Annotated in this window: 54 protein-coding genes (2 of these 54 only partly in view); 27 read left to right on the top strand and 27 right to left on the bottom strand. The window is 54.8% G+C overall.

Annotation, left to right across the window (positions count from 1 at the left end; translation table 11 throughout):
* Nucleotides 1-772, top strand: partial view of a tRNA (uridine(54)-C5)-methyltransferase TrmA gene (gene trmA, locus ACN1CO_RS22160; RefSeq protein ID WP_008926930.1) — the 3' portion only. The gene continues 332 nt to the left of window position 1, outside the view; only the last 772 of its 1,104 coding nucleotides appear in the window; its start codon lies off the left edge, out of view; it ends in the stop codon at nt 770-772.
* A gap of 52 nt (nt 773-824) precedes the next feature.
* On the opposite strand, the gene ACN1CO_RS22155 is transcribed toward trmA, so the two are convergent.
* Nucleotides 825-1,178, bottom strand: a complete 354-nt coding sequence (locus tag ACN1CO_RS22155; RefSeq protein ID WP_003851197.1) for a YijD family membrane protein — start codon at nt 1,176-1,178, stop codon at nt 825-827.
* 14 nt (nt 1,179-1,192) lie between these two features.
* Nucleotides 1,193-1,840: an HTH-type transcriptional repressor FabR gene (gene fabR, locus ACN1CO_RS22150; protein WP_090967167.1), complete on the bottom strand. Its 648-nt coding sequence runs from the start codon at nt 1,838-1,840 to the stop codon at nt 1,193-1,195.
* Nucleotides 1,841-2,032: 192 nt separating this feature from the next.
* Between fabR and sthA the strand changes: the two genes are divergently transcribed.
* Nucleotides 2,033-3,433, top strand: a complete 1,401-nt coding sequence (sthA, locus tag ACN1CO_RS22145; protein WP_136197291.1) for a Si-specific NAD(P)(+) transhydrogenase — start codon at nt 2,033-2,035, stop codon at nt 3,431-3,433.
* Here sthA and oxyR read toward each other — a convergent pair.
* Nucleotides 3,416-4,333 carry a DNA-binding transcriptional regulator OxyR gene (gene oxyR / locus ACN1CO_RS22140; RefSeq protein WP_419140697.1) on the bottom strand — a complete coding sequence of 306 codons (918 nt, stop codon included), beginning with the start codon at nt 4,331-4,333 and terminating at the stop codon, nt 3,416-3,418. The two genes, sthA and oxyR, sit on opposite strands and share 18 nt — an antisense overlap.
* 124 nt (nt 4,334-4,457) lie before the next feature.
* Between oxyR and ACN1CO_RS22135 the strand changes: the two genes are divergently transcribed.
* On the top strand, nt 4,458-5,192 hold the full coding sequence (locus ACN1CO_RS22135) for a glutathione peroxidase (protein WP_419140696.1): 735 nt from the start codon (nt 4,458-4,460) through the stop codon (nt 5,190-5,192).
* Nucleotides 5,193-5,312: 120 nt separating this feature from the next.
* Here the strand turns inward: ACN1CO_RS22135 and argH are convergent, their stop codons facing one another.
* From argH to argC, 4 genes are all read right to left on the bottom strand, one after another.
* Nucleotides 5,313-6,686: an argininosuccinate lyase gene (argH, locus tag ACN1CO_RS22130; RefSeq protein ID WP_419140695.1), complete on the bottom strand. Its 1,374-nt coding sequence runs from the start codon at nt 6,684-6,686 to the stop codon at nt 5,313-5,315.
* A 90-nt stretch (nt 6,687-6,776) separates the two neighbouring features.
* Entirely contained in the window at nt 6,777-7,994 is a 1,218-nt protein-coding gene (locus ACN1CO_RS22125) for an argininosuccinate synthase (RefSeq protein WP_419140694.1), read from the bottom strand.
* 24 nt (nt 7,995-8,018) lie between these two features.
* Entirely contained in the window at nt 8,019-8,795 is a 777-nt protein-coding gene (argB, locus tag ACN1CO_RS22120) for an acetylglutamate kinase (RefSeq protein ID WP_098052047.1), read from the bottom strand.
* A 14-nt stretch (nt 8,796-8,809) separates the two neighbouring features.
* Nucleotides 8,810-9,814 (bottom strand): N-acetyl-gamma-glutamyl-phosphate reductase, encoded by a 1,005-nt coding sequence (gene argC / locus ACN1CO_RS22115; RefSeq protein WP_419140693.1) that lies wholly within the window; start codon nt 9,812-9,814, stop codon nt 8,810-8,812.
* Nucleotides 9,815-9,981: 167 nt separating this feature from the next.
* Between argC and argE the strand changes: the two genes are divergently transcribed.
* Entirely contained in the window at nt 9,982-11,130 is a 1,149-nt protein-coding gene (gene argE / locus ACN1CO_RS22110; protein ID WP_419140692.1) for an acetylornithine deacetylase, read from the top strand.
* 353 nt (nt 11,131-11,483) lie between these two features.
* Nucleotides 11,484-14,135 carry a phosphoenolpyruvate carboxylase gene (ppc, locus tag ACN1CO_RS22105; protein WP_419140691.1) on the top strand — a complete coding sequence of 884 codons (2,652 nt, stop codon included), beginning with the start codon at nt 11,484-11,486 and terminating at the stop codon, nt 14,133-14,135.
* Between the two features lie 95 nt (nt 14,136-14,230).
* On the opposite strand, the gene metF is transcribed toward ppc, so the two are convergent.
* The 3 genes from metF to metB all read right to left on the bottom strand — a co-directional run bounded on the left by metF (nt 14,231) and on the right by metB (nt 18,932).
* Entirely contained in the window at nt 14,231-15,130 is a 900-nt protein-coding gene (gene metF, locus ACN1CO_RS22100; RefSeq protein WP_419140690.1) for a methylenetetrahydrofolate reductase, read from the bottom strand.
* 203 nt (nt 15,131-15,333) lie between these two features.
* The gene (locus ACN1CO_RS22095; RefSeq protein ID WP_419140689.1) at nt 15,334-17,769 is read right to left on the bottom strand and encodes a bifunctional aspartate kinase/homoserine dehydrogenase II; all 2,436 of its coding nucleotides are present in this window, start codon (nt 17,767-17,769) and stop codon (nt 15,334-15,336) included.
* Between the two features lie 2 nt (nt 17,770-17,771).
* Nucleotides 17,772-18,932 (bottom strand): cystathionine gamma-synthase, encoded by a 1,161-nt coding sequence (gene metB, locus ACN1CO_RS22090; RefSeq protein WP_419140688.1) that lies wholly within the window; start codon nt 18,930-18,932, stop codon nt 17,772-17,774.
* A gap of 273 nt (nt 18,933-19,205) precedes the next feature.
* Between metB and metJ the strand changes: the two genes are divergently transcribed.
* From metJ to ACN1CO_RS22075, 3 genes are all read left to right on the top strand, one after another.
* Nucleotides 19,206-19,523, top strand: a complete 318-nt coding sequence (metJ, locus tag ACN1CO_RS22085) for a met regulon transcriptional regulator MetJ (protein ID WP_009088019.1) — start codon at nt 19,206-19,208, stop codon at nt 19,521-19,523.
* A gap of 289 nt (nt 19,524-19,812) precedes the next feature.
* Nucleotides 19,813-21,528 (top strand): ShlB/FhaC/HecB family hemolysin secretion/activation protein, encoded by a 1,716-nt coding sequence (locus ACN1CO_RS22080; RefSeq protein ID WP_419140687.1) that lies wholly within the window; start codon nt 19,813-19,815, stop codon nt 21,526-21,528.
* A 74-nt stretch (nt 21,529-21,602) separates the two neighbouring features.
* Nucleotides 21,603-23,207: a filamentous hemagglutinin N-terminal domain-containing protein gene (locus ACN1CO_RS22075; RefSeq protein ID WP_419140686.1), complete on the top strand. Its 1,605-nt coding sequence runs from the start codon at nt 21,603-21,605 to the stop codon at nt 23,205-23,207.
* A gap of 74 nt (nt 23,208-23,281) precedes the next feature.
* Here the strand turns inward: ACN1CO_RS22075 and rpmE are convergent, their stop codons facing one another.
* Nucleotides 23,282-23,497 carry a 50S ribosomal protein L31 gene (gene rpmE / locus ACN1CO_RS22070; RefSeq protein ID WP_003851227.1) on the bottom strand — a complete coding sequence of 72 codons (216 nt, stop codon included), beginning with the start codon at nt 23,495-23,497 and terminating at the stop codon, nt 23,282-23,284.
* Between the two features lie 225 nt (nt 23,498-23,722).
* Here rpmE and priA point away from each other — a divergent pair, with 225 nt between their 5' ends.
* The 6 genes from priA (at nt 23,723) to rraA (ending at nt 30,891) form a co-directional block, all read left to right on the top strand.
* Nucleotides 23,723-25,918, top strand: a complete 2,196-nt coding sequence (gene priA / locus ACN1CO_RS22065; protein ID WP_419140685.1) for a primosomal protein N' — start codon at nt 23,723-23,725, stop codon at nt 25,916-25,918.
* A gap of 164 nt (nt 25,919-26,082) precedes the next feature.
* Nucleotides 26,083-27,120 carry a DNA-binding transcriptional regulator CytR gene (gene cytR, locus ACN1CO_RS22060; protein WP_419140684.1) on the top strand — a complete coding sequence of 346 codons (1,038 nt, stop codon included), beginning with the start codon at nt 26,083-26,085 and terminating at the stop codon, nt 27,118-27,120.
* Nucleotides 27,121-27,272: 152 nt separating this feature from the next.
* The gene (gene ftsN / locus ACN1CO_RS22055) at nt 27,273-28,280 is read left to right on the top strand and encodes a cell division protein FtsN (RefSeq protein ID WP_419140683.1); all 1,008 of its coding nucleotides are present in this window, start codon (nt 27,273-27,275) and stop codon (nt 28,278-28,280) included.
* Between the two features lie 88 nt (nt 28,281-28,368).
* Nucleotides 28,369-28,899, top strand: coding sequence for an ATP-dependent protease subunit HslV (hslV, locus tag ACN1CO_RS22050; protein ID WP_003851234.1), 531 nt, complete (start codon nt 28,369-28,371; stop codon nt 28,897-28,899).
* A 10-nt stretch (nt 28,900-28,909) separates the two neighbouring features.
* The gene (gene hslU / locus ACN1CO_RS22045; RefSeq protein ID WP_031591847.1) at nt 28,910-30,247 is read left to right on the top strand and encodes an HslU--HslV peptidase ATPase subunit; all 1,338 of its coding nucleotides are present in this window, start codon (nt 28,910-28,912) and stop codon (nt 30,245-30,247) included.
* Between the two features lie 158 nt (nt 30,248-30,405).
* On the top strand, nt 30,406-30,891 hold the full coding sequence (gene rraA, locus ACN1CO_RS22040) for a ribonuclease E activity regulator RraA (protein WP_009088032.1): 486 nt from the start codon (nt 30,406-30,408) through the stop codon (nt 30,889-30,891).
* A gap of 53 nt (nt 30,892-30,944) precedes the next feature.
* On the opposite strand, the gene zapB is transcribed toward rraA, so the two are convergent.
* A complete protein-coding gene (gene zapB, locus ACN1CO_RS22035) occupies nt 30,945-31,184 on the bottom strand; it encodes a cell division protein ZapB (protein WP_003851242.1) in 240 nt (79 codons plus the stop codon).
* A 405-nt stretch (nt 31,185-31,589) separates the two neighbouring features.
* On the opposite strand from zapB, the gene ACN1CO_RS22030 reads away from it, so the two are divergent.
* The 3 genes from ACN1CO_RS22030 (at nt 31,590) to glpX (ending at nt 35,090) form a co-directional block, all read left to right on the top strand.
* Entirely contained in the window at nt 31,590-32,441 is an 852-nt protein-coding gene (locus tag ACN1CO_RS22030; protein ID WP_419140682.1) for an MIP/aquaporin family protein, read from the top strand.
* Nucleotides 32,442-32,471: 30 nt separating this feature from the next.
* Nucleotides 32,472-33,983, top strand: a complete 1,512-nt coding sequence (gene glpK, locus ACN1CO_RS22025) for a glycerol kinase GlpK (RefSeq protein WP_090967187.1) — start codon at nt 32,472-32,474, stop codon at nt 33,981-33,983.
* Nucleotides 33,984-34,079: 96 nt separating this feature from the next.
* Nucleotides 34,080-35,090: a class II fructose-bisphosphatase gene (gene glpX, locus ACN1CO_RS22020; protein WP_419140681.1), complete on the top strand. Its 1,011-nt coding sequence runs from the start codon at nt 34,080-34,082 to the stop codon at nt 35,088-35,090.
* On the opposite strand, the gene emrD is transcribed toward glpX, so the two are convergent.
* Complete coding sequence (gene emrD / locus ACN1CO_RS22015) at nt 35,080-36,273, bottom strand: multidrug efflux MFS transporter EmrD (RefSeq protein WP_419140680.1); 1,194 nt, start codon at nt 36,271-36,273, stop codon at nt 35,080-35,082. The genes glpX and emrD overlap by 11 nt on opposite strands.
* A 273-nt stretch (nt 36,274-36,546) precedes the next feature.
* Here emrD and fpr point away from each other — a divergent pair, with 273 nt between their 5' ends.
* Entirely contained in the window at nt 36,547-37,293 is a 747-nt protein-coding gene (fpr, locus tag ACN1CO_RS22010) for a ferredoxin--NADP(+) reductase (protein ID WP_419140679.1), read from the top strand.
* Here fpr and ACN1CO_RS22005 read toward each other — a convergent pair.
* On the bottom strand, nt 37,284-37,718 hold the full coding sequence (locus tag ACN1CO_RS22005; protein ID WP_419140678.1) for a DUF805 domain-containing protein: 435 nt from the start codon (nt 37,716-37,718) through the stop codon (nt 37,284-37,286). The two genes, fpr and ACN1CO_RS22005, sit on opposite strands and share 10 nt — an antisense overlap.
* Before the next feature lie 98 nt (nt 37,719-37,816).
* On the opposite strand from ACN1CO_RS22005, the gene ACN1CO_RS22000 reads away from it, so the two are divergent.
* Both ACN1CO_RS22000 and tpiA read left to right on the top strand, forming a co-directional pair.
* Nucleotides 37,817-38,407, top strand: a complete 591-nt coding sequence (locus ACN1CO_RS22000; RefSeq protein WP_419140677.1) for a DUF1454 family protein — start codon at nt 37,817-37,819, stop codon at nt 38,405-38,407.
* A gap of 120 nt (nt 38,408-38,527) precedes the next feature.
* A complete protein-coding gene (gene tpiA / locus ACN1CO_RS21995) occupies nt 38,528-39,295 on the top strand; it encodes a triose-phosphate isomerase (RefSeq protein WP_010258199.1) in 768 nt (255 codons plus the stop codon).
* Between the two features lie 28 nt (nt 39,296-39,323).
* On the opposite strand, the gene ACN1CO_RS21990 is transcribed toward tpiA, so the two are convergent.
* From ACN1CO_RS21990 to cpxP, 6 genes are all read right to left on the bottom strand, one after another.
* Complete coding sequence (locus ACN1CO_RS21990; protein WP_419140676.1) at nt 39,324-40,097, bottom strand: CDP-diacylglycerol diphosphatase; 774 nt, start codon at nt 40,095-40,097, stop codon at nt 39,324-39,326.
* A gap of 162 nt (nt 40,098-40,259) precedes the next feature.
* Complete coding sequence (locus ACN1CO_RS21985) at nt 40,260-41,249, bottom strand: sulfate ABC transporter substrate-binding protein (RefSeq protein WP_419140675.1); 990 nt, start codon at nt 41,247-41,249, stop codon at nt 40,260-40,262.
* A gap of 142 nt (nt 41,250-41,391) precedes the next feature.
* The gene (gene pfkA, locus ACN1CO_RS21980) at nt 41,392-42,354 is read right to left on the bottom strand and encodes a 6-phosphofructokinase (RefSeq protein ID WP_003851263.1); all 963 of its coding nucleotides are present in this window, start codon (nt 42,352-42,354) and stop codon (nt 41,392-41,394) included.
* A 207-nt stretch (nt 42,355-42,561) separates the two neighbouring features.
* On the bottom strand, nt 42,562-43,464 hold the full coding sequence (fieF, locus tag ACN1CO_RS21975; RefSeq protein WP_419140674.1) for a CDF family cation-efflux transporter FieF: 903 nt from the start codon (nt 43,462-43,464) through the stop codon (nt 42,562-42,564).
* A gap of 236 nt (nt 43,465-43,700) precedes the next feature.
* The gene (locus tag ACN1CO_RS21970) at nt 43,701-43,856 is read right to left on the bottom strand and encodes a general stress protein (protein ID WP_003851267.1); all 156 of its coding nucleotides are present in this window, start codon (nt 43,854-43,856) and stop codon (nt 43,701-43,703) included.
* Nucleotides 43,857-44,311: 455 nt separating this feature from the next.
* Nucleotides 44,312-44,821 (bottom strand): cell-envelope stress modulator CpxP, encoded by a 510-nt coding sequence (cpxP, locus tag ACN1CO_RS21965; protein ID WP_419140673.1) that lies wholly within the window; start codon nt 44,819-44,821, stop codon nt 44,312-44,314.
* A 148-nt stretch (nt 44,822-44,969) separates the two neighbouring features.
* Here cpxP and cpxR point away from each other — a divergent pair, with 148 nt between their 5' ends.
* The 3 genes from cpxR to trmL are packed head-to-tail and all read left to right on the top strand — an operon-like array spanning nt 44,970 to nt 47,553.
* On the top strand, nt 44,970-45,668 hold the full coding sequence (gene cpxR, locus ACN1CO_RS21960; protein ID WP_419140672.1) for an envelope stress response regulator transcription factor CpxR: 699 nt from the start codon (nt 44,970-44,972) through the stop codon (nt 45,666-45,668).
* Entirely contained in the window at nt 45,665-47,044 is a 1,380-nt protein-coding gene (cpxA, locus tag ACN1CO_RS21955) for an envelope stress sensor histidine kinase CpxA (RefSeq protein WP_003851276.1), read from the top strand. Before cpxR ends, cpxA begins: the two co-directional genes overlap by 4 nt.
* Before the next feature lie 35 nt (nt 47,045-47,079).
* Entirely contained in the window at nt 47,080-47,553 is a 474-nt protein-coding gene (gene trmL, locus ACN1CO_RS21950) for a tRNA (uridine(34)/cytosine(34)/5-carboxymethylaminomethyluridine(34)-2'-O)-methyltransferase TrmL (RefSeq protein WP_003851277.1), read from the top strand.
* Here the strand turns inward: trmL and cysE are convergent.
* From cysE to ACN1CO_RS21925, 5 genes are all read right to left on the bottom strand, one after another.
* Nucleotides 47,550-48,371, bottom strand: a complete 822-nt coding sequence (gene cysE, locus ACN1CO_RS21945) for a serine O-acetyltransferase (RefSeq protein ID WP_090967199.1) — start codon at nt 48,369-48,371, stop codon at nt 47,550-47,552. The genes trmL and cysE overlap by 4 nt on opposite strands.
* A 68-nt stretch (nt 48,372-48,439) precedes the next feature.
* A complete protein-coding gene (gene gpsA, locus ACN1CO_RS21940; RefSeq protein ID WP_419140671.1) occupies nt 48,440-49,456 on the bottom strand; it encodes an NAD(P)H-dependent glycerol-3-phosphate dehydrogenase in 1,017 nt (338 codons plus the stop codon).
* Nucleotides 49,456-49,926 carry a protein-export chaperone SecB gene (secB, locus tag ACN1CO_RS21935; protein ID WP_010258229.1) on the bottom strand — a complete coding sequence of 157 codons (471 nt, stop codon included), beginning with the start codon at nt 49,924-49,926 and terminating at the stop codon, nt 49,456-49,458. Before secB ends, gpsA begins: the two co-directional genes overlap by 1 nt.
* A 38-nt stretch (nt 49,927-49,964) precedes the next feature.
* The gene (gene grxC, locus ACN1CO_RS21930; RefSeq protein WP_419140670.1) at nt 49,965-50,219 is read right to left on the bottom strand and encodes a glutaredoxin 3; all 255 of its coding nucleotides are present in this window, start codon (nt 50,217-50,219) and stop codon (nt 49,965-49,967) included.
* A 19-nt stretch (nt 50,220-50,238) separates the two neighbouring features.
* Nucleotides 50,239-50,670: a rhodanese-like domain-containing protein gene (locus tag ACN1CO_RS21925; protein ID WP_003851285.1), complete on the bottom strand. Its 432-nt coding sequence runs from the start codon at nt 50,668-50,670 to the stop codon at nt 50,239-50,241.
* 252 nt (nt 50,671-50,922) lie between these two features.
* On the opposite strand from ACN1CO_RS21925, the gene envC reads away from it, so the two are divergent.
* The 4 genes from envC to ACN1CO_RS21905 all read left to right on the top strand — a co-directional run bounded on the left by envC (nt 50,923) and on the right by ACN1CO_RS21905 (nt 55,368).
* Entirely contained in the window at nt 50,923-52,224 is a 1,302-nt protein-coding gene (gene envC, locus ACN1CO_RS21920; RefSeq protein WP_419140669.1) for a murein hydrolase activator EnvC, read from the top strand.
* Nucleotides 52,225-52,227: 3 nt separating this feature from the next.
* On the top strand, nt 52,228-53,130 hold the full coding sequence (locus ACN1CO_RS21915) for a divergent polysaccharide deacetylase family protein (RefSeq protein WP_419140668.1): 903 nt from the start codon (nt 52,228-52,230) through the stop codon (nt 53,128-53,130).
* A 104-nt stretch (nt 53,131-53,234) separates the two neighbouring features.
* On the top strand, nt 53,235-54,464 hold the full coding sequence (locus tag ACN1CO_RS21910; protein WP_419140667.1) for a glycosyltransferase: 1,230 nt from the start codon (nt 53,235-53,237) through the stop codon (nt 54,462-54,464).
* Entirely contained in the window at nt 54,457-55,368 is a 912-nt protein-coding gene (locus tag ACN1CO_RS21905; protein ID WP_419140666.1) for a hypothetical protein, read from the top strand. Before ACN1CO_RS21910 ends, ACN1CO_RS21905 begins: the two co-directional genes overlap by 8 nt.
* Before the next feature lie 28 nt (nt 55,369-55,396).
* Here ACN1CO_RS21905 and tdh read toward each other — a convergent pair whose 3' ends face one another.
* On the bottom strand, nt 55,397-56,425 hold the full coding sequence (gene tdh / locus ACN1CO_RS21900) for an L-threonine 3-dehydrogenase (RefSeq protein WP_419140665.1): 1,029 nt from the start codon (nt 56,423-56,425) through the stop codon (nt 55,397-55,399).
* 10 nt (nt 56,426-56,435) lie between these two features.
* Nucleotides 56,436-57,169: the 3' portion of a glycine C-acetyltransferase gene (locus ACN1CO_RS21895; RefSeq protein WP_419140701.1), read on the bottom strand. The gene runs 463 nt beyond the window's last position; the window shows 734 of its 1,197 coding nt (coding positions 464-1,197); its start codon lies off the right edge, out of view — the gene reads right to left on this strand; its stop codon occupies nt 56,436-56,438.

The raw sequence follows: 57,169 nt of genomic DNA, 5'->3' as shown, positions 1-57,169 counted from the left end.
GTCGACCATGAGCAATCAGATTGTGATTTCACTGCTCTATCACCGCAAGCTGGACGATGAGTGGCAGCAGGCAGCCGCCGCGCTGCGTGACCAGCTGCGCGCGGAAGGGCTGGATGTGCAGCTGATTGGCCGCGCGACTAAGACTAAAATCTGTCTGGATCGCGACTATGTTGATGAGTGTCTGCCGGTGGCGGGTCGTGAGATTATCTATCGTCAGGTCGAAAATAGTTTTACACAGCCTAATGCGGCGATGAATATTCAGATGCTGGAGTGGGCGCTGGATGTGACGCAGGATTCACAGGGCGATCTACTGGAACTCTACTGCGGTAACGGCAACTTCTCGCTGGCGCTGGCGCGTAATTTCCGCCGCGTTCTGGCGACAGAAATCGCCAAGCCCTCTGTTGCGTCGGCGCAGTACAACATTGCCGTGAATCAGATTGATAACGTGCAGATCATTCGCATGGCGGCGGAAGAGTTTACTCAGGCGATGAATGGCGTGCGCAGCTTCAATCGTCTGGAAGGGATTGACCTGACCAGCTACGAATGCGAGACGATTTTTGTCGATCCGCCGCGCAGCGGACTGGATGAAGAGACGGTGAAAATGGTGCAGGCGTACCCGCGCATCCTTTACATCTCCTGCAACCCGCAGACCCTGAGCGACAATCTGCAGACGCTGTCAGAAACGCATGACGTGACGCGGCTGGCGCTGTTTGATCAGTTCCCCTACACCCACCATATGGAATGCGGCGTCCTGCTGACGCGTAAAGCGTAAACAAAAACGGGAACCCTGAGGTTCCCGTTTTCATTTATTCCTGATGATATTCCTACTGATTACGCTTGCGCTTAAACCGTGTCGCAATCCAGAACACCAGCGCCACCATCAGAACGGTAGGAACGAAGTTGGAGCCAATGTCCGGGTATTCTGCCCGCACCAGCGCGCTATAAACCAGAATCCCCAGCAGGAAAAACGCCGCCGCGAGTCCTGGCATGCCGTCCGGCATATTGGTGTTGAGATAACGCTGATGCAGACACCAGGCCGCCAGACCCAGTGCAATCAGCGGAAAAATCGAAAAGGGAACAAAGGCGCTGAACAGCACAGAAAACGAGCCGTTAATCGCTAAGCCGGTAATAAAAGCCAGTGCCAGAGTGCTTTTATCGCGGGTACCTGGGTGGGTCATGGACTGATCCTTACTCATTGCTCTTCGGTTTTTTCCAGGGTGACCGCCAGTCGTTCCTGCTCACGGCGGTACCAGTAATAAGCGCCTTTGGCGATCATACGCAGCTGTAACACCAGCCGATCCTCAAGCTTACGTCGCTGCTCAGCATCAACATCCAGCGCTTCTGCTCCGGCGCTAAAGACAATGGTCACCATCGCTTCGGCCTGCGCTTCGGTAAAACTGCGCGGCATGCGATTTTCGACCTCAAGATAATCAGCCAGTTCAGCGATAAAGTGCTGAATTTCACGCGCCACGGCCGCACGGAAAGCAGCAGATGTGCCGGAACGTTCACGCAGTAACAGGCGGAAAGCGTTGGGGTTATTGCCGATGAACTCCATAAAGGTCGACACCGACGTCTTAATGATGCTGCCACCTTTGGCGATACGCTGGCGCGCCTGGCGCATCAGCTGTCGCAGCATCAGCCCGCTTTCATCCACCATCGTCAGGCCAAGCTCATCAACATCCTTAAAATGCCGATAAAAGGAGGTGGGTGCGATGCCTGCTTCACGGGCCACTTCCCGCAAACTCAGACTGGCAAAACTGCGCTCGGCGCTGAGCTGACTGAAAGCTGCTTCAATCAGCGTACGACGTGTACGTTCTTTTTGTTGCGCTCTGACGCCCATTCTCTCTGCCTTTAGCGGTGTTGAGCGGGCACTATAACAAAATTTTCAGCGTACAGATTGGCAATCTTTGTCACCGCCTGTGAACCTCACTCTTTGTCAAAATGTGATGAAAATCGCTGATAGAATTCAGAAGTGCGCGACGAGATGTTAGAATCTCGTTGTAAAAATGTATAAATAATAGGACGTATCGGTATGCAAAAGTCTTACGATTACGATGCCATTGTGATTGGCTCAGGGCCCGGCGGTGAAGGGGCGGCGATGGGGCTGGTAAAACAGGGAGCGCGCATCGCCGTGATCGAACGCTACCACAACATCGGCGGCGGTTGTACGCACTGGGGCACCATCCCTTCTAAAGCCCTTCGCCATGCCGTCAGTCGCATTATTGAATTCAACCAGAACCCACTCTACAGCGATCATACCCGACTGCTTCGCTCCTCTTTCGCCGATATTCTCAATCACACGGAAAGCGTGATCAGCCAGCAGACAGCCATGCGCCAGGGCTTCTACGAGCGTAATCGCTGTGAACTTTATCAGGGTGATGCGCATTTCGTTGATGCCAACACCGTGGAGATTGAGCAACCCGATGGCACGCGTGAGACGCTGACGGCCGGAAAGTTTGTTATCGCCTGTGGTTCACGGCCTTACCATCCTGACGATGTCGACTTTACCCATCCGCGCGTTTATGACTCCGACTCTATCCTCAACCTGCACCACGAACCGGGCCACGTCATTATTTATGGCGCTGGCGTGATTGGCTGTGAATATGCGTCGATCTTCCGCGGTCTGAACGTCAAGGTTGACCTGATTAACACCCGCGATCGCCTGCTGGCGTTCCTGGATCAGGAGATGTCGGACTCTCTCTCTTACCACTTCTGGAACAGCGGCGTGGTGATTCGTCATAACGAAGAGTTTGAGAAGATCGAAGGCGTGGAAGATGGCGTCATCATGCATCTGAAGTCGGGTAAGAAAGTGAAAGCGGACTGCCTGCTTTACGCCAACGGCCGTACCGGCAACACCGATTCGCTGTCGCTGGAAAATGTTGGTCTGGAAGCGGATGGTCGTGGCCTGCTGAAAGTGAACAGCATGTATCAGACGGCTCAGCCGCACATCTATGCTGTCGGCGACGTGATCGGTTATCCGAGCCTGGCCTCAGCCGCCTACGATCAGGGCCGTATTGCTGCGCAGGCGATTATCAAAGGGGAAGCCACAGCGCACCTGATTGAAGATATCCCAACCGGTATCTACACCATTCCGGAAATCAGCTCCGTAGGTAAAACCGAGCAGCAGCTAACGGCCATGAAGGTGCCTTACGAAGTGGGCCGCGCGCAGTTCAAGCATCTGGCGCGAGCGCAGATCGTGGGGATGAACGTCGGCAGCCTGAAGATACTGTTCCATCGTGAAACCAAAGAGATCCTGGGGATCCACTGCTTTGGTGAGCGTGCCGCCGAGATCATCCACATCGGTCAGGCGATCATGGAGCAAAAAAATGGTGGCAACACGATTGAGTACTTCGTGAATACCACCTTTAACTATCCGACCATGGCAGAAGCCTATCGCGTTGCGGCGTTAAATGGCTTAAACCGCCTGTTTTAACGCAGCGTCGAAATAATGCTGCATGTGGGTTTTAATCGCCTCTGCCAGCTGTTCATAACGGCTGCGCAGAGGTGAACCTGGACGATAGACCAGCGCAATCGTGCGCTGTGGCACCGGTTTGTAGCAGGTGAGATAGCAGACACCATCGCGAATCCGCTCTGGTGGAACTGCCAGCGCCGGTAACAGCGTAATGCCGCTGCCTGCCGCCACCATATTGCGCAGCGTCTCAAGACTGGTCGCGCGGAAATGGGTATCTTCATCGGCGCCCGCCTCAAAGCAGAACCCCATCGCCTGATCACGCAGACAGTGCCCATCTTCCAGCATCAGCAATTTCTCGCCGGCCAGATCGGACATTGGCACTCGGTCGCGATCGCACCAGGGATGATCGGCATAGACTGCCAGCTTCATCGGCTCATCAAACAGCGGCACTTCGATAAAGGCCTGGCTCTCTTTGACCAGCGCAACAATCGCACAGTCGAGCTTACCGCTGTCGAGTTGCGCGAGCAGCTGCTGCGTCTGCGCTTCGTGCAGATACATCTCCAGTTTCGGGAATGTCTGGTGCAGCGTCGGGATAATCTGTGGCAATAAGTAAGGCGCGGTGGTCGGGATGAGGCCGATGTGCAGCGGACCTGACATCGCTTCCCCTTGCTGACTGGCCATCTCCTTCAGCACTTTCACTTCACGCAGTACCGTTCGCGCCTGATCCACCAGCAGCAAACCTGCCTGCGTGAACAGCACTTTACGGCTGGTGCGCTCCAGCAGCATCACACCCAGCTCATCTTCCAGCTTACGGATCTGCCCGCTTAACGTCGGCTGACTGACATGGCACGCATCCGCCGCACGTCGGAAATGACGGTGTTCAGCAAGCGAAACCAGATATTCAAGATCACGAATATTCATTATTACCCTCCAAACCACGATAGCCCGTGGCGATAGATAGAATAGCAATGAACGATTGGCCCTATCAAGGGTGGTTGGGAATAATGCGCCCATCAAAAGGAACGTGGTATGTCAGGAGAAAAAAATGTTTGCAAGTCAGGAAGGTAAAGCTATTCCGTCAGTGATTTTTCACACGCGTCAGGGCGATCGCTGGGTCGATGTGACCACTGAAGCGCTGTTTAAAGACAAAACGGTCATCGTTTTTTCACTGCCAGGTGCCTTTACACCCACCTGCTCCTCCAGCCATCTGCCACGTTACAATGAATTAGCAGGTCTGTTTGCTCAGCAGGGTGTGGACAGTATTCTTTGCGTCTCGGTAAATGACACTTTTGTGATGAACGCATGGAAAGCAGAACAGCGCGCCGACAACATTACCTTTATCCCTGATGGCAACGGCGAGTTTACCCGTGGCATGGAGATGCTGGTTGAGAAAGCCGATCTTGGCTTTGGCCCACGCTCATGGCGCTACTCGATGCTGGTACGCAACGGCGTGGTCGAGAAAATGTTTGTAGAACCGAACAAGCCAGGCGACCCGTTTGAGGTTTCCGATGCCGACACCATGCTGCGCTATCTGGCGCCAGAGTGTAAAGCCCAGGAATCGGTTTCCATTTTTACTAAGCCAGGCTGCAGCTTCTGCACTCAGGCAAAACAGATGCTGATGGATCATGGCATCCAGTATGAAGAGATTGTGCTGGGACAGGATGCGACAACCGTGAGTCTGCGCGCCGTCTCAGGTCGGGCGACGGTACCGCAAATCTTCATGGGCGGTCGTCACATTGGCGGTAGTGAGGATCTGCAACAATACTTGCTGTCAGCCTAAAAGAGTCTGAGCGTCGGCCGGGAGAGCAGGCGCTTTGATGATGTGCCTATAAAAAAAGTAGTAATTCTGAAGCTAGAGGTTGGCGGGCATTTAATGTGCCCGCTTTTTTTTACCTGCTGATTACGCCAGACGCTGCTTAGCGTCACCGATAGCACGCGCAACCTGCTGTGGCGAAACACCGCCCTGCGCATTGCGCTTATCCAGACAGGATTGCAGCGCCAGAATCGGATAGACATCCTCACCAATCACCGCACTGAACTGCTGCAGCTGCGCCAGCGACAGCGCTTCCAGCGCCACGCCCTGCCCGATGGCGGCAACCACGACTTCACCGACGATATGGTGTGCTTCACGGAACGGCACGCCTTTGGCGACCAGATAGTCGGCCAGCTCGGTGGAGTTTGCGTAGCCCTGTTCAGCCGCTTCCTGACAACGCGGACGTTTAACCTGCAGACCATCCAGTACCAGCACGGACATATGCAGACAGTCAAGCCAGGTGTCGAGTGCGTCGAACAGCCCCTCTTTGTCTTCCTGCATATCTTTGTTGTACGCCAGTGGCAGACCTTTCAGCGTCATCATCATGCCGGTCAATGCGCCCTGCACCCGACCACACTTGCCGCGAATCAGCTCCAGTGCATCCGGGTTTTTCTTCTGCGGCATCAGCGATGAGCCGGAGGTCACTTTATCTGACAGCTCGATAAAGCCTGCCTCGCCGGTGTTGAAGAAGATCATATCTTCGGCAAAGCGCGACAGATGCACCATGCCGATAGCCGCGTCAGAAAGCAGCTCCAGCACGTGATCGCGGTCTGAGACGGTATCCAGACTGTTGCGCGTGGCGGAAGCAAAGCCCAGCCAGCCTGCCAGCTGCTGACGATCGATCTCGTAGGCAGTACCGGCCAGTGCGCCACAGCCTAGCGGGCTGACATCAAGCCGCTTCAGGGTATCCTGCAGACGGCTCTCATCACGCGCCAGCATTTCAACGTAGGCCAGACACCAGTGCGCAAACGTCACCGGCTGCGCACGCTGCAGGTGGGTGTAGCCTGGCATCACGGCATCCTGATTGGCTTCAGCAGTCACCACCAGCGCCTGCTGCAGATCACGTGTGGCACCCAGCAGCGCTTCAATCTGCAGCTTGCACCATAATTTCAGATCGGTCGCGACCTGATCGTTACGGCTCCGACCGGTGTGCAGCTTTTTACCCAGCGAACCGACTTTATCGATCAGCTTGCCTTCAACCCAGCTGTGGATATCTTCAGCGTCGCTCTGCAGGATCTGCTCAGGATTCTCACGTACTTCATCCAGTAACGTATTCAGGGCTACTTCCAGTTGCTGCTGCTCATCCTGAGTCAGGACATTGACCGTCACCAGCGCTTTGGACCAGGCAACAGAGCCAATGATGTCCTGTTCTGCCAGGCGGTAATCGAAGCGCAGCGAGTCATTGAACTGTTTAAAACGCTGATCCGCTGCCTGAGTAAACCGTCCACCCCAAAGTGCCATGTGAAAACTCCTCTGAATCGTTAAACAAGAGGCGGCATAAATGCCGCCCCTGAATGAAAACTGTGAGGCGAGGCGCACCCCGCCTGAAAATTACTTTTTCTGCTCGTTCAGGGCGCGGATACGCGAAGAGAGCGAGAACAGACGGATAAAGCCGCCCGCGTGACGGTGATCGTAGACTTCATCTTCACCGAAGGTGGCGAACTCTTCCGAGTAGAGGCTGTTCGCGGAACGCTTCTGGGTGGCAGTCGCGTGGCCTTTATAGAGCTGCAGCACCACTTCACCGTTAACCTCTTCCGCCAGTGATTCGGCAGCAGCCTGAATCGACTTACGCAGCGGGGCGAACCAGCGACCGTCATACACCACATAAGACATCTCGTGACCCAGTTGCTCACGCCATTTGAAGCTATCGCGATCCAGCACCAGCTGCTCAACCGCACGCAGCGCATTCACCATGATGGTACCGCCAGGGGTTTCGTAGCAGCCGCGGGATTTAATGCCCACCAGACGGTTTTCAACGATATCGATACGGCCGACGCCATGTTTTGCGCCCAGCACGTTCAGTTTTTCCAGGCACTGGAACGGACTCAGTTTTTCGCCGTTAACTGCCACAACCCGACCTTTCTCTACGGTCACGGTCACTTCTTCAGGCTGGTCAGGCGCTTCCAGCGGATCGACAGTCCAGACCCAGCAATCTTTGTTCGGTGCATTGGCCGGGCTTTCCAGCACGCCGCCTTCGGTGGAGATGTGCCAGGCGTTTTCATCGCGGCTGTAGATTTTTTCCAGCGACGCGGTGGTCGGAATGTTGCGCTCTTTCAGGTAGTCCAGCAGCGCTTCACGTGAACGCAGGTTCCATTCACGCCACGGTGCCACGACTTTCAGCTGAGGTGCCAGCGCGGTGTAGGTGGTTTCGAAACGCACCTGGTCATTCCCTTTACCGGTTGCACCATGACATAGCGCATCCGCGCCCACTTTCAGCGCCAGCTCAACCTGCGCTTTAGCGATGATAGGACGCGCCATAGACGTGCCCAGCAGATAGGTGCCTTCATACAGAGCACCGGTCTGCAGCACCGGATAAACGTAGTCGCTGATGAACTCTTCACGCAGGTCAACCACGTGACATTCAGATGCGCCAGACTGCAGAGCTTTCTTCTCTACACCTTCCAGATCGCCGCGCTCCTGACCGATGTCCGCTACGAAAGCGACCACTTCACAGCCGCCGTAGTTCTCTTTCAGCCATGGAATGATGGCCGAAGTATCAAGACCACCGGAGTAAGCCAGAACGATTTTTTTGATGTTTTGCGTTTGCATTTCGTAATCCTTGAATCAGAGTCGTTAAGCGAGAATCCGGGTGCCAATCGACACGCCGTTAAACAGGTCAGGCAACCGCTCAGCGTGACGCCAGCTGGCAATATCCACCGGACGGCCCAGCGTACGCGCCGCATCAAGCGCAGCGTGCACTTTAACAATCATGCCATCGGTAATAATGCCCTGGGTAATCAGCTGCTCAGCTTTGTCGGCGGTCATCTCTTCGATGCGCTGACCTTTGCCGTCGAGAATACCACTGACGTCTGACAACAGAACCAGATCGGCGCCCAGCGTCGAGGCCAGTGCGGTCGCCGCCTGGTCAGCGTTGACGTTCATCAGATCGCCGCTGTCAGTAATACCAATAGAGCTCACCACCGGCATGTAACCGGCCGCCAGCAGGGTGTTCAGCAGTGCCGGATCGCCCGGCGTTGCGTGGCCAACATGGCCGAGTTCTTCATCGAACGGGGCGACATTGACGATGCCCGCATCGCCCAGGCAGAGGCCGACCGCGTTGATGCCCGATTTCTTTGCCCAGGCCAGCAGCGTTTTATTTGCGGTTCCCGCCAGCGCACCGGTAATGATGTCGATCTGATCGGCTGGAGTGACGCGCAGGCCATTTTTCTTCATCACCGGTAGCGCCAGCTTTTTCATCAGTTCATCGACCAGGCAACCGCCGCCGTGGACAATGATCAGGGGACGCTGATGGGCACTGCGATAGTTCAGCAGCGCTTCAAACAAGCGGGCCAGCGCTTCTTCGCTGTCTAACAACACGCCGCCCAGCTTAATAATCAATGGATTGGTCATGGTTTATTCGTCCGTTAAATCAGTGACTGCGTTTCAGGGAAGCCGAACCGGATGTTCAGGCACTGTACCGCCTGCGATGCCGCGCCTTTCAGCAGATTATCTTCGGCGGCTACGACAATCAGATGTTCGCCCTGTACTTCAAAACCGATATCACAGTAAGGCAGGCCCACAACGGCTTTCAGCGCCGGTACGCCCTTTTCATAGAGCCGCACCAGGGGTTTGTTGTCATAGGCGCGATGGAAAACGGCGGCGATATCTTCGCGGCTGACACCCGCTTTCAGACGGCAGGTAATGGTTGCCAGAATACCTCGCGGGAAACTTCCCAGATGTGGCGTGAAGATCACCGGCGTACCGAGGTGCGCGACGATTTCCGGATGATGACGATGATTAAACAGACCGTAAGGCTGCAGGCTCACTTCGCAGAAGCTGGTGCCAACATTGGCTTTACGTCCTGCACCGCTCACGCCGCTGGTGGCGTTAATGACCGGCCACTGCGCATCGTTTAATAGTCCGGCATCCACCAGTGGCTTCAGTGCCAGCTGGGCGGCGGTCGGGTAGCAACCCGGAACAGCTACCAGCTGCGCCTGCTGGATTTTCTCATGCTGATATTCCGCCAGGCCGTAAACGGCTTTGTCCAGCCAGTCGCTATGCTGATGGGTGAAGCCATAGAAGCGGGTATAAAAATCAGCGTCATTCACGCGGAACGCGCCCGACAGGTCGAACACGATACAACCGGCCTTGAGAAATTCCGGCGCCAGATCGTGGCTGACTTCGTGGGCTGTCGCCAGGAACACCACATCCACTTTATCTGCCCATTCAGCCGCGCTGCTCAGCGGCTGCAGCGGCAAATCCACCACGCCTTTCAGCTGCGGATGGAGATCGGACAGGCGCTTGCCGGCATCAGGGCTTTGCGCCGAAACCGCCAAAGCGGTTATGTTGATATGTGGATGGCGATTCAGGAAGGTGGCAAGCTCTACGCCAGCATAACCACTGGCACCAACGATCAGCGTATTCAACATCAGGCTGTAACCCTTTTTACAGTCGCACGTTCCGGGTCGCGGCCTTGCCCCGTTACCCACCCTGTCATCTGCAGTGATTTATGGTTCCCTTGCAGAGGACGTTAATGTATTTTTATTCACTATTACTGCATGAATATGGATACATCCTAACCCAAGGACCGCCAACAGTGAAGACAAAATTACCGCCTTTTATTGAACTGTACCGCCAGTTAATCGCCACACCGTCGATCAGCGCAACCGATGCCGCACTGGATCAGAGTAATGAAACTTTAATCAATTTGCTGGCCGGCTGGTTCTGCGACCTTGGCTTCAGCGTCGAAGTGCAGCCGGTGCCTGGCACCCGCAATAAATTTAACATGCTGGCGCGCACCGGCACCGGTGCGGGCGGCCTGCTGTTAGCCGGTCATACGGATACCGTTCCCTTTGATGATGGCCGCTGGACGCGCGATCCCTTTACCCTGACCGAGCACGAGAATAAGCTCTATGGCCTGGGTACGGCAGACATGAAAGGCTTTTTCGCCTTTATTCTTGATACGCTGCGCGATGTAGATGTCAGCACGCTGAACAAGCCGCTCTATATCCTCGCCACGGCCGATGAAGAGACCACCATGGCAGGCGCCAAATATTTCTCAGAATCGACGCAACTGCGCCCCGACTGCGCCATCATCGGTGAACCGACCTCGCTTAAACCGGTACGCGCGCACAAAGGGCATCTGTCGAATGTGATCCGTATTGAGGGGAAATCGGGCCATTCCAGCGATCCGGCGCGCGGCGTCAACGCCATCGAACTGATGCATGAGTCGATCACTCATCTGATGCAACTGCGCACAACGCTGCAGGAGCGTTATCACCATGACGGCTTTGCCATTCCCTATCCCACCATGAATTTCGGTCACATTCATGGCGGAGACGCCGCTAACCGTATCTGCGCCTGCTGTGAACTGCATATGGATATCCGTCCGCTGCCGGGTCTGTCGCTGGGCGATCTGGATGGATTACTGAACGAGGCGCTGGCACCCGTGAGTGCACGCTGGCCTGGCCGCGTCACGGTGGCCGAACTGCATCCTCCGATTCCGGGTTATGAGTGTCCGGCGAATCATGAGCTGGTGAGTGTGGTTGAGAAATTACTGGGTACGCCAACCGAGGTGGTGAACTACTGCACCGAAGCGCCGTTTATTCAGCAGCTCTGCCCGACGCTGGTCCTGGGTCCGGGTTCCATAAATCAGGCACATCAGCCAGATGAATTTATCGATACGGCATTTATTAAGCCGACACGGGCGCTTATCAGTCAGGTTGTGCAGCATTTTTGTCACTGATTGACAGCAAATGGGGCATTTCACTGTATTAACAGCAAAATGCCCCCTCATTCTGCGGGATTTAACAATAAGAATAACTTATCCCGCTTGCTTCCCGATAAATTCTACGAATTTCCGTTATTTAGCCACATCTTCAGCGTACTTTAACGCATTTGACGAACGCAACATTACGTGGCTAGATAAAAGACGATGTTATGCCCACCGGGTGATTATCCAGAACGTTTCAGAATGCGGACAGGCGGCAACGTAGCCGGTTCCCTGTAGATTATCGGGAACACAATGTTGCTGATTTTTCTGCTGCCTGAAAGGTCGGGTGTAGAAGTTTTTCAAGACGATAAGGGTGTCAGGGTCCAATGAACGAACAATATTCCGCAATGCGAAGTAATGTCAGTATGCTCGGCAAACTGCTCGGGGATACGATTAAGGATGCACTGGGAGAGAACATCCTCGACCAGGTGGAAACCATCCGTAAGCTCTCCAAGTCATCCCGTGCAGGAAATGACACTCATCGTAAAGAACTGCTCAATACGCTGCAGAATCTCTCCAATGAGGAGCTTCTGCCGGTTGCACGCGCTTTCAGCCAGTTTCTGAACCTCACCAACGTGGCTGAGCAGTATCAGACCATCTCGCAGAGTGGCGAGGGTGAGAACCATCCTGAACTGCTGAAAAAGACCTTTGATACCCTGAAGCAGCAGAAAGATATCAGCGAAAGCGACATCCTTGCGGCTATTGAGTCACTGTCACTGGAGCTGGTGCTGACTGCGCACCCGACCGAAATCACCCGTCGTACGCTGATTCACAAGCTGGTTGAAGTTAACAGCTGCCTGAAGCAGCTCGATCACAGTGACGTCTCCGACTACGAACGTAACCAGATTATGCGCCGTCTGCGTCAGTTGGTGGCGCAGGCGTGGCACACCGATGAGATCCGTAAATATCGTCCGACCCCTATCGACGAAGCCAAATGGGGCTTTGCCGTCGTAGAAAACAGCCTGTGGGAAGGCGTACCTGCTTTCCTGCGTGAGCTGAACGAGCAGGTCGAAGAGGCGTTCGGCCTTAAGCTGCCGGTCGATTTCGTGCCGGTCCAGTTCACTTCATGGATGGGTGGCGACCGCGACGGTAATCCGAACGTTACGGCATCGATTACCCGCCATGTGATGCAGCTGAGCCGCTGGAAAGCCACTGACCTGTTCCTGCGTGATATCGGTGTGTTGATCTCCGAACTGTCGATGTCCGAATGCAGTGAAGAGATTCGCGAACTCAGCAGCGATCCGGAGGCGCTTGAACCTTACCGTGTGATCCTGAAACGCCTGCGCAGCCAGCTGATGACGACTCAGTCATTCCTGGAACGCCGCCTGAAAGGCGAACGTCTGCCGCGTCCGGCCGATCTGCTGGTTTCCAACGATCAGCTGTGGGACCCGCTGTTTGCCATCTATCAGTCACTGCAACAGTGCGGCATGGGCATTATCGCCAACGGACAGTTGCTCGATACGCTGCGCCGCGTGAAATGCTTTGGCGTGCCGCTGGTGCGTATCGATCTGCGCCAGGAGAGCACCCGTCACACTGAAGCGATTGCTGAAGTGACCCGCTATCTGGGTCTCGGCGATTATGAAAGCTGGTCCGAAGCCGACAAGCAGGCCTTCCTGATCCGTGAACTGAACTCCAAACGCCCGCTGCTGCCTCGCACCTGGGAACCGAGCGATGAGACGCGTGAAGTGCTGGAGACCTGTCGCGTCGCGGCGGAAGCCCCGCAGGGTTCTATTGCCGCCTATGTTATTTCGATGGCGAAAACCCCGTCTGACGTGCTGGCCGTGCATCTGCTGCTGAAAGAAGCGGGTATCGGCTATGCCATGCCGGTTGCCCCGCTGTTTGAAACGCTTGATGACCTGAACAACGCGAACGACGTGATGAGCCAGCTGCTGAGCATCGACTGGTATCGCGGCTTTATTCAGGGCAAACAGATGGTGATGATTGGCTATTCTGACTCGGCGAAAGATGCCGGTGTGATGGCCGCCAGCTGGGCGCAATATCAGGCGCAGGATGCGCTGATTAAAACCTGCGAGAAGGCCGGGATTTCACTGACGCTGTTCCACGGACGCGGCGGCAGCATTGGACGTGGCGGCGCGCCTGCTCATGCTGCACTGCTGTCACAACCGCCAGGAAGCCTGCGCGGCGGTCTGCGTGTGACTGAACAGGGTGAGATGATCCGCTTTAAATATGGTTTACCGGCTGTCACCATCGCCAGCCTGTCGCTCTACACCGGCGCGATTCTGGAAGCGAACCTGATGCCACCGCCGGAGCCAAAACGCGAATGGCGCGACATCATGGATCAGCTCTCAGCTGACTCCTGTGCGATGTACCGCGGTTATGTGCGTGAAAATGCGGACTTCGTGCCCTACTTCCGTTCGGCGACGCCGGAGCAGGAGCTGGGTAAATTACCGCTGGGCTCACGTCCGGCCAAACGCCGGCCTACCGGCGGTGTCGAGTCGCTGCGTGCGATTCCGTGGATTTTCGCCTGGACGCAGAACCGTCTGATGCTGCCCGCCTGGCTGGGTGCCGGCGCTGCCCTGCAGCAGGCGATGGCGGCCGGTCATCAGGATCAGCTGGAAGCGATGTGTCGCGACTGGCCATTCTTCTCGACCCGTCTGGGAATGCTGGAGATGGTCTTCTCGAAAGCCGATTTGTGGCTGGCGGAATATTACGATCAGCGTCTGGTCGATAAATCACTCTGGCCGCTGGGCAAACAGCTGCGCGATCAGCTTGCTGCTGATATCAAAGCGGTACTGACCATTGCCAATGACTCACATCTGATGGCTGACCAGCCGTGGATTGCTGAGTCGATTGCGCTGCGTAACGTCTATACCGATCCGCTTAACGTACTCCAGGCAGAACTGCTGCATCGTTCACGTGCGCAGGAAGCGCGTGGCGATGAGCCGGATGCCCGCGTTGAACAGGCGCTGATGGTGACGATTGCGGGTGTGGCAGCAGGTATGCGTAATACCGGTTAATCATGGTCGGGCGCTGACCATTGTCAGTGCCACCCCTCTGCAAAAACAAAAAAGTCGGGACTTTCCCGACTTTTTTATTGGCTGAAACGGAGCAGTTAAGCCGCTGCTGCTGAAGGACGCACGCCTAAAGTGTGGCAGATGGCGTAACTCATTTCGGCACGGTTCAGCGTGTAAAAATGGAAATCTTTCACCCCTTCGCGTGACAGGATTTTCACCATATCCATCGCGATATTGGCACCCACCATTTTGCGCGTTTCCGGATCATCATCCAGACCGGCAAACATCGCGCTCATCCAGCCCGGCACGCGCACATTAGTCAGCGTGGCAAAGCGTTGCAGCTGCTTAAAGTTAGAGACCGGCAGAATGCCCGGCACAATTTCCACGTCGATTCCGGTCGAAACACAGCGATCGCGAAAACGCAGATAGCTTTCGACGTCGAAGAAGAACTGGGTAATGGCCCGGTTGGCACCTGCGTCAATTTTTCGCTTCAGGTTAATCAGATCGGCCTGGGCGCTTTTCGCTTCGGGATGAACTTCCGGATAAGCCGCGACGGAAATATCAAAATCGCCGACCTCTTTCAGCAGCGACACCAGATCGCTGCCGTACATTTCTGGCTTACCGCTGCCAGGCGGCAGGTCGCCACGCAGCGCCACAATGTGACGGATGCCGTTGTTCCAGTAATCCTGAGCGATAGTGCGCAGTTCATCCCGCGTGGCATCGACACAGGTCAGATGGGGTGCCGCCTCCAGACCGGTGCGATCTTTAATGCCTTTGATAATGCTATGAGTGCGATCGCGTTCGCCTGAGTTAGCGCCGTAGGTCACAGAGACGAATTTCGGCTTCAGGCTGCTCAGACGATCGATGGAGGTCCACAGGGTTTCTTCCATTTCGCTGGTACGAGGCGGGAAGAACTCGAATGAAACATTAATTTGCCCGTTCAGCTCAGCCAGGCTCTGGTTTAGCGCTTCGCGCTGATTGGCATGAAAGAAACTCATCCTGCACCCTCATCGATTAACAATCGGCCTGCGAACATCTACACGTTTAGACGTCCAGATGTTCAAAATGACGTAATCAGAGCGTGCCGTCAACGTAAAAATGGTCAACAACCGTGATCAATTTTCAAGCAACATGAAGGGATTTCAATAGGGGGCGAGATAAGGCATTGAAAACAGGCGCCGAAGCGCCTGAGGAGGAGAAGTTACAGCAATTGGGCCAGACGATTAATATCTGACTGGATGGCTCCAGCGGTGACATCCCGGCCTGCACCTGGTCCACGGATCACCAGCGGATTATCGCGGTACCAGCGACTCTCAATCGCAAAGACGTTGTCGCAGGGCAACAGCGAGGCCAGCGGATGTTCCGGACGCACCGCTTCCACCCCCACGCGCGCCTTGCCGTTGGCATCAAAACGGGCAACGTAACGCAGCACCAGGTCCATCTCCTGCGCGGCTTCCAGCCGTTGCAGCATCTGCTCGTTCAGCTCTTCGCCATTCTCGAAGAAGTGGTCCACAGAGCCCTGCTGACAGTTGACCGGCACCAGCGATTCCACCCGCACCTGATCCGGCTCGATGTTGTAACCTGCCTCACGCGCCAGGATTACCAGCTTACGCATGACATCCTGACCCGAGAGATCGGCGCGCGGATCGGGCTCGGTTAAGCCCTGCTGCCAGGCCTGATCCACCAGCTCGGTAAACGGCACCGTGCCATCAAACTGCAGAAACAGCCAGGACAGCGTCCCTGAGAAGATCCCGCTGATCGCCAGGATGGTATCCCCGCTGTCACGCAGATCGCGCACCGTGTAGTTGATCGGCAGGCCTGCACCAACGGTGGCGTTATAGAGCCAGTGACGCCCGGTTTTGGTAAAGGCATCACGAATCTGCCGCCAGGTCTGACTGTCAGACGCACCTGCGACTTTATTAGCACTGATCACGTGAAAACCGTGGCTGGCAAAGTCGAGATATTGCTGCGCCAGCGGTGTGCTGGCGGTGACATCCAGCACCACCAGGTCATCAAACGGGTGAGCACGCATCCAGAGGAACAGCGACTCTTCATCACGTTCCACCGCTTCATCATCAAAGAAGGCGAGTGCCCGGCTGGCATCAAGCCCCTCATAGCTCAGCAGGCTGCGACGGCTGTCCGCGACGCCCGCCAGCACAAATTCAAAGCCAGTACGCGCTGACAGCGTTTCCTGATCGCGGGCAAACAGCTCCAGCCAGCGTGAACCGATATTGCCTTTGCCAAACAGCATCAGACCAATGCGTTTCTCTGCCCGGAACAGCGACTGATGCAGTCCCTGAATCAGATGCTGAGTCGGGCCGACGCGCAGCACCGCAACCACGCTGATGTGATCTTCTGACTGCCAGATGAACTCAACCGGCTGATCTTTTAACTGCTGCCAGAAGCGATGGGTATGCAGCGGATTGCGGGTAACGCCTGCACCTACCAGCGCCACCAGCGCCAGTCCGTCGCGCAGCTGCAGATGGCCCGGTAAACCGGCATCCTGTAGCAGCGTAAAGGCGCTGTTGACCACTTCGGAGGTATAACAGAGTTGCAGCAGCTGACGATCAGGATGAACGCCAAACGCCAGCGGACGCAGCTGCGCGCGCTTCAGCAGCAGGTCGATCTCTTTGTGCAGGATGGCGAAGTCATGCTGCTCTGGCAGCTGAAACTCAATCAGGCAAACATCGTCATGGCTGGTGACGATACGCGCGCCTGTCCCGGAGGCCAGCACGCGTTCAATTCGGGTTGAGCCCTGCTCCGGCTGATAACTGCAGCGCAGTTGCAGGTCGATATCGCTGCCCGAAACTGGCTGCAAAGTACGCGTATGCAGCACCGGTGCGGCCAGACGCGCCAGCTCACTGGCTTCATCCAGCCTTAACAGCGGCAGCAGACAGGCATCAGAGACTTTGCGAGGATCGGCGCTGTAAACGCCCGCCACATCGCTCCAGATGGTCACGCGTCCGACACCCGCCAGCGCACCAATCTGCGTAGCGGAATAGTCGGAGCCGTTGCGGCCAAGCAGGACAGTCTCACCGGCGTCGTTGCGGCTGATAAATCCGGTCACCACGATGCGCTTGTGCGGATGCTGCGCCAGCAGAGTCTGCAGCAGCGGCCAGGATTTGCCTTCATCCACCTGCGGCTGAGCAGCACGTTCAGCGCGCAGAAACTCACGCGCATCCAGCCAGCAGGCCTGCAGGTCACGCTGGCTCAGCACCGCTGACATCAGGCGTGCCGACCAGACTTCACCGTGTCCGACCACTTCGGCATAGACTGCATCGGTGATCGGCGCATCCAGCAGGGTAGCCAGCTTTTCCAGATCGCGGATAAACGCGGTGATTAAAGGTTCGGCGATCTCAGCAGGCAGCAGCGCACTGATCAGCTCGCTCTGGTAGCGCCGTAAAGCCTGTTGCACCTGGTGCGCAGAGAGGCGATCGTTCTGGCTCAGCTTCAGCCAGCTAATCAGCTGGTTAGTCGTTGAGCCTGCCGCAGAGACCACCATCAGATCGCCCGGCTGGCTGTAGTCCGCCATGATGCTGGCAACACGCTGATAGCAGCGCGCATCGGCCAGGCTGCTGCCGCCAAACTTATGCAACTGCCTGATGTTCGGCGTTCCCGCGCCTGCTGAAATCGTCATGCTTAACCCTCGGCTGCGACCCGGAATGCATTATCCAGATCGGCAATTAAATCTTCGTGATCTTCAATACCGACAGAAACCCTTAGCAGCGTATCGGAAATGCCCGCTGCCGCGCGTGCTTCTGCCGACATCCCCGCGTGCGTCATGGTGGCGGTATGGGAGATCAGACTCTCTACTCCACCCAGCGATTCCGCCAGCGTAAACAGCTTCAACGCTTTGAGGAAGCGACGCAGCAGCGCCTCATCACCGTCGACCTCGAAACTCAGCATGGCACCAAAGCCGCGCTGCTGACGTACGGCATGTTCGTGTCCGGCGTTTTCCGGCAGCGAAGGATGATACAACTTTTTCACCAGCTTCTGCTGCTTCAGATACTCAACAATCGCGAGTGCGTTGCGTTGTGCAGCCGCAATGCGCGGCGACAGCGTACGAATCCCGCGCAGCAGCAGATAGCTGTCAAATGCCGCGCCGGTCACACCAATGTTATTCGCCCACCAGGCCAGGTCGGTTGCCAGTTGCGGATCTTTGGCAATCACCGCGCCCGCGACGACATCGGAGTGGCCATTGAGGTATTTGGTACAGGAGTGGATCACCAGGTCTGCACCCAGCGCCAGAGGGTTCTGCAGCGCCGGGCTCATAAAGGTGTTGTCCACCACGCTGATGGCACCTGCCGCACGCGCAGCGGCGCAAATCGCGCTGATATCCACGACGCGCAGCAGCGGATTGCTGGGGCTTTCAATCAGCACCAGTTTAGGGTTTTCATCCAGTGCCGCCTGCAGCGCCACCGGGTCGCCCTGATCGACAAATTTCACCCGATACGCGCCGCGCTTGCTCAGGCTGTCAAACAGCCGATAGCTGCCGCCATAACAGTCGTGTGGCGCAACCAGCAGATCGCCAGGCTTCAGGAACACCGTCGTGACCAGGTGAATCGCCGACATCCCGGTATTAGTTAATACCGCGCCCGCTCCCCCTTCCAGTTCGGCCAGGGTACGCTGTACAACATCACGCGTGGGGTTACCACGACGGGAGTAGTCATGCGCACGAGGCTCGTTGAAATCCAGGAAGTTATAGGTCGTTGAGAGGTGGATGGGCGGGACAACGCAGCCATATTGCTCGTCATCATTCAAACCGCTGCGCACTGCGATGGTTGCCGGTTTACGCGTCATGAGCGAATTGTTCCTGAAGAGTGAATAAAATGTAAGCCACAGGATATCACCCTCGAATTAGACGTCAATACATCTGGACATCTAAATGTCTTTGCGTATAGATTGAGCAAAAACGCAATAACCGCTAAAATCATGCGTCATCGCCTGGCGTTCCCCTCTGTGATGCAAAGGCAGTGAGCGAAGAAAACCCGCCATATCAGGGGTCAGGCAGGAAAAAATCAGGCATAATCCGCTGATTTCCTCACATTTAACGTTTATTAATTAAGGTAACCCATGGCTGAATGGAACGGCGAATATATCAGCCCGTACGCTGAGCACGGTAAGAAGAGCGAGCAGGTCAAGAAGATTACAGTATCTATCCCATTGAGCGTGCTGAAGATTTTAACGGATGAGCGTACCCGTCGTCAGGTGAACAACCTGCGTCACGCCACCAACAGCGAGCTGCTTTGCGAAGCCTTTTTACATGCCTTTACGGGCCAACCGCTGCCGGATGACGTCGACCTGCGTAAAGAGCGCAGTGATGAGATTCCGGAAGAAGCAAAAGCAATCATGCGCCAGATGGGTGTCGATCCTGATACCTGGGAATATTAATCCCCACAGGCCGTTTTCGCTTAACCCCGCTTCAGAGGAGCAGGCTCCGCTCAGGAGTCGCTCCCCTCACCTGTTCTGACCCGGACTATCCTGATTTCCGCAGCCTAACTGACCTTTTATAAATATTCCCCGTCAGCGTTATCATAAAAATCCAGCCTGTTCTCATATTATTCCGTTATTTCTGTTGCAATAAGAATGCCTTTTTATTCAGACAATAGAATAATTACTATTGTTCACTATTATCTGCATCCGTAAAATTTTGTCAGAGCGACTATTTCACGGAAAGAAAATGAGCATTAAATATAAAATAACGTCATCTGCATCCGCCTTTATTATTATCTTCGTCGCCACAGTAGCCCTCTCTTTTTCCGATCGGGTGAAAGCTGCACCCGCGCTCACAGAGCCAAATGGGAATATCAATGCGCTGCAACAGGATCGGGTACGTAAAGAGCAACTGATGCCTGAACCACAGCGGGCAGCATCTGAACAACAGCGCTTCAGGCCAGAAGAGATTCCCTTTCCGCATGAAGAAAACTGCTATCTCATCGATAAAGTCTCTTTAAACCAGGATAGCAAAAAACTTCACCTGGAAAAATTAAGGTATTTTACTTCTCAGGCAGAAGGAAAATGTCTGGGTATTGCGGGTATAAGATTGCTGGCAAAAACTCTGCAGAATGAAATCATCAAACTGGGATATATCACCACACGTGTTGATTTACCCGATCAGAATCTTTCAGGCCGCGAGTTAACGTTTAAGATTAACGCCGGTAAAGTGGGGAAAATCGTCCTTAATAAATCCGGGGACGACTATATTAATTTAACCAACACATTACCGTTCAAAGCGGGGGATATCCTTGAACTCAGCGATCTTGAGCAGGGTAGTCTTAATCTTCAGCGAGTGCCGGGATCGCAGGTTAACGTCAATCTGGTGCCTGGCAGTGGCAAAGGTGAAAGTGACATCTATATCCAGCGCAGGCAGGATAAATACTGGCAGGTGGGCGCATGGCTCAATGATGCTGGCTCGGTTGCAACCGGCCGTTATCAGGGTGGTGCAGCGCTCTATCTGAATAATATCACCTCACTAAGTGACACCCTTTATGTCTCTTATGGCCACGATATTGCCCCGAAACATACGATAAAAGGTAACGGTAATAAATCGATAGGTTATTCAATTCCATGGGGTTACTGGTGGCTCGATCTCTACGCCAGCCACAGTGACTACCGGCAATTTATGACCGGAAACTGGGCAAAATGGACGCTGAATAATAAGAACCGTTATTACAGTGCGCAGCTCAATCGACTGATTTCACGAACCGTAAATCAGACCAGCACGGTTGGCCTGCAAATATTCGATGCGGAATCGCGTTACTCTCTGGATGATTTAGACCTCGTCAGCATGCATAAAAGAAGTGCGGGCTGGAAAGCGGTGCTGCAACATCAAATCAATGTCGATAATGCGGGTCTCGCAACCACGCTAAGTTATCAAAGAAAGATGCCCTGGTTTAACAGCAGCAATACTGTTGAGCAGGAGTATGGACTCATTGATAAGCAAGGCCGGATTGTCACTTTAGATGTGGAAGGTTCAGTTAACTTTCGTGTCTATGAAAACTGGCTGAACTACTCCCCTCACTTCAGCCTGCAATATTCGCCCGATAGCCTGTCGTCACTCAACCGCTTTTCGCTGGCAAACCGCTGGACGGTGCGCGGTTTCGATGGCGAATACTCCCTTCAGGACAATAAGGGATGGTACTGGCGCAACGATCTCAGCTGGATAATACCCGGCAAACCGGTTCAGCCTTATATCGGTGTTGATGCAGGCCAGGTCTATGGCAATTACAACCAGCAGTATTACACCGGAAAAACCGTCATAGGCAGCGTTGTCGGCCTGCGGGGAACGCTCCTGCAAACACGTTTTGATCTTTTTGCCGGTACCCCACTTAAAAAACCTCAGGCCTTTCACACCGATCCACTGACGCTGGGGTTTTCATTGCAATGGAAATATTAAAAAAGATGGAGATTTTTTAATAAAAAAACAGCTTTAAAAAATTAACACACTCACAAAAAAAAAGGATAGAGATAATGAAGAAGCATAAGTTTAACCTGGTATTCCTGGCTACCGTGGCCACACTGTGCAGCCAGCCTGCGCTGGCTGCACTCAACACTTACACCCATGCAAATGGATCGACCGTCGTTAATATTAACCAGGCTGATGCAAATGGTCTTTCACACAATATGTATCAGAACTTTAACGTCACCAGTGATGGAATGGTCCTGAATAATAGCACCACAGATTTAGTGCGTGACAAAGGTAATCTTGCGCGAAACAGCAATCTGGATAAGTCAGCCAGCCTTATCCTGAATGAAGTTATCTCAAAAAGCTCATCTTCACTGAACGGGTATATTGAAGTCGCCGGTCAAAAAGCGGATGTCATTATCGCTAACCCGAATGGTATTACCTGCTCTGGCTGTAGCTTCATCAACACCGGACGCGCAACGCTGACTACCGGAACGCCCACCTTTACCGATGGTGCATTGACTGGTTTCAATGTGGCGAAAAGCACAATTACTGTTAATGGTGATGGTCTGAAAGGTGCCGATTACACCGACCTGCTGGCGCAGAAAATTAATATCCAGGGACAGATCGATACCACTCAATTGAAAGCGATTGCCGGTATCTATGATTACAATATTACTTCCGGTTCAGCGACAGCGAGTGGAACGGCCAAAGCCTACGGCAACACCATTGATGTCAGCGCGCTGGGTGGGGCAACTGCGGGAATTATTCAGCTGCAAACTACTGATGCCGGTGCGGGTGTCAATAACAGCGGCGTACTGAATGCGACTAATCTCTACATTGCAGCTAATGGCGCATTAACCAACAGCGGCACTATTGAAACCGCACTGCTGAGCGCTACCGCAGGCGGCAGCATAACGAACAGAGGAACGCTGTCTGCCAGCCAGGCTGTTATGCAGACAACGGACGCGTTCACCAATAACGGCACCATTAAAACGACGGATTACGCCACGATCGTCAGCCTGGGAAAAATTTCCAACAACAATAATGCGCAAATTGATGCTGCTGGTGATGTAAATATTGTTTCTCTGGCCGGTAATATTGAGAACAGAGGAACAATTACCACACCAAAAACCCTGGCCATGCAGACAGGTTATAACACGGTTAATGGCGTCGTCACCGCCGTCGCCAATACCAGCCTGCTCAATTCTGGCTCGATCCAGGCAGGTAATCTCAGCATGAACGCCGTTAAAGAGGTCAGCCTCCTGTCTGGCGGAGACGTGACTTCACAGGGTACAGCCTATGTTTCTGCGACAAAGGTCTCTAACGCGGCGACTCTGACCGCTCAGAATGCCTCTGTCGTGGCGAATGAGGTCCGCAATCAGGGCGTCATGCAGACAACCGGACTGTTAAACGTGTCGGGTAAAAACGGCATCTCTAATAGCGGTACCATGAAGGCGGGAACGCTGACACTGGCGACAGACGAGAAAATCAGTAACTCATCCTGTTTACTCTGGGTGCTGTGCAGTAAAGGCACGATGTCAGCCGATAAAATCACGATTACCGCACCGAAGATCGCCGCCATTGGTGATTTAGATGGTAACTATACGACTCAGGTACTTGAACTGAATAAGCCTGCGGCGACCCCGGCAACAGACACCAGCCTGTAACAGCCATAAAAAAACCCAGCCGAAGCTGGGTTTTTTCTTGCCGCCGAACCCGCAGGTTCAGGTGCCTTTTAATCTTATTTTTTAGCGCCTGGCACGCTGAAACGCTTGTTAAAGCGGTCAACACGGCCACCAGTTGCCACTTCACGCTGCTTACCGGTATAGAACGGGTGGCATTTGCCACAAACGTCCAGGTTCAGCTCGTGAGTCAGTGTTGAACGGGTGTGGATCTCGTTGCCGCAGGTACATTTGATAGTAACTGCTTCGTATTTCGGGTGAATACCTTGTTTCATGGGAAACCTCATAGAAGGCCGTGTCGCTCTCCGTGCCAGGCGTTAACCTGCACAGCACCACACGCGGTTGAACATTATAGGGTGTACTCCGGCAAGATCTTTCTCACCGAAGGCGGCATATTATACAGGTAAGTTCTGATTGCTGCAAATATATGCTGAGATACCCGCCATCAGGGTCAGCGTGTACACTAGCTTCCCCGATGATTGAGCCGGAAAGAGAGAGTTATGCCCGTAGTCCAGGTCGCCCTGCCCGTCCCCTTGCCCCGCCTGTTTGATTATCTGCCGCCCCAGGGGGCGCAGCCGGTCATTGGCGGTCGCGTGAGTGTGCCCTTTGGCAATCGCAGGATGATCGGGATTGTGGTCGCCTTTCGTGACAGCAGCGATCTGCCGGAAGCGCAACTCAAGCGCGTGATCGAGGTGCTGGATAGCGAGTCACTCTATCCGCCGTCGCTGTGGCGTATCCTTAACTGGGCCGCCAGCTACTATCACTCGCCGCAGGGAGAAGTGCTGAGCCACGCGATTCCGGTGCTGCTGCGCCAGGGCAAAGCGGCGCAGGACAATCCCCTGTGGCGCTGGGAAATTACCGAGCAGGGCCGGGCGACGGCACCGGAAAGTTTAAAGCGGGCACCAAAACAGCAGCAGGCGCTGGCTGCTCTGCGTCAGCAGCCGCTTTATCGTCATCAGGTCACTGAACACGATCTGACGGAGGCGACGCTGCAGGCACTGCGGGCCAAAGGGCTATGCGAACTGCATGAACATCAGCCGCAGATGCACGACTGGCGCACCACTTATGCCGTGAAAGGCGAACGTCTGCGTCTCAATACGGATCAGGCGATGGCCGTAGGTGCGATTCGGGCAGATGATGAACATTATGCTGCGTGGCTGCTGGCGGGCATCACCGGCTCCGGTAAAACAGAGGTTTACCTCAGCGTGCTGGAAAATGTGCTGGCGCGTGGTAAACAGGCGCTGGTGCTGGTGCCGGAGATTGGCTTAACCCCGCAGACTATCGCCCGCTTTCGCGAACGTTTTGATGCGCCCATCGATGTGCTGCACTCCGCCTTAAATGACAGTGAGCGGCTGGCGGTCTGGTTACGTGCGCGGCGCGGCGAAACGGCGATTGTGATTGGCACCCGATCGGCCCTGTTTACACCCATGGCACGTCCTGGCGTCATTATTATTGATGAAGAACATGACAGCTCTTATAAACAGCAGGAGGGCTGGCGTTATCAGGCGCGCGACCTGGCTGTGTTCCGCGCGCATGAAGAAGATATCCCGATTGTTATGGGATCCGCGACGCCCGCGCTGGAGACCCTGCACAATGTCCGCAGCGGCAAGTACCGCCAGCTCGACCTCACTAAGCGTGCCGGTAACGCCAAAACGGCGTTGCAACAGCTGATCGACTTAAAAGGCGTACAGCTGATTGGCGGCCTGGCTCCGGGCCTGATTGGTAAAATGCGCCAGCACCTTCAGGCCGATAACCAGGTGCTGCTGTTTCTTAACCGTCGCGGCTTTTCGCCCGCCCTGCTCTGTCACGACTGCGGATGGATTGCCGAATGTACCCGCTGTGACCGCTACTACACGCTGCATCAGCATCATCGCCAGCTTCGCTGCCACCATTGCGACAGCCAGCGTCCGCTGCCTAATCAATGCCCGCAGTGTGGTTCAACCCATCTGCTGCCGGTAGGCGTCGGCACTGAGCAACTGGAGCAGCAACTCGGCACACTCTTCCCTGGCGTGCCGGTGTCGCGAATCGATCGTGATACTACCAGCCGCAAAGGCGCGCTGGAGCAGCATCTGGCTGATGTCCATCGCGGCGGCGCACGCATCCTGGTCGGCACTCAGATGCTGGCTAAAGGCCACCACTTCCCCGATGTCACGCTGGTGTCGCTGCTGGATGTGGATGGCGCACTGTTCTCAGCCGATTTTCGTGCGGCAGAACGCTTTGCGCAGCTCTATACCCAGGTCGCCGGTCGCGCTGGCCGTGCCGGCAAACAGGGCGAGGTGCTGCTGCAGACACACCATCCGGAACATCCGTTACTGCAGACGCTGCTGCACCAGGGTTATTCAGCGTTCGCCCAGCAGGCACTGCTGGAGCGACAGGCAGTTCACCTGCCGCCCTGGAGCCGCCATGCTCTGTTCCGCGCGGAAGATATGGATAACCAGCAGGCGGCGGAATTCCTGCAGCAACTCCGCAATTTACTGGAAGCGAGCCCGCTGAATGACAAGGCGATGTGGTTTATGGGTCCATTACCTGCCCTGCAGCCTAAACGCAGTGGACGCTGGCGCTGGCAGCTGCTGCTTCAGCATCCTTCCCGGCAGCGTCTGCAACAGTTGCTGAGCAGTTCATTGCCGCTGGTTTCCACGCTGCCCGCCGCGCGCAAAGTGAAATGGACGCTGGATATTGATCCGACAGAGAGCTGATTTTTTCCGACACTGCGAGCCAGATCGAAAAATGTCGCATAAGTCACAATTTTTATGCAAATTAAGTAACAACCAGCCGGGCAATCGTTAACAATGTTGCCCGGTTTGCCTTCAGGTCAGGCAAAAACAGAATCGAACGCGCCATAACGCGTCAGGAGCATGTGTTGGAGCAGAATCAACAACCGCCCGCCGCCACGATGAAGGATGTCGCGGAACACGCGGGCGTCTCAACCGCCACCGTATCGCGTGCGCTGATGAATCCGGAGAAGGTTTCTGCGGCCACCCGCCAGAAAGTCGAGCAGGCGGTTGCCGCCGTCGGCTATGCGGCACATGGCCCCACGCGCAACGCGCGTCGCAATGAAACGCGTACCATCCTGGTCATTGTCCCTGACATCTGCGATCCCTTCTTTAGTGAAATCATTCGTGGCGTCGAAGTCACGGCAGCTGAAGAGGGCTACCTGGTACTGATTGGCGACTGCGCCCATCAGAATCAGCAGGAGAGAACCTTTCTCAACCTGATGGTCACGCGACAGATCGATGGCATGGTGCTGCTCGGCTCACAGCTGCCCTTTGATGCCAGCGTTGATGAGCAACGCAACCTGCCTCCGATGGTGATGGCGAATGAGTTTGCGCCGGAAATGTCGCTGCCCACGGTTCACATTGATAACCTGACCGCCGCGTTCGAAGCGGTTAATCATTTACTGCAGTTGGGTCACACGCATATCGCCTGTATCGCCGGGCCGGAAGAGATGCCGCTCTGCCAGTATCGTCTGCAGGGGTATGTGCAGGCGATGCGCCGCAGCGGGCTGACGGTCGACCCCACCTATATTGTGCGCGGCGACTTTACGTTTGAGGCGGGCGTTGCCGCCATGAATCAGTTGATGACTCTGCCGCAACCGCCACGTGCCCTGTTCTGCCACAGCGATATCATGGCGCTGGGGGCGATGACTCAGGCCAGACGCTGTGGATTGCGAATACCAGAAGATCTCTCTGTCGTCGGATTCGATGACATTGAGCTATCCCGTTACTGCGAGCCGCCACTAACCACGGTCACCCAGCCACGCTACCAGATAGGCCGGGAAGCGATGCTTCTGCTGCTGGATGAGTTGAATGGCAAACGGGTGATCAGCGGATCACGGCTGCTGGACGCCGGTTTAACCATTCGTGGCAGCACGGCGCGAGCAAAAAAGCGTGAAAAATAAGCGTATTCGTCTGATTTTTTCAGTAGATTCTTAAAGCGAACACTGCTGGTCAAAGTTCCGACCCTTAAGTAACATGGCGGACTCCTTGCCGGGCGCGTAAAAATCATCATTTCGCCCATCTGGCACTATTTTTGAAGGGTATAAGAACGAGAGTGGCACAAAAAGATTACGTAGGCCGCGGGCGTTCAACAGGGACGCGTCGCAAAAAAAGCCCCAGCCGTGGCAAGAAGAGCAAAGGCGGTTCGGGAACATCTAAATTGATGATTGTACTGGCGGTCGCAGTGTTGGTGACCTTTGCCGGTGGTTTATGGTTCCTGGCGCATCACAAGAAAGAAGACGTGCCGGTCATTACGGATCATAAAGCCAACGGCAATGGCTTACCGCCGAAACCTGAAGAACGCTGGAAATACATTAAAGAGCTGGAGAACCGTCAGGTTACTGTGCCGACTCCTATCGAACCCTCTTCGGGTGGCGAAGTGAAGTCGCAGACACAGCTGACCGACGAGCAACGCCAGTTGCTGGAACAGATGCAGGCGGATATGCGTCAGCAGCCAACACAGCTCAATGAAGTGCCGTGGAATGAACAGACGCCGGCGCAACGTCAGCAGACACTGCAGCATCAGCAGCAGTTGCAACAGCTGCAACGTCAACAGCAGCAGGTTCAGCAACAGCAGCAGCAACAGGTTCAGCAACAACGTCAGCAATTGCAGACTCAGCAGCAACAGCAACGCCAGCAGCAGTTGCAGCAACAACAACAACGTCAACAACAGCAGCAATTGCAACAACAGCAACGTCAGCAGCAGCAGCAGCAGCAGCAGCAGCAGCAGCAAAACGTACAGCGTCAGTCGCAACCTGCGCCAATAACGCGGGAACCGGAAGTGGAGCCAAAACCGCAGGAGACCGCAAAAGCGAAACCGGCGGAGAAAGCCTCTTCGCAGCGCTGGATGGTGCAGTGTGGTTCGTTTAAAGGCACTGACCAGGCTGAGTCGGTACGTGCGGGCTTAGCCTTTGAAGGCTTTGAAAGCCGCATTACTACCGGTGGCGGCTGGAATCGTGTGGTTATCGGTCCGTATAAAGATCGTGCATCCGCTGACAGCACCCTGAAACGTCTGCGTAGTTCCGGACACTCCAGCTGTATTCCACTCTCCGTCGGGGGTTGAAACCCGTCAAACCCGCCCCATATCTGTTGCATGATACTCCGCGCCCCGTGCGCGGAGTCCTTTTCCGACTGCAACAAGGGGTCTGCCCGTGACAACAATAGTAAGTGTACGACGCAACGGCCAGGTAGTGATTGGCGGTGATGGCCAGGCTACGCTCGGCAATACCGTGATGAAAGGCAACGTTAAAAAAGTGCGTCGTTTATACAACGATAAGGTGATTGCCGGATTTGCTGGCGGCACCGCAGACGCCTTCACCCTGTTTGAACTTTTCGAACGTAAACTGGAAATGCATCAGGGCCACCTGGTGAAAGCCGCGGTGGAGCTGGCCAAAGACTGGCGTACCGACCGTATGCTGCGTCGCCTTGAAGCCTTACTGGCCGTCGCGGATGAGTCAGCCTCTCTGATCATCAGCGGTAACGGTGACGTCATCCAGCCTGAAAACGATCTGATCGCCATCGGCTCCGGTGGGCCTTTCGCCCAGGCAGCGGCACGTGCGCTGCTGGAGAATACCGAAATGGGCGCACGCGACATCGTTGAGAAGTCGCTGAATATCGCGGGTGATATCTGCATTTACACAAACCACAACGTTAATTTCGAAGAATTAACGTCAAAGGCGTAAGGGTATAAATATGTCTGAGATGACTCCACGCGAAATCGTCAGCGAACTGAACCGCTTTATCATCGGCCAGGACAGCGCCAAGCGCGCCGTGGCTATTGCACTGCGCAACCGCTGGCGCCGCATGCAGCTCGACGAAGAGCTGCGCCATGAAGTGACCCCAAAAAACATTCTGATGATCGGTCCGACCGGTGTCGGTAAAACCGAGATCGCGCGTCGTCTGGCTAAGCTGGCCAATGCCCCGTTCATCAAAGTCGAGGCGACAAAGTTTACCGAAGTCGGTTATGTCGGTAAGGAAGTGGACTCTATCATTCGTGACCTGACCGATTCGGCCATTAAGATGGTGCGCAGTCAGGCGATTGAAAAGAACAAATATCGTGCCGAAGAGATGGCCGAAGAGCGCATTCTTGATGTGCTGATTCCGCCAGCGAAAAACAACTGGGGCCAGTCAGAGCAGAGCGCTGAGCCCTCTGCGGCGCGTCAGTCGTTCCGCAAGAAGCTGCGTGAAGGCCAGCTGGACGATAAAGAGATTGAGATCGATCTGGCTGCCAGCAGCCCAGGCGTCGAAATCATGGCTCCTCCTGGCATGGAAGAGATGACCAGCCAGCTGCAGTCGATGTTCCAGAACCTCGGCGGCCAGAAGCAGAAAGCCCGTAAACTGAAGATCAAAGAAGCGATGAAGCTGCTGATCGAAGAAGAAGCGGCAAAACTGGTTAATCCGGAAGAACTTAAGCAGGACGCGATTGATGCCGTTGAACAGCACGGTATCGTGTTCATCGATGAAATCGACAAAATCTGTAAGCGCGGCGGCCAGAATGCCGGTGGACCCGATGTCTCACGTGAAGGCGTTCAGCGCGACCTGCTGCCACTGGTTGAAGGCTGCACCGTTTCGACCAAGCATGGCATGGTGAAAACCGACCACATTCTGTTTATCGCCTCTGGCGCGTTCCAGGTGGCCAGCCCTTCCGATCTGATTCCGGAACTGCAGGGTCGTCTGCCGATTCGTGTTGAGCTGCAGGCACTGACCGTCAATGATTTCCAGCGCATCCTGACCGAGCCGAATGCCTCGATTACCGTGCAGTACAAAGCTCTGATGAATACCGAGGGCGTGAACATTGAGTTCACCGAAGAGGGTATTCGCCGGATTGCGGAAGCTGCATGGCAGGTTAACGAAACCACTGAAAACATCGGTGCGCGCCGTCTGCACACCGTGCTGGAACGTCTGATGGAAGATATCTCGTATGACGCCAGCGATCGTCACGGTGAATCCGTGACCATCGATGCTGATTATGTGGGTAAACATCTGGATGAACTGGTGGCTGACGAAGACCTGAGCCGCTTCATTCTGTGATTCACTGATTCAGCGCTTTTCAGAAGCCCAGCCCACCCGGCTGGGCTTTTTTATGCATGTTCTTGATCGAACGATGCTTTTTTCATACTGATGATTTTGCCAACAATCTGCATATAGCGATATACTTACCCTTCCTGTGGCAAACAGACGAAACCCTTATGAAATACGATACATCTGAACTCTGCGATATCTACCATGAAGAAGTGAATGTTGTTGAACCGCTTTTTTCAAACTTTGGTGGGCGCACTTCATTCGGTGGTCAGATTACCACAGTGAAATGCTTTGAAGACAACGGCTTACTCTACGATCTGCTGGAAGAGAATGGCCGGGGTCGCGTACTGGTGATTGATGGCGGCGGCTCTGTACGTCGTGCGCTGGTCGATGCGCAACTGGCACGCCTGGCGGCCACTAACGAGTGGGAAGGCCTGGTGATTTACGGTTCGGTACGTCAGGTTGATGAGCTGGAAGAGCTGGAGATTGGCATTCAGGCCATTGCCGCGATTCCGGCAGGCGCGGCAGGTGAAGGGATTGGCGAAAGCGATGTGCGCGTCAATTTCGGCGGCGTCACCTTCTTCTCCGGCGACCATCTCTATGCCGACAACACCGGTATCATTCTGTCAGAGGATGCGCTGGACCTCGAATAGGCCAGACATGAAAACGGGTGCCAGAGCACCCGTTTTTCATATCAGCTGAGGCTTCAAACCTCTTCCATTTTTCCCAGCAATGCACGCAGACGTTCCTGCCACACATGTTGCTCTTCTTTCAGGTGCTGATTTTCACGCATCAGCGCATCGTGGTTGCCCGCGACTTGTTGCGCATCGTTACGCAGTGAGTTGTTCTGCTCTTTCAGCTCTTCGATTTCCATCTGCAACAGGGTGATGGTATCAATCGCCTGCTGTACTTTCGCTTCAAGTTTCTCAAATACTTCAAATGACATCTTTCTGACCTCTCCTAAATTCCTGCAAGGCGTTGATGATGCCAGCTTAAGCCAGCAACGTTGTCCCGATTGTATGTAGCCTCACCCCTCAAGTCCAGCAACGCGGCCGCTGCGGGCGCAGTCTGTAACACTTTTCAGCCAATCCCTGAATTTACGCTGCGCTTACGGCGGCGGCTTTCAGGTACTGGTCCGTCCTCCCTCAGGTCAGGCGCGAATATGGGCTAAGGAAAGCCAGAATACGCGAAAACGCGCATTTTTATGACACAGTACACAAAAAATGATTTCGCTATTTCTCGTTTATGTTCGTTAACGATAAATTCACATCAGCCCTACATTAAAGCTGGGTGCCTCATGGACTGAGAACAAAAACTGATAAAATTTAACCTCGCTTCAGGAACCACTATTATGAGTCAGACAACTAACACGCTCAAAGGTCAGTGTATTGCCGAATTTCTGGGGACAGGCTTGATTATTTTCTTTGGTGCAGGCTGTGTGGCTGCATTGAAACTCGCCGGTGCCGCCTTCGGTCAGTGGGAAATCTGCATCATCTGGGGCTTAGCGGTCTCAATGGCTGTCTATCTTACCGCTGGGGTATCAGGTGCACATCTGAACCCTGCCGTTACGGTTGCGCTCTGTCTGTTCGCCAATTTCGAAGGCCGTAAAGTGGTGCCGTATATTCTGGCTCAAATCGCCGGAGCATTCTGCGCGGCCGCGCTGGTTTATGGTCTCTACTACAGCCTGTTTGTCGATTACGAACAAAGTCATCAGATGGTACGCGGCACGGTTCAGAGTCTGGATCTGGCGGGTATCTTCTCAACTTATCCTAACCCGCACATCAGCGTAGGCCAGGCGTTCCTGGTTGAGATGGTGATTACCGCAGTACTTATGGCGGTGATTATGGCGCTGACCGACGATGGCAACGGTGTTCCACGTGGACCGATGGCGCCGCTGTTAATCGGCCTGCTGGTCGCTGTTATTGGTGGCTCAATGGGCCCGCTGACCGGCTTTGCTCTTAACCCGGCGCGTGATTTCGGACCTAAGCTGTTCGCCTTCTTCGCTGGCTGGGGTAACGTTGCCTTCACGGGTGGTAAAGATATTCCTTACTTCCTGGTCCCTATTTTTGGCCCGCTGGTCGGTGCATGCCTGGGTGCAGTCGGTTATCGCACACTGATTGGCCGCTACCTGCCAGGTGCCGCACAGGAACCTACTGTTCCAGCAGAAAAACCGGTTGCACGCGCTCAGCAGCGTAAAGCGTAAGTTTCACTTTTTATCATCAGGACTGAATTTATGACTACCACAGATAAAAAATATATTGTCGCGCTCGATCAGGGCACAACCAGTTCACGTGCCGTCGTTCTCGACCACGATTCCAATATCATCGCAGTATCGCAGCGCGAATTTACCCAGATCTACCCGAAAGCGGGTTGGGTAGAACATGACCCAATGGATATCTGGGCTTCACAAAGCTCTACGCTGGTCGAAGTACTGGCCCATGCCGACATCCGCTCTGATGAGATCGCGGCAATCGGTATCACCAACCAGCGTGAAACCGCTATCGTCTGGGAAAAAGAGACCGGCAAGCCGATCTACAACGCCATCGTCTGGCAGGATCCCCGCACCGCTGACTACTGTCACAAACTGAAGAAAGAGGGTCTGGAAGAGTACATCCAGCACACCACTGGTCTGGTGATTAACCCTTACTTCTCCGGTACGAAAGTGAAGTGGATTCTGGATCACGTAGAAGGCTCACGTGAGCGTGCAAAACGTGGTGAGCTGCTGTTCGGTACTGTCGATACCTGGCTGGTCTGGAAAATGACCCAGGGACGTGTGCACATCACCGACTACACCAACGCCTCCCGTACCATGATGTTCAACATTCACAAGCTGGAATGGGATCAGCGCATGCTGGATATCCTGGATATCCCGCGTGAAATGCTGCCAGAAGTGAAATCCTCCTCTGAAGTCTACGGTCAGACCAACATTGGTGGTAAAGGCGGTACACGTATTCCTATCGCCGGTATCGCCGGAGACCAGCAGGCCGCGCTGTATGGACAGCTGTGTGTACAGCCTGGCATGGCGAAAAATACCTATGGCACCGGCTGCTTCATGCTGATGAACACCGGTACCGAAGCGGTGACCTCGACTCATGGCCTGCTGACCACGATCGCCTGTGGCCCGCGCGGTGAAGTGAACTATGCGCTGGAAGGTGCCGTATTTATCGGTGGTGCTTCTATTCAGTGGCTGCGTGATGAGATGAAGCTGATCAGTGAAGCGGCTGACTCTGAATACTTCGCGATGAAAGTGAAAGACACCAACGGCGTTTACATGGTGCCTGCTTTCACCGGCCTGGGTGCGCCTTACTGGGACCCGTATGCCCGTGGCGCTATCTTCGGTCTGACGCGCGGCGCAAACTCTAACCACATCATCCGCGCGACGCTGGAGTCGATCGCTTATCAGACGCGTGACGTGCTGGAAGCGATGCAGAACGATGCCAACACCCGCCTGCAGGCGCTGCGTGTGGATGGTGGTGCGGTATCCAACAACTTCCTGATGCAGTTCCAGGCTGACATCCTCGGCACCCGTGTTGAGCGTCCGGAAGTGCGTGAAGTGACCGCGCTGGGTTCTGCGTATCTGGCGGGTCTGGCTGTTGGTTTCTGGCAGGATCTGGATGAAGTGCGCTCTAAAGCCGTTATCGAGCGTGAGTTCCGTCCAAGCCTGGAAACCACCGAGCGTAACTTCCGTTATGCTGGCTGGAAAAAAGCGGTTGCCCGCGCACAGGCGTGGGAAGAACAGGAGTAATATCAACGCCCGCGACGCTAGCCGTCGCGGGCCTTTTCCCCGCCCTACTTCCCCGCTGTGTTACACTGCCTGCCGGTTTTTTGTCAGGTAGATGCCATGAAACGAGAACTTGCCATTGAATTTTCCCGCGTAACCGAAGCTGCCGCTCTGGCAGGCTATCACTGGTTAGGACGCGGCGACAAAAATGCGGCTGACGGTGCGGCTGTCCATGCCATGCGTCATGTCCTGAACTCCATTGAAATTGACGGTCAGATTGTGATCGGTGAAGGCGAAATCGACGAAGCCCCGATGCTTTATATCGGTGAAAAAGTCGGTACCGGTCGCGGCGATGCGGTCGATATTGCCGTCGATCCGATTGAAGGCACCCGCATGACGGCGCTTGGCCAGGCGAATGCGCTGGCTGTGATGGCCGTGGGCGATAAAGGGAGCTTTCTGCACGCCCCCGATATGTATATGGAAAAACTGATCGTGGGTCCCGCTGCACAGGGCGCGATCGACCTCGACCTGCCGCTGGAAACCAATCTGCGTAATATTGCGATAGCGATGAACAAACCGCTGTCGCAGCTGACCGTGTCAATTCTGGCAAAGCCGCGCCATGATGCGGTGATCAGCCAGTTGCAGCAGCTGGGCGTGCGGGTATTTACCTTCCCGGATGGCGATGTCGCCGCATCGATTCTGACCTGCATGCCGGATAGCGAAGTCGATGTGATGTATGGCATCGGCGGCGCACCGGAAGGTGTGGTCTCTGCGGCGGTGATCCGCGCGCTGGACGGCGATATGCAGGGCCGGTTGCTCGCACGTCATCATGTCAAAGGCGACAACGCTGAAAACCGTCGCCTCGGCGAACAGGAGTTGCAGCGCTGTGCAGAGATGGGAATTGAAGCGGGTAAGAAGCTGACGCTGGGTGAGATGGCGCGCAATGATAACGTGGTGTTTGCCGCCACCGGCATTACCAGTGGCGAGTTACTGAAAGGCATTACGCGTCAGGGCAATATCGCCACCAGCGAAACCCTGCTGATTCGCGGGAAATCCCGCACCATTCGCCGCATCCAGTCGATTCACTATCTCGACCGTAAAGATCCGACGCTCCATCCGTTTATCCTGTAACCGGCTGGTTGCCGCGCTCCGGCTGACGTGAGAGCGGCAACCAACAGAGCAGCATCACCAGCGCCGTGAAGAACATCAGCATGCCAAGGCTGAACTGATCGCGCTGCGGCATCATGGCTGACAGCCATGCCACCAGGCCCGATCCCAGGTTCTGCATCCCGCCAATCAGCGCGCCCGCGCTCCCCGCCAGCCAGGCATACGGCTCCATCGCCCCTGAAGTCGCCAGCGGGAACAGCATGCCAGCGCCAAAGAAGAATAGCGCGGCGGGCACCAGCAGCGTCCAGATATTCATCACCCCGAACCACGCCGGGATCCACATCAGAATGCCCGCCAGCAGACAGCTATTCACGCCCCACCACATCAGGCTGTGCCATGAGCCCTGCTCACGTCCGGCAAACCAGGCACCGAAGAACGCCGCCGGAATCGGCAGGATGAACAGGATACTGACGGTCAGGCTGTGCAGGCCGAGCACGCCGCCCAGCAGCACGCCGCAACTCGACTCAAATACCGCAATCCCGGCCAGCGCGCCAATCAGCAGCACAATGTAGCGGACGAAATTCGCATCGCTGAGCAGGCGGGCGTAGCGTTTGAAGAAAGGAGTCACTTCCGCACTCTGAGGCCGGGTTTCCGGCAGCCAGCGCGCCATCGATAGCGTTACCGCCAGACAGAGCAATAGCAGGAAGGCAAAACAGGCGTGCCAGCCAAAGAGCTGGGTCAGCAGTGCGCCAATCACCGGCGCCAGCAGCGGGCTGACCAGAATGCCCATATTAAGCAGGCTGTTAGCGCGACGCAGCGCGTGGCCCTCGTAGAGATCACGCGGCATGGTGCGGGCCATTACGCCCGCTACGCCGGTTCCCAGTCCCTGAATCGCGCTGCCAAGCACCAGCATATCGAGAGAGGTCGCCATCAATGCCGTGACTGCGCCGATCATAAAGATCATCATGCCCGCCAGGATCACCGGACGCCGGCCGACGCTGTCTGATAGCGGGCCGTAGATCAGCTGGGATCCGCCATAGGTCATCAGATAGGCCGCCATCACGCGCTGCAACGCGCCATCGCGGACATTCAGGGCGTCCGCCATCACCGACATCGCCGGAACGTAGATGGTCTGTGCCATCTGCCCGACAGCCACCAGCACAATGAGCATCACCAGCAGCGGGCGATTTTCCAGTTTACTAATCATGATTATGCAAAATTTCTTTCTGTGAAAGGAGGTTAAAACAGCGGTTCACCCGCCAGTCATCTTGTTATGGCGGGCAAAATATCAGGATTAGATGACAAAGCGAGAGGCAGGCCAAAAGGTCCCGGCTTGCGCCTGTCAAGTTTATGCGCCAGCCTGTAAAGACAAAGCAACAGTTTGTCGATTAGAGCCTTTGCCAGGGCGCAGGCTGGCATTCTCACCGGCTTGTCGCGAAAATAGTGACCTGCCTGAATAATCAACAACCAGGGAGTGATTATGGCTGAGTGGGTCAATGCTGAAGTAAAGGAAGTGAAAAACTGGACGGACGCGCTGTTCAGTCTCCGGGTCAAAGCGCCCATCGATCCCTTTATTGCCGGGCAATTTGCCAAGCTGGCACTGGAAATCGACGGTGAGCGGGTGCAGCGCGCTTACTCTTTCGTCAATGCGCCGAAAGATGACCTGCTGGAGTTTTACCTGGTTACTGTGCCCGATGGTAAGCTGAGTCCGCATCTGCAGGCACTTCAGCCCGGCGATCAGGTGATGGTCACTAAAGAAGCCGCGGGATTCTTTGTGCTGGATGAAGTCCCGGAGTGCAAAACCTTATGGATGCTGGCAACCGGCACCGCTATCGGCCCTTACCTTTCCATGCTGCAACAGGGCGAAGGTCTGGAGCGCTTTGAAAACATCGTGCTGGTCCATGCCGCACGCTATGCGGCTGACCTCAGCTTTCTGCCACTGATGCAGCAGCTGCAGCAGCGCTATCAGGGCAAGCTGCACATCCAGACGGTGGTGAGCCGCGAAGCGATCCCCGGTTCGCTGACGGGCCGGGTTCCGGCGCTGATCGAAAATGGCGAACTGGAGCGTGCCACCGGATTAACGCTGGATGCCGACAGCAGCCATGTCATGCTGTGCGGCAACCCGCAGATGGTGCGTGATACCCAGCAATTACTGAAAGAGACGCGCGAGATGCGTAAGCACCTGAAGCGCAAGCCGGGCCATATCACCAGCGAACACTACTGGTGAGCCGTTTGCCGGTATCGCACCGGCTGGGTCGCGGTACCAAACCGGTTAGCGCCGGGGGTGCCGCGAAAAACGCCGAGTTCGAGCACCAGGCCAGCCAGTAATACAAATGGAATGGCGCGACCCAGCAGCCAGGGCAGAATGCCGCTCAGCATGCTCCAGTTTCCCGCCACCAGCAGCCAGGCAACAATGACCAGAAATCCCCAATAGCCGGGACGATTGCGATCGTGCAGGCGTTTAACAATGACAGCGCTGGCAGGCCACAGCAGGCAGACCACGCCAAAAGCCGCCATCTGGGTATCAACCCAGTCGTTGGCGGCCAGGGCGAATAACAGAGACGTTGTCAGCAACCAGACCGCCTGCCAGATCCAGAAATCACGTCGTCCCAGCCGGCCGCGCCAGGAAAAACACCATTGTTGTAACGTCATGCATTATCATCCAGAGAGAAGAGAACCGCCGCGCTTTTGACCTCGCGGATAAAAACCGTTTTAATTTGCGCCTGAGTTTACGGGTTAGGATCGACAAAATGAAGAATTTGCCTGGCGCACTGCTGTTATCGTTTGCGCTGACGGTTCCGGTCTTTGCCGCCGATCCGCCACCGCAGGAACGGCCTGATGCGTTGCCCACCGCGCCCTATCTGCTGGCGGGCGCTCCCACCTTTGATATGACTATCGGCCAGTTTCGCGAAAAGTATAATCTGGCCAATGCGACGCTGATGCTGCCTGAATATCGCGCCATTGATAATCGGGGTGACAAAAGTAACCTGACGCGCGCCGCAAGCAAAATCAATGAAACGCTCTATGCGTCTACCGCGCTGGAGCCGGGCACTGGCAAAATCAAGACGCTGCAGATTACCTGGCTGCCCTTGCCTGGCCCGGATCAGAGCGCCTCGCAGCAAAAAGCGCTGGCCTATATGACCGCCATGCTGCGCTTCTTTGTACCGGGACTCAGCGCCGATGAGGGACGTAAAAAGCTGGAAGGTTTGCTGAAGGAAGGCAAGGATTTGCCCTACTTTGCGCAGGTCGACGGCGCGCTCCGTTTTGTGGTGGCTGACAACGGTGACAAGGGGCTGACTTTCGCCATTGAGCCGGTAAAACTGGCGCTCGCAAACCCCTGAGGATGTGGCTGAAAATGACGAAAAGCAAAGCCATCGCTACATTTGATCTCTATACTGTCTGGCAGACAACGCTGCCAGCTGGCAGCGATTTTTCATGTATCGCTTTATGCGGAGGATAGAATGCGACATCCACTGGTTATGGGTAACTGGAAGTTGAATGGCAGCAAGCAGATCACAGCTGAACTGATCGCGGGTCTGCGCAAGGAACTGTCTGGCGTTGAGGGTTGTGGCGTCGCCATTGCACCGCCAGCGCTCTATCTCGAGCAGGCAAAACACGCCATCTCCGGTAGCCACATCGCACTGGGTGCGCAGAACGTGGACGTTAACCTGTCTGGCGCGTTTACCGGTGAAGTTTCTGCAGAGATGCTGAAAGATATCGGCGCGAAATACATCATTATCGGTCACTCAGAACGCCGCACTTACCACAAAGAAAGCGACGAGTTCATCGCGAAGAAATACGCGGTATTGAAGTCAGTGGGTCTGGTTCCGGTGCTGTGCATTGGTGAAACCGAAGCAGAAAACGAAGCGGGTAAAACCGAAGAAGTCTGCGCTCGTCAGCTGGATGCTGTTCTGGAAACTCAGGGCGCTGAAGCGTTCAAAGATGCGGTTATCGCGTATGAGCCGGTCTGGGCCATCGGTACCGGCAAATCTGCGACCCCTGCTCAGGCACAGGCCGTCCACAAATTCATTCGTGATCATATCGCGAAGAAAGATGCGGCTATCGCAGAACAGGTCATCATTCAGTATGGCGGCTCAGTGAACGACAAAAACGCTGCTGAGCTGTTCACCCAGCCTGACATCGATGGCGCACTGGTTGGCGGTGCGTCACTGAAAGCAGATGCTTTCGCGGTCATCGTTAAAGCTGCGGCGGCTGCAAAAAGCGCCTAATCATTAGCATTCCGGTCAGAGGCGGCGCTTAAGCCGCCTTTTTTATGGGCCCAATCAGCTCACAGGCGTGATCCTGCAACTCCTCCGCCGAACCACTGTTCAGTAGCAGCCAGTTCCGCTCTATAGCCATCAGTACCAGTCGCCCATCGCTTAATTCAGCCAGTGCCAGCCCATATTTCCCCATCTCTGTGCGTGCCTCTGGCCGCTCGTCGGCCAGCCGGATAAAGACACTCTGCTGGGTCAGCTCATCTGCCGTCAGGGTTCGCAGCCAGTATCGGTGCTTACGCAGCGTGATCTCATGCCACTGACCGCTAAGCTGCGGCGTCAGCTGATCCAGCTGCAGACGCACATCGGGTCGCAGACAGGAGAGATGAATGTGGAGCTGGTTCTGCGTGCGGCCATACTGTGAATTGATCGCCAGTGACAGGACCCGATCAGCAATGGGTGAGCCGCGTCGCTGTGCAAGAAGGGTTCGTTCATGCCAGGCAAGGGCAAAGTAGTTGGGCGTAGCGGGTTGCAGTAACCGCGGGCTTTCGATGCCGGTGATTTTATCGAGCGGGATCAGCAGATACTGCAATGGCCCATTCATATCTTTTAGCATGGCATAGCGATGCTGCTGGTCGACACGCTGACAGGGCGCAGGGTCTCCGCTGCTCTGCTGATGAGGCTCACATTTCTGGCTGACGATCTGCCACAGCGCATCACTGTTCTTTTTGAAATGCAGTGCGGCAGCCAGTATCCCCACAATGACCAGCACCAGCAGAACCGCAACCAGGCTGGTTGCACGACGGTTTGTCGGCATAACAATGCTTCCCGAATGGTTTAGCAGCCTGCATCGTCGCCTGGCGGGAAAAAAATGTCACGGGGAATTCGGGCAGATAGCGCAGCAACCGGGCAGAGAAAAGAGAAAGGTGGGGTTATTGCGGATAAGCGGTCAGCGCAGAGAAGCGCTGACCGCAATCTATTACGGTTTCATGACCTGGTCATAGCTGCCGCCATCGGCGAAGTGTGCTTTCTGAGCTTGTGCCCAGCCACCAAACTTGTCCTGAATGGTGAACAGCTTCACAGGCGCAAACTGGCTGGCGAATTTCTTCGCGACTTCAGCATCACGCGGACGATAGTAGTTCTGCGCAGCAATAGTCTGACCTTCTGGCGAATAGAGGTATTTCAGATAAGCATCTGCGACTTTACGCGTGCCCTTTTCATCCACCACTTTATCGACCACTGATACGGTCGGTTCAGCCAGAATTGATTCGCCCGGAGTGACAATCTCGAACTTGTCTTTACCCAGCTTGTTAACCGCCAGATAGGCTTCGTTTTCCCAGGCGATCAGCACATCACCAATCCCGCGTTCAACAAAGGTGTTAGTTGCGCCACGCGCACCGGAATCCTGCACTTCAACGTTTTTAAACAGCGCTCTGACGTACGCCAGCGCTTTGGCCTGATCGCCATTGTTATGATCCAGCGCCCAGCCCCAGGCCGCCAGATAGTTCCAGCGTGCGCCGCCAGAGGTTTTCGGGTTCGGGGTAATCACGGACACGCCCGGTTTGGTCAGATCGCTCCAGTCATGGATGCCCTTGGGATTATCTTTGCGGACCAGGAAGACAATGGTGGACGTGTAAGGCGCAGAGTTGTCTGGCAGACGCTTAATCCAGTTCTTATCAATACGACCGCGTTCTGCAATAGCATCGACATCCGATTGCAACGCCAGCGTGACCACATCCGCACGGATGCCGTTAATCACTGAGGTTGCCTGCTTGCCGGAGCCGCCATGCGACTGACGGACCACGACATTATCGCCGGTTTCCTGTTTATAGTGCGCACTGAACGCTTTGTTGTACTGTTCGTACAGCTCACGCGTTGGATCGTAGGAAACGTTTAACAGCTGAATGTCTTTCGCCAGAACGCTGGTTGAGGCCAGCAACAGGGTAACGCCGATACTCCACTTGTTCATTACGCACTCTCCCAATGTCGTTATGGGCTAAGCGTGACATAAACCATTACAGAGCTAAAAGAATTAAAAATAAGCTGTTATAACCTTGGGGAATATACGAGGGGGATGCAGGGGCATACTGTGCAGCACACCCCGCCGGGAATTAATAGAGTTTTTTCGCCGTGTCGAGCCAGTCGCGTTTGAACGGACGCTTCATGTTTTCAATCGCGTCGACGATGTCGTGATGCACCATCTTCTCGTTCTGAATACCCACACAACGGCCGCCATAACCCTGCATCAGCAGTTCAATCGAGTAAGCGCCCATGCGTGATGCGAGGATACGGTCATACGCACAAGGCGCACCGCCACGCTGAATATGTCCCAGAACGGTCGAACGGGTTTCACGTTTGGTTTCTGTTTCAATGAAACGCGCCAGATCGTCGATATCGCAGATGTGCTCGGTAATCGCCACGATAGCGTGCTTTTTACCTTTGGCGATGCCCGCTTTGATTTCCGCTACCAGCTCTTCACGAGTGTACGGGAACTCTGGCAGGACGATGAACTCACAGCCACCAGCAATCGCCGCCGCCAGGGTCAGATCGCCACAGTAGCGCCCCATCACTTCAACAATCGAAATACGCTGATGTGAAGAAGAGGTATCACGCAGGCGGTCAATTGCTTCCACTACGGTTTCCAGCGCAGTGAAATACCCGATGGTGTAATCCGTTCCGGCTACGTCGTTATCGATGGTGCCTGGGAGGCCGATGCAGGGGAAGCCCATTTCAGTCAGGCGCTTAGCCCCCATGTAGGAGCCGTCACCTCCAATCACCACCAGCGCATCGATACCGCGCTTTTTCATGTTCTCAATGGCAACCTGGCGCACATCTTCATTACGGAACTCAGGGAAACGCGCTGAGCCCAGGAAAGTGCCACCACGGTTAATCATGTCGGAGACGCTATAGCGATCAAGATTGATCATGCGATCTTCGTACAATCCCAGATAACCGTCATAGATCCCAAAAACTTCCAGTCCTTCACTCAGCGCGGAACGAACCACTCCACGAATAGCTGCGTTCATGCCTGGGGCGTCGCCGCCGCTGGTTAATACACCAATTTTTTTGATCATGACAACCTCTGGATTGTTCAAAACTAAGGGTTAATCCTGCCTGTCGATCGCTGCTGACTGTCATTTGACGACTCGCGCGACATGTGATGGCAGATAGTATATCAAAGGCTTGCTGCTGAATTGATTCAGGTCAGACAACTTTTCACTATTTTTTGCAGCGATGTTAGCGTTACGTCATCCCTTCCGTATCGATTTGATTCATTTACGTTAAAAACCTAAAGAATCTTTCGTCTCGAACGGTACCACAGAACAGGGATCCTGATGGATAATTACATCTGACCCAGGGAATTCTTTGCGTAACGCCTTCTCAACCTGATCGGCTACCCGATGCGCCTGCACCAGGGGTAACTGGTCTTCCAGTTCCAGATGTAGCTGAATAAATTTGGTCGGGCCGGACTGGCGGGTGCGCAGATCGTGAACGCCCTGCACCTGCGGCCAGTTTGTCGCCAGCGTCAGGATTTGCTGCCGTTCCTCCTCCGGTAACGCGCGATCCAGCAATGACTGCACCGCCTCGTAGCCCATCCTCAATGCACTGTAGAGAATGAAAACGCCAATCCCCAGCGCGAACAGGGCATCCGCCCGGGTAAAGCCATAGCTGCTCAGCACCAGTGCAATAAGAATGGCGCCATTCATGATGACGTCTGACTGATAGTGCAGCATATCAGCCCGAATCGCCTGGCTGCGGGTTTTACGCACCACCCAGCGCTGAAAGGCGACCAGCACCAGCGTTGAGCTCAGTGCCACAACGGTCACCACAATACCGACGCCCGCTCCCCGCATCTCACTGGGCGAGGCAAGATGCTGCAGGCCGGTCAGAAACAGAAACAGCGCCGAACCGGAAATAAACATGCTTTGTGCCAGCGCCGCCAGCGACTCCGCTTTGCCATGCCCGAACGTGTGATCTTCGTCGGCAGGCTGCAGCGCATAACGCACCACCAGCAGATTAGTCAGCGATGCGGCGATATCCACCAGCGAGTCCACCAGGGAGGCCAGTAAACTCACCGAACCGGTGTACCACCAGGCAAAAATTTTCACGAGTAACAGCACAGACGCGAGAATGGTGGCAGCGAGCGCAGCACGCTTTACCAGTCGGCCATAAGAGGGTTGCATGCCAGATTCCCTATGCAACATCAGTGAGGATGCGCACTTAAATGGATGAATGGCTGAAGTTTAACACCGGCACGCGGGCTGTGCTTAACGGGTCGTTCAACGGGTCGGGCTCTTTTGAGAAGGGAGGCAGGTATAAAAAAACAAGCCCCGACCTTTGAGAGGACGGGGCAAAGTGTCATACACATCATTGCCAGGCCATATTCAGGCTCTGGCCGATGCTGAGAAAAGGCCGGCGACTACTTTTTGCCGCCTTTTTTCCCGGCTTCTGATGCTTTTTCACGATCGTTTTTGAAGTTTCCGCCGCCGCTGTTCTGGCCGCCTTTCTTACCGGCTTCAGACGCTTTTTGCGGATTATCTGCGAAATTACCTGAACCACCACGATGCTCTGCCATAACTTACTCCATTAATAGATTCATTCAGGACTACATAATGTGGTTGTTGCTCCCTGAGACTTCGCAAAGACACTTAACTTCCCTGCAGTGACAGGATTTAGTGTAGAAGGTGCGCCTGAACCAGCAAGCGTAACGCGGGGAATGTATCTCGTTGAAAAATCAGATTAAAACATTCAAACCTTGTCTGTAATTCATTTACTTTCAGCGAGTTATAATATTTTCAAGGCGGAAAAACACTTACCGGTCCGTTTAAATCTACGGCATGCCCCAAATAATAAGAAATCGTCGAATCTGATGAATAAAAGTTAAACAAGCTCTAATAAAATGGGGGTTTTGTTGCGAGGTGATGATTCCTGTCAAAATAAAAAAAGTGGAAAAAAGATAAAAAAAACCCCCACCATCATGGCGGGGGAAGACAGGGATGTGTCTATGGCAAGGAAAACAGGGATACTATGTTACTGGTTACTGCTGGTACTACTCACTGCCTGCAGCGATGATGCTGACTGCAAATTCGAAAACTGTCGCAGCTCATTAAGTCGCCGCTGGTAATTCTTCTGTAACGCGGACTGCTGGGCCGGCGTTAGCAGCTGAAACATTTGATTCTGTACGCGCGCCATCTCGACCTGCTGTTCAACCTGAACTCTGGCGATGACTTCCGCCTTCTGACGGATGGCCGCTTCGTTAAACTGGTCTGCAGTCACTAATTCATGGAGTGCTGCGATATCGTCAATATGAACGACCGGGCGCTCATGTCGGGCCTGTTGCATCAGGTCACGCATCTGCTGACGTTGCTCTTCTGTCAGCTCAATACCGTCGAACATGTGGCTTTGCGGATTTTGCGTCATACTGCCTGTCGGCAATCCGCCATGATGCATCTCGTCAATCGTCGTCGCATCTTTAGCATCTGCGCTGGCGACACTCAGAGCCATCGCTGAGGCAAGGACGACGGCGGTTAATTTGCGCATCGTGTACTCCAGTTCGTTCCGTTTTGCGATTCAACGAGAGCCAGTGTACGGCGACAGCTGCAAACATCCGTCAGGGGGTGTAAAACTACGTAAAGCGATGGATAGGTGCGCCAGGAACACGGTATTTTGCCTGCGGAGGGCTACAAAAATGAATAAAATCCTGTTGGTAGATGACGACCGCGAATTAACTTCGCTTTTAAAAGAACTGTTAGAAATGGAAGGGTTTGAAGTGGTGGTAGCCAGTGATGGTGAACAAGCGCTGAACCTGCTCGATAACTCTATTGATTTGCTTTTACTGGATGTCATGATGCCGAAGAAAAACGGCATCGACACCCTGAAAGAACTACGTCAGCAACATCAAACCCCCGTCATCATGCTAACAGCGCGCGGCAGCGAGCTGGATCGCGTACTGGGCCTCGAACTGGGTGCAGATGATTATCTGCCTAAGCCGTTTAACGATCGCGAACTGGTGGCGCGTATCCGCGCTATTCTTCGGCGCTCTAACTGGAGTGAACAGCAGCAGCAAAACGATAACAGCTCACCTACGCTGGAAGTGGACTGCCTGCGACTCAATCCTGGTCGTCAGGAGGCCAGTTTTGATGATGTCACGCTGGATCTTACCGGTACTGAGTTCACTCTGCTCTATCTGCTGGCGCAGCATCTGGGCCAGGTCGTGTCGCGTGAACATCTGAGTCAGGAAGTGCTGGGCAAACGCCTGACGCCTTTTGACCGTGCCATTGATATGCATATCTCAAATCTGCGTCGCAAGCTGCCTGAGCGCCGTGACGGTCATCCCTGGTTTAAAACCTTACGTGGCCGCGGCTATCTGATGGTTTCGGCATCATGATTGGAAGTCTGACCACCCGTATCTTCGCCATCTTCTGGCTAACGCTGGCGCTGGTGTTGATGCTGGTGCTAATGGTGCCCAAGCTCGATTCACGACAGATGACCTCGCTGCTGGAGAGTGAACAGCGGCAGGGCATCATGATTGAGCAACACGTCGAAGCAGAGCTGTCACAGGATCCCCCAAACGATCTGATGTGGTGGCGTCGTCTGTTTCGTGCCGTGGAAAAGTGGGCACCGCCGGGTCAGCGGCTGCTGTTAGTGACCAGTGAAGGTCGGGTGATTGGCGCGCAGCATAACGAAATGCAGGTTATCCGCAATTTTATCGGCCAGTCTGACAATGCCGATCATCCGCAGAAAAAGAAATATGGTCGTGTTGAGCTGGTAGGTCCTTTCGCCGTCCGGGATGGCGAAGATAACTACCAGCTTTACATGATCCGCCCCGCAAACAGTTCTCAGCTCGATTTCGTCAATCTGCTGTTTGACCGCCCGCTGCTACTGCTTATCGTCACCATGCTCATCAGCTCACCGCTGCTGCTGTGGCTGGCTTGGAGCCTGGCACGTCCGGCGCGTAAGCTGAAATATGCCGCCGATGAAGTCGCAAGTGGAAACCTGCGTCAGCATCCGGAACTGGAATCAGGTCCGCAGGAGTTTCTGGCCGCAGGTTCCAGCTTTAACCAGATGGTCAGTGCGCTGGAACGGATGATGACCGGTCAGCAACGTCTGTTATCCGATATCAGCCATGAACTGCGTACCCCACTTACCCGCCTGCAACTGGCTACCGCGCTGCTGCGTCGGCGTCAGGGCGAAGGTAAGGAACTGGGCCGCATTGAGATGGAAGCACAGCGTCTGGATGGCATGATCAACGATCTGCTGGTGCTGTCGCGTACTCAGCATAAAAATGCGCTGGTCAGCGAAGCGATGAAGGCGAATCAGTTGTGGAATGGGGTGCTGGAAGATGCCCGTTTCGAAGCTGAGCAGATGGGCAAGAAGATGGATATCCCCTATCCGCCTGGACCGTGGCCGCTTTATGGCAACCCTCATGCGCTGGAAAGTGCGCTGGAAAACATCGTGCGCAATGCGCTGCGCTATTCACACACGCATATCAGCGTCAGCTTCTCCGTCGATATTTCCGGGATTACGGTACATGTTGATGATGACGGTCCTGGCGTGAGTCCGGAAGATCGTGAACAGATTTTCCGTCCCTTCTACCGTACCGATGAAGCGCGCGATCGCGAATCAGGCGGCACCGGTCTTGGCCTGGCGATTGTTGAAACGGCAGTGCAGCAACATCGCGGCTGGGTTAAAGCCGATGACAGCCCCTTGGGTGGTCTGCGTCTGACACTCTGGTTGCCGCTCTACTCCTCCGGCCGTCAATAATTTGCTATGCTTCGGCCCCTGTCATCGGGGGCCTTATGCTTAACATTGTCTTGTTTGAACCAGAAATTCCGCCGAATACCGGCAATATCATCCGTCTTTGCGCCAATACGGGCTTCCAGCTTCATTTGATTCAGCCGCTCGGCTTTGCCTGGGATGACAAGCGCTTACGTCGCGCCGGGCTGGATTACCACGAATTCACGGCCATCAAATTCCATGCTGACTATCAGGCGTTTATTGCCACAGAGTCGCCTGAGCGTCTGTTTGCACTGACCACCAAAGGGACGCCTGCACACAGTGCCGTCGCCTATCAGGCGGGCGATTATCTGCTGTTTGGGCCGGAGAGCCGCGGACTGCCCGCTGAAATCCTGGCCGCGTTACCGGCACAGCAAAAAATCCGCATCCCGATGAGAGCAGAAAGCCGCAGTATGAATTTGTCGAATGCCGTATCGGTGGTGGTGTATGAAGCGTGGCGCCAGCTCGATTACGCCGGCGCGCTGATTAAAGATTAGATGCCGTCGCCAAACTGAAAACCGGCCAGGCTGCCATTGAAGTGCTGATCCATATCCATCGACGGCTTCTCGCTGCCTGGCTTACCGACGATACGCGCAGGTACGCCTGCGGCAGTGGTGTGCGGCGGCACGGGCTGTAACACCACGGAACCAGCACCGATTTTTGCTCCCCTGCCGACTTCAATGTTGCCCAGGACTTTCGCACCGGCACCAATCATCACCCCTTCACGGATCTTCGGATGACGGTCGCCGCTGGTTTTGCCGGTACCGCCCAGTGTCACTGATTGCAGGATCGAGACATCATTCTCAACCACGGCGGTTTCGCCAATCACAATGCCAGTGGCATGGTCGAGCATGATGCCGTGACCGATGTTGGCAGCGGGATGAATATCGACGGCAAAAGAGACGGAAATTTCATTCTGCAGATAAACCGCCAGTGCACGCCGGCCTTCATTCCACAGCCAGTGACCAATGCGGTAGGCCTGTAAGGCGTGAAAACCTTTGAGGTAGAGCAACGGCGTTGAGTATTTATCCACTGCCGGGTCGCGCTGACGCACAGCCTGAATATCGTAAGCCGCAGACATAATCATCGACGGATCTTCACGATAGGCTTCTTCAACGATTTCACGAATGGCGATGGCGGGCATAATCGGGTTAGCCAGCTTGTTGGCCAGCATATAACTCAGTGCGCTACCGAGATTTTCATGCTTGAGCAATGTCGCGTGGAAGAAGCTGGCCAGCATCGGCTCACAATCAGCCAGGGCGCGCGCTTCTGCTTTGATATTATTCCAGACCAGTTCTAACTCATCAGACGACATTGCTGCTTTCTCCCGATAAAAAAAGCGCCTGAATGGGCGCTGCAGGTGATGATGCTACGCGTCCTGCGTTAGCCAGTGCTGTTTTCGTCCTTCCTTGTTCGTCCCAGCAGGCTCAATGCTGCATCTCTCGCCGGTTTTTCGCAATACAGCACCTGATAAATCTGCTCGGTGATCGGCATTTCTACACCCAGACGTGCAGCCAATGCTTTGACTTCTTTGGTGTTTCTGTAGCCTTCTACAACTTGTCCGATAATGCGTTGCGCGCTATCTACATCCTCGCCCTGGCCCAGCATCATGCCAAAACGACGGTTACGCGACTGATTATCGGTACAGGTCAGCACCAGATCGCCCAGGCCCGCCATCCCCATAAAAGTCGAGGGATCGGCACCCAGCGCTGCGCCTAAGCGGCTCATCTCTGCCAGACCACGGGTGATCAGTGCGGTACGCGCATTTGCACCAAAGCCAATCCCGTCAGAGATCCCGGCACCGATAGCAATCACGTTTTTCACCGCGCCGCCCAGCTGTACGCCGACGAAATCAGGGTTGTTATAAACGCGGAAGCTCTTACCGCAGTGCAGCTTCTGCTGCAGGTCGTCAGCAAACTGCGCATCCGTTGCGGCCAGCGCGATGGCGGTCGGTAATCCGGCTGCCAGCTCTTTGGCAAAAGTCGGTCCGGAGATCACGGCCAGCGGAATAGCATCGCCGACAATTTCACGCGCCACATCCTGCAGCAGACGACCGGTCTCTTTTTCCAGCCCTTTAGTCGCCCAGACAATGCGTGAGTCTGGTCTCAGATGAGGCTTGATCTGCTGCAGCACATCGCCAAAGACATGACTCGGCACCACGATTAATAAGTCGCGGCTGGCAGCAATAGCCTTGGTCAGATCAGGTTCAAGGGAAAGATTGTCAGGGAACGGAACATCAGGCAGGAAAGCAGTGTTGCAGCGGTCACTCTGAAGTTGCGCCAGATGCGTCGGGTTATGTCCCCACAACAGCACCGGATGGCCGTTACGGGCCAGCGTAATCGCCAAAGCGGTGCCGTAGGAACCGGCACCGATGACGCTAATCGAAGCGTGAGTTTCCATCAGGCATCCTGATGTGGTTCAGCACCTTCTTCACCCTGTTGCTGCTGCAGATAGTTCATGAACAGCGCATCAAAGTTAACCGGTGCCAGGTTCAGCTGCGGGAAGGTACCACGGGATACCAGGCTGGTAATGCATTCGCGTGCGTATGGGAACAGAATGTTCGGGCAGTATGCACCCAGGCAATGTGCCATCTGCGTTCCTTCGATACCGCTGATGGTGAAGATACCGGCCTGCTGAACTTCGCACAGGAAAGCCGTCTCTTCGCCCACAGTCGCGGTTACAGTCACACGAAGTACCACTTCGTAAACTTCGTCAGCCAGCTGAGAAGATGCAGTGTCCAGATCCAGTTTAACGTCCGGTTCCCACTCTTTCTGGAAAACCTGCGGTGCATTAGGCGCTTCAAAAGAGATGTCTTTAGTGAATACGCGCTGAATCTGGAATTGCATTTCGTTCGTGTTATGTTCTGACATGTGACCAAATCCTATGTATGAGATTGTCCGGCGTAAAATTACGCCTGCAGTAGTGGATCTAAACCTTCGCGATTATCGAGTGCGAATAAGTCATCGCAGCCACCAATGTGCTGCGCATCAATAAAAATCTGAGGCACGGTGGTGCGGCCGCTACGCTTGATCATCTCTTCGCGTTTCGCCATGTCTCCATCGATGGGGATCTCCTGAAACGATACGCCTTTTTGCGATAACAGCGCCTTCGCCCGATGGCAGTAAGGACAGGTAGCCTTGGTATACATTTCAACATTTGCCATGATCAGCACCTCTGTAAGATTATTTACCGCGAACTAATGGCAGATTTTCGCCGCTCCAGCCACTGATACCGTCTTTCAGCACTGAAACCTGCTCAAAGCCTGCAGCACTCAGATGCGCAGCAGAATCACCCGCGCTTTGTCCGGTTGCACACACTACAATTATGGGCTGCGCTTTATGCTTTGCCAGTTCGTCGATGTTGCCTTTTTTAATCTCAGCAGCTGCCACATTCACAGCACCTGAAATATGCCCTCTGCGGAAATCGTCGCGCGAACGCACGTCTACCACTACCGCGTCCTCTTTGTTGATCAGGCGGGTTGCTTCACCGCGGCTGATCGTTTTTACCTTAGAGAACATTCCTTTAACGGTAGTCACAATCACCAGAACGAGTAAAACGACCCATGCCAGACTCAGGATGGGGTGATTGCTTGCAAACTGCATAATTTCTTGCATGAGGGGTAACGACTCCAGACCGGGCTAATAAGCTAAAACAAGGGTTCTGAGTATACCTGCGCCACTTCGCATGTACAGATGCTATGCGGCCAGAGTATCGATTTGTGCTCCATTTTCCAAAAAAAGTGGCTGAATAGCAAAAATGGCGTAAGGCTGAATGTATGTCATTGCGAAAGCGGACATAACTGGAAAAGCAAATGCCAGTGGGGAGCACTGGTAAGCGGCGGTTCATCGTGGAATAATCACTGGCCTATGAAGGGAAAAACAACCGTTTCGCACACAAGGACCCGTCGCAACGGCGATAACCTGCCGTTGTTCATACACTTGTCCAGCCTCTCCCTTAGCCTGCTTTGTGCGGGGGCACTGTTATTGCCTGCCGCAGCCCAAAGTGCAGAAGACAGCAAATCTCAGCTGCAGTCCATTCAGCAAAACATTGCTGAGAAAGAGAAAAGCGTCAAAGCGCAGAAGGTGCAGCGCAGCAAATTACTCGATCAGCTGCAGAGCCAGGAAAAAATCATTGCTCAGGCGAGTCGTCAGCTGCGAGATACCCGCAATAGTCTCACCGCCCTGAATGATGAGATGAAACAACTCGCCACCTCCATCGCCCGGCTTGAAAAACAGCAAACCCGCCAGGAAAACCTGCTTTCAGAGCAACTTGATGCGGCGTTCCGTCAGGGCAAGCATAACGGTGTACAGCTCCTGATGGGCGGTGAAGAGAGCCAGCGCAGTGAGCGTATTCTGGCCTATTTCGGCTATCTGAATGCTGCCCGCCGGAAAAGTATCGAATCGCTGCAAAAGACACGTCAGGATTTGGATCAGCAGCGTGCCTCGCTGGAGCAGAAGCAACAGCAGCAGAAAGAGTTATTAGCGCAGCAGCAGGGCCAGCAGCAGAAACTGCAACAGGCGAGCGAAGCGCGTAAAAAGACCCTGACGTCACTGGAAAGCGCGCTGGAAAAAGATCAGGCCGATCTGGTCGAGATGCGTCAGAACGAAAGCCGTCTGCAGGATAAGATCGCCCGTGCAGAACGCGAGGCGCGCGAGCGCGCAGCCCGTGAAGCTCGCGAGGCGGAAAAAGTGCGTCAGCGTCAGGCGCAGGCGAAAGCCAAAGGATCCAGCTATCAGCCAACCCAGAGCGAGCGTGAACTGGTGGCCCGTACCGGTGGACTCGGTCGCGCGGGTGGACAGGCGTTATGGCCGGTTCGCGGACGCATTGAACATCGCTTTGGCGAACAGCTGCAGGGTGAACTGCGCTGGAAAGGCCTCGTGATTGATGCACGGGAAGGCACCGAGGTGAAAGCCATCGCCGATGGTCGTGTGCTGATGGCCGACTGGTTACAGGGCTACGGTCTGGTCGTGGTGCTGGAGCACGGTAAAGGCGATATGAGCCTGTATGGCTACAACCAAAGTGCGCTGGTGAGCGTGGGTACGCAGGTGAAGGCAGGACAGCCTATTGCACTGGTGGGCACCAGCGGTGGCCGTGGTACCCCGTCGCTTTATTTTGAAATTCGACGTCAGGGACAGGCCGTCAATCCACTCCCATGGTTAGGAAGATAGGTTTTGCTGCAACTTCGAAAACTTCCCGTTCTCTTAAGCGCCCTGCTGTTCAGCTACGCTGCACAGGCGGGCAAACTGGCCATCGTCATTGATGATGTCGGCTATCGCCCCGCCGAAGAGAACAAGGTCCTGCAGATGCCGCAGGCTATTTCAGTGGCGGTGTTGCCCAACGCGCCCCACGCCCGTGAAATGGCGACTAAAGCGCATCAGAGTGGTCACGAAGTGTTGATCCATCTGCCGATGGCACCGCTGAGCAAACAGCCGCTTGAAAAAGATACCTTAACGCCGGAGATGAGTAGCGAAGAGGTCTCCCGCATCATGCGCAATGCAGTTAACAACGTGCCTTATGCCGTGGGACTGAACAACCATATGGGCAGCAGGATGACCTCAAGCCTGCCCGGCATGCAGAAGGTGATGCAGGCGCTGAACCACTACAATCTCTACTTTCTGGATAGCATGACTATCGCTAACAGTCAGGCTATCCCTGCCGCGCAGGGTACCCAGGTCAAAGTGTTAAAACGCCGGGTATTCCTTGATGACAGCCAGGATATTAACGCCATCCGCCAGCAGTTCAGTCGGGCGGTGAAACTGGCGCAGCGCGACGGTTACGCCATTGCCATTGGTCATCCCCACCCGACTACCGTGCGGGTGTTACAGCAGATGTTACCCACGCTGCCAGCCGACATTACGCTGGTTCGTCCCAGCCAGCTGCTGAACGAATCACTCCGCAGCGGCTCACAGACGCCTGTGGCTCCGGCAAAACCGGTAGCACCTCGCTTTCAGCCTGCCGGCCTGTGTAAACCGAAACACCCGCTGGCGCCGGTTCCGGCTACCAGAGCCTTAACGGTCATCGGTGAAAGCGTGAATAACAGCCCGCTGTTTAAAACGCTAAAAAATCTGTTCTGAATTTGCGATGAATGCTAAGTCGTCGGCTAAGCATTCATTTATGTGCAGAAATTACTATAATCCTGGGTCGGGTAATAACGGGCTGTGCGGGAGCAGTGATAGGGATGACGATTAATAAACAAAAAATCCTGCTGCTGGATAACGGCAGAGAGTGGGGCGGCGGCACCAACAGTATGCTGGAGCTGTTGAAACGTATCGATCGTCAAAAGTTTGATATCACCTGCTGCTTCTATCACAACTACAGCCGTGGCAACGACGAAACCATTGAAGCCACGCTGAATGCGCTGGCCATTCCGGTCTTTTTTATTCCTCAAATCAAACAGCCACGCTGGGCGAAATTAGTTAAAGAAGCCTCGCGGGCACTGCTGTTTTTCAATAAAAAGCTAAAGAAGCGCGCCATCGATAAGATTGATACGCAATGGCGCATTATGCCTAATGCCAGCAAAATCAATTCACTGCTGCAACTGGGGAAGTTTGACACGCTCTACATGAATAACCAGCCCAGCACCAATGTGGAAGGTTATCTGGCGGCGCGCAGCCTGGAGATCGCGGTGGTGCAACACTGCCGTATCGATCCGGTTCTGGAACCGCGGCTGGTCAGCATGGTCAATCAGGACTGTCAGGCGGTCATTGCCGTATCTCAGGGCGTGAATAACACCCTGCGTACTCACGGTGTGGATGCGGAGCGCTGTTTTACCGTCAATAACGCTATAGACATCCACCAGCCTTTGCCCGACCGCCTTGAAGTCCGCCAGCGCTTTAAACTCTCTCCATCGACCTTTGTGTTTGGCACGATCGGCTCGCTGATATTACGCAAATCTAATCACCATATTCTGCAGGCGCTGGGCCGATTTAAACGCGCCAACCCGGATGCAGACTGGAAGATGGTGATTGTCGGGGCAGGTCCGGAACTTCAGCATCTGCTGCAACTCGCAACGGCTGAGAACATCCAGCATCACGTGGTCTTTACGGGCTTTCAGAACAATGCGCTCGATTACCTCACCGCCTTTGATACCTTTATTCTTGCCTCGCGCAGTGAAGGCTTGCCCAGAGTCGTGCTGGAAGCGATGCTGGTGAATACTGCCGTTGTCGGATCCCGCGTGGTCGGCACTGCCGAATTGATCAGTCATGACGAAACCGGGCTGCTGTTTGACTATGGCAACGTGGTGCAACTGACCCAGCACCTGACCGCGCTGTGGCAGGATGCAGATTTACGTCAACGCCTGATCAATGCGGCAGCGAAACGCGTACGTGAACAGTACGCCATTGAAACCTACATCAGCGGCGTCGAGAATATTTTGCAAAGCGTCGTCAAAAAGAAACCTCATGCTTAATTTTTTAAATCCCCGTTACCGCCACATCAGAGCGCGCCATAACCTGCCTTATTCGCATCAGGCGGTTCAGGGTACTGTTCCGGTTACCTCTGTCGTGATCCCCTGCACCGGCGCGGACTATATTGAAGAAGCCCTGCTCAGTGCCGATTTTGCGGCGCGCTTTGCGACGGAGGCAGAAGAGATCGTGATCGTCAGCGATCAGCCTGCTCACGCCTTTGGCAGCCTGCCAGTGAAAACCCGCGTGGCGACGCTGGATGTGCCGCACCGGGAAGAGAGCTATCGCTACAAGCAGATCTATCGCAGCCGGTTGATCAAATTGCAGGCGCCTATGCAGGCAAAAGGCGACGGCATTCTGATGATCGATTCCGACCTTAATCTGCTGAAGATGCCGGAGATCATGATGAAGCCAGGCCATCTCTACTCCAGCTTCCGTCAGGGGAAAATGATTGCCAAGCTGGACGGTGCGCCGGAAGAGGCGATTCCCGCTTACTACTCGCACAGCATTCGTCCCTATCTGGTGGACCACGTTAATGGCGCTTACCTGGCCGCCACGCGTGAAGTCTGGCAGCGCATTTCGCCGCTGTGGCTGACGCTGTTTAATGATACCTGGAATTTGATGAACGACAGCCAGCCGCCTACTGACCAGCTGCCGCTCGCGGTGTTGCTGGACATGCTGGATATTAAAACCGTCAATCTTGGGGAATGGGCTAACTGGCCGGTCTCAAAGAAAATCGGCGGTCAGTCGGCGGTGATCCCGTCTGACGTGGTGGGCGCACATGGTGGATTCCCGTTGTCGGAATGGCAAAAATACCTGGCCGATCCGCAACAGCCGCTGAACTTCAAAGGCCAGGACTACACGCGCAAAGTGCGCTACCTGACCGACGAAGAGAAGAAGAAAAGCTAATCAGGCGGCCGCCCCGGCGGCCGTTGTGTTAATCCCAGCTCAGTATCACTTTCCCCGAGCGTCCTGAACGCATCTCATCAAAACCCTGCTGGAAATCGTCAATGCTATAGCGATGGGTGATTACCGGCGTCAGATCGAGACCAGACTGAATCAGCGCCGCCATTTTGTACCAGGTTTCAAACATCTCACGGCCATAGATTCCCTTGATGAAAAGCCCTTTGAAGATCACCTGGTTCCAGTCGATCGCCATTTCACCCGGCGGGATGCCCAGCAGTGCGATACGCCCACCGTGATTCATCACCTCCAGCAAGCTACGAAACGCAGGAGGCGCACCCGACATCTCCAGCCCGACATCAAATCCCTCCGTCATGCCCAACGAATGCATCACTTCCCGCAGATCTTCATTCGCTACATTGACTGCGCGCGTGACGCCCATTTTCCGCGCCAGTGCCAGCCGGTACTCATTGATGTCAGTGATCACGACGTTGCGTGCGCCGACGTGACGACAGACCGCAGCGGCCATGATGCCAATAGGACCTGCGCCGGAGATCAGCACATCCTCGCCGACCAGATCGAACGAGAGTGCGGTGTGCACTGCGTTGCCGAACGGGTCAAAGATTGCCGCCAGCTCATCGGAAATGTTGTCGGGAATTTTGAATGCATTAAAGGCCGGGATAACCAGATACTCCGCGAAGCAGCCCTGGCGGTTAACACCCACGCCCATCGTGTTTCGGCACAAATGCGTACGCCCGGCGCGGCAGTTGCGGCAATGTCCGCAGGTGATATGCCCCTCGCCTGAAACCCGATCGCCAATCGTAAAACCTTTCACTTCCTGTCCTATCGCAACCACTTCACCCACATATTCATGGCCGACAATCATCGGCACCGGAATCGTTTTGCGTGACCAGTCATCCCAGTTGTAGATATGGACATCGGTGCCGCAGATGGCGATTTTACGAATCTTAATCAGCAGATCGTTGTGACCCGGCTCTGGAACCGGCGCATCGGTCACCATCCAGATGCCCTCTTCCTTCTTCAGTTTGGCGAGTGCTTTCATGACGGACTCCTCAGGCGATGACGCCCAGTTGTTTGCCGATACGGGTAAAGGCCGTCACCGCACGTTCCAGCTGTTGCTGGGTGTGCGCCGCAGAGATTTGGGTGCGAATGCGTGCCTGACCTTTTGGCACCACCGGATAGAAGAAGCCGGTCACGTAGATGCCTTCCTGTTGCAGCAGGCGAGCAAACTCCTGGGCAACACTGGCTTCACCCAGCATCACCGGGATAATCGCGTGATCGGCACCGGCCAGCGTAAAGCCCGCCGCCGTCATCTGCTCCCGGAAGTAACGGGCGTTATCCCACAGACGCTGACGCAATCCATCGCCTTCACTGAGCAGATCCAGCACCCGCAACGAGGCGGCCACAATGGCCGGTGCCAGCGAGTTAGAGAACAGATAGGGACGGGAACGCTGACGCAGCCACTCCACCACTTCGGCTTTCGCTGCGGTGTAGCCACCTGATGCGCCGCCGAGCGCTTTACCCAGCGTACCGGTAATGATGTCGACCCGACCCATAACGTCGCAGTATTCATGGGTTCCGCGTCCGGCGTTCCCGACAAAACCTACCGCATGAGAGTCATCCACCATCACCAGCGCGGAAAACTCATCGGCCAGGTCGCAGATAGCGGGCAGATTCGCAATCACCCCATCCATTGAGAAGACGCCATCAGTGGCGATCAGAATATGACGGGCGCCTTTTTCGCGCGCCTCCTGCAGACAGGCCCGCAGCTCCACCATGTCGTTAT

It is taken from the genome of Pantoea sp. R13S299 (genome assembly GCF_048515925.1).
Classification (GTDB): domain Bacteria; phylum Pseudomonadota; class Gammaproteobacteria; order Enterobacterales; family Enterobacteriaceae; genus Pantoea.
The sequence above is the reverse complement of the archived record's forward strand: the minus strand, read 5'-3'. Positions and strand labels throughout refer to the sequence as shown.

Excerpts from the sequence above, each read along its gene's own strand:
- ACN1CO_RS22155 (WP_003851197.1), bottom strand. The coding sequence starts at position 1,178 with ATGACCCACCCAGGTACCCGCGATAAAAGCACTCTGGCACTGGCTTTT.
- fabR (WP_090967167.1), bottom strand. The coding sequence starts at position 1,840 with ATGGGCGTCAGAGCGCAACAAAAAGAACGTACACGTCGTACGCTGATT.
- sthA (WP_136197291.1), top strand. The coding sequence starts at position 2,033 with ATGCAAAAGTCTTACGATTACGATGCCATTGTGATTGGCTCAGGGCCC.
- oxyR (WP_419140697.1), bottom strand. The coding sequence starts at position 4,333 with ATGAATATTCGTGATCTTGAATATCTGGTTTCGCTTGCTGAACACCGT.
- ACN1CO_RS22135 (WP_419140696.1), top strand. The coding sequence starts at position 4,458 with ATGTTTGCAAGTCAGGAAGGTAAAGCTATTCCGTCAGTGATTTTTCAC.
- argH (WP_419140695.1), bottom strand. The coding sequence starts at position 6,686 with ATGGCACTTTGGGGTGGACGGTTTACTCAGGCAGCGGATCAGCGTTTT.
- ACN1CO_RS22125 (WP_419140694.1), bottom strand. The coding sequence starts at position 7,994 with ATGCAAACGCAAAACATCAAAAAAATCGTTCTGGCTTACTCCGGTGGT.
- argB (WP_098052047.1), bottom strand. The coding sequence starts at position 8,795 with ATGACCAATCCATTGATTATTAAGCTGGGCGGCGTGTTGTTAGACAGC.
- argC (WP_419140693.1), bottom strand. The coding sequence starts at position 9,814 with ATGTTGAATACGCTGATCGTTGGTGCCAGTGGTTATGCTGGCGTAGAG.
- ppc (WP_419140691.1), top strand. The coding sequence starts at position 11,484 with ATGAACGAACAATATTCCGCAATGCGAAGTAATGTCAGTATGCTCGGC.
- metF (WP_419140690.1), bottom strand. The coding sequence starts at position 15,130 with ATGAGTTTCTTTCATGCCAATCAGCGCGAAGCGCTAAACCAGAGCCTG.
- ACN1CO_RS22095 (WP_419140689.1), bottom strand. The coding sequence starts at position 17,769 with ATGACGATTTCAGCAGGCGCGGGAACGCCGAACATCAGGCAGTTGCAT.
- metB (WP_419140688.1), bottom strand. The coding sequence starts at position 18,932 with ATGACGCGTAAACCGGCAACCATCGCAGTGCGCAGCGGTTTGAATGAT.
- metJ (WP_009088019.1), top strand. The coding sequence starts at position 19,206 with ATGGCTGAATGGAACGGCGAATATATCAGCCCGTACGCTGAGCACGGT.
- ACN1CO_RS22080 (WP_419140687.1), top strand. The coding sequence starts at position 19,813 with ATGAGCATTAAATATAAAATAACGTCATCTGCATCCGCCTTTATTATT.
- ACN1CO_RS22075 (WP_419140686.1), top strand. The coding sequence starts at position 21,603 with ATGAAGAAGCATAAGTTTAACCTGGTATTCCTGGCTACCGTGGCCACA.
- rpmE (WP_003851227.1), bottom strand. The coding sequence starts at position 23,497 with ATGAAACAAGGTATTCACCCGAAATACGAAGCAGTTACTATCAAATGT.
- priA (WP_419140685.1), top strand. The coding sequence starts at position 23,723 with ATGCCCGTAGTCCAGGTCGCCCTGCCCGTCCCCTTGCCCCGCCTGTTT.
- hslU (WP_031591847.1), top strand. The coding sequence starts at position 28,910 with ATGTCTGAGATGACTCCACGCGAAATCGTCAGCGAACTGAACCGCTTT.
- rraA (WP_009088032.1), top strand. The coding sequence starts at position 30,406 with ATGAAATACGATACATCTGAACTCTGCGATATCTACCATGAAGAAGTG.
- zapB (WP_003851242.1), bottom strand. The coding sequence starts at position 31,184 with ATGTCATTTGAAGTATTTGAGAAACTTGAAGCGAAAGTACAGCAGGCG.
- ACN1CO_RS22030 (WP_419140682.1), top strand. The coding sequence starts at position 31,590 with ATGAGTCAGACAACTAACACGCTCAAAGGTCAGTGTATTGCCGAATTT.
- glpK (WP_090967187.1), top strand. The coding sequence starts at position 32,472 with ATGACTACCACAGATAAAAAATATATTGTCGCGCTCGATCAGGGCACA.
- glpX (WP_419140681.1), top strand. The coding sequence starts at position 34,080 with ATGAAACGAGAACTTGCCATTGAATTTTCCCGCGTAACCGAAGCTGCC.
- emrD (WP_419140680.1), bottom strand. The coding sequence starts at position 36,273 with ATGATTAGTAAACTGGAAAATCGCCCGCTGCTGGTGATGCTCATTGTG.
- fpr (WP_419140679.1), top strand. The coding sequence starts at position 36,547 with ATGGCTGAGTGGGTCAATGCTGAAGTAAAGGAAGTGAAAAACTGGACG.
- ACN1CO_RS22005 (WP_419140678.1), bottom strand. The coding sequence starts at position 37,718 with ATGACGTTACAACAATGGTGTTTTTCCTGGCGCGGCCGGCTGGGACGA.
- ACN1CO_RS22000 (WP_419140677.1), top strand. The coding sequence starts at position 37,817 with ATGAAGAATTTGCCTGGCGCACTGCTGTTATCGTTTGCGCTGACGGTT.
- tpiA (WP_010258199.1), top strand. The coding sequence starts at position 38,528 with ATGCGACATCCACTGGTTATGGGTAACTGGAAGTTGAATGGCAGCAAG.
- ACN1CO_RS21990 (WP_419140676.1), bottom strand. The coding sequence starts at position 40,097 with ATGCCGACAAACCGTCGTGCAACCAGCCTGGTTGCGGTTCTGCTGGTG.
- ACN1CO_RS21985 (WP_419140675.1), bottom strand. The coding sequence starts at position 41,249 with ATGAACAAGTGGAGTATCGGCGTTACCCTGTTGCTGGCCTCAACCAGC.
- pfkA (WP_003851263.1), bottom strand. The coding sequence starts at position 42,354 with ATGATCAAAAAAATTGGTGTATTAACCAGCGGCGGCGACGCCCCAGGC.
- fieF (WP_419140674.1), bottom strand. The coding sequence starts at position 43,464 with ATGCAACCCTCTTATGGCCGACTGGTAAAGCGTGCTGCGCTCGCTGCC.
- ACN1CO_RS21970 (WP_003851267.1), bottom strand. The coding sequence starts at position 43,856 with ATGGCAGAGCATCGTGGTGGTTCAGGTAATTTCGCAGATAATCCGCAA.
- cpxP (WP_419140673.1), bottom strand. The coding sequence starts at position 44,821 with ATGCGCAAATTAACCGCCGTCGTCCTTGCCTCAGCGATGGCTCTGAGT.
- cpxR (WP_419140672.1), top strand. The coding sequence starts at position 44,970 with ATGAATAAAATCCTGTTGGTAGATGACGACCGCGAATTAACTTCGCTT.
- cpxA (WP_003851276.1), top strand. The coding sequence starts at position 45,665 with ATGATTGGAAGTCTGACCACCCGTATCTTCGCCATCTTCTGGCTAACG.
- trmL (WP_003851277.1), top strand. The coding sequence starts at position 47,080 with ATGCTTAACATTGTCTTGTTTGAACCAGAAATTCCGCCGAATACCGGC.
- cysE (WP_090967199.1), bottom strand. The coding sequence starts at position 48,371 with ATGTCGTCTGATGAGTTAGAACTGGTCTGGAATAATATCAAAGCAGAA.
- gpsA (WP_419140671.1), bottom strand. The coding sequence starts at position 49,456 with ATGGAAACTCACGCTTCGATTAGCGTCATCGGTGCCGGTTCCTACGGC.
- secB (WP_010258229.1), bottom strand. The coding sequence starts at position 49,926 with ATGTCAGAACATAACACGAACGAAATGCAATTCCAGATTCAGCGCGTA.
- grxC (WP_419140670.1), bottom strand. The coding sequence starts at position 50,219 with ATGGCAAATGTTGAAATGTATACCAAGGCTACCTGTCCTTACTGCCAT.
- ACN1CO_RS21925 (WP_003851285.1), bottom strand. The coding sequence starts at position 50,670 with ATGCAAGAAATTATGCAGTTTGCAAGCAATCACCCCATCCTGAGTCTG.
- envC (WP_419140669.1), top strand. The coding sequence starts at position 50,923 with ATGAAGGGAAAAACAACCGTTTCGCACACAAGGACCCGTCGCAACGGC.
- ACN1CO_RS21910 (WP_419140667.1), top strand. The coding sequence starts at position 53,235 with ATGACGATTAATAAACAAAAAATCCTGCTGCTGGATAACGGCAGAGAG.
- ACN1CO_RS21905 (WP_419140666.1), top strand. The coding sequence starts at position 54,457 with ATGCTTAATTTTTTAAATCCCCGTTACCGCCACATCAGAGCGCGCCAT.
- tdh (WP_419140665.1), bottom strand. The coding sequence starts at position 56,425 with ATGAAAGCACTCGCCAAACTGAAGAAGGAAGAGGGCATCTGGATGGTG.